The sequence below is a fragment of the Enteractinococcus helveticum genome (genome assembly GCF_001657475.1).
Taxonomy (GTDB): domain Bacteria; phylum Actinomycetota; class Actinomycetes; order Actinomycetales; family Micrococcaceae; genus Yaniella; species Yaniella helvetica.
Window position 1 is genome coordinate 1 of record NZ_LXEY01000011.1, and the last position, 57671, is coordinate 57671.

The following is a 57671-nucleotide window of genomic DNA, read 5'->3' on the forward strand; positions in this document are numbered from 1 at the left end:
GGACAACACCACACAATAAACATGTGGATAACTGGCCGGATTCTTGACGCTCTTTTGGCCGGAAACCAACCGCTGAACTGGCTGGATTTCCCTGCTCATCTGGCCTAGTTCTAGTTGATCACAAACACCTGGATGCCGCGGCCAAGTGGCTGACCGAATTTCACGACTGGTATCAGCAATATCAGGACTTCCTCAAGCATCGCAGCACCCTGGCCAATACTCGGCCAGACCAGCGCCCCAAACGGCTCCGGGCCGGGCAGAAATCCTGGTACACCCATCAACGCACCCGATCCGCCTACTTCGCCCTGAAACGACTCGTGGCCCATGATCAACTGTTCATCTGGCTCACCGAACGCAACACCCCTGACGAACCCCTGCCCCGAGCCACCAGCCGGTTAGAAGGCGGCCATAACCAGCCGATCAAAGACCTGTTTCGAAACCACCGTGGCATGTCTGAATCACATGCCACGGTGGCCATCAGCTGGCTGCTCTACATGCGCACAGAAAACGCCCAGCACCCATGGAAACTCGTTACACCAGACCACTGGGCAACCACCCAGAAACCCCGGATCGTTTCCACCACCGATGATACTGGGACCCCAGCACTATTCGATACCCACTTCAGCTGGGAAGACGGCAACGGCATCCAACACGGCTGGGCCGGCAGAAGCCACTAACCCACCAACCACAACAGCCCGGAAACCACAACCACCAGACAGATTTCCGGGCCTTTTCAACACCCAAAATCAGGAATCCATACACACATTTTGGGCCTTAACCCCTCATCGAGCGAATAATGAGAAACAAAAAAACGACATGCATTGCGATAATGCATGTCGTCCATATTGTGACCCCAACGGGATTTGAACCCGTGCTACCGCCGTGAGAGGGCGGCGTACTAGGCCGCTATACGATGGGGCCATGCCACCAGAGGCGGCAGGTAATTTCTTTTGAAAGAAATCGCTGGGGTACCAGGACTCGAACCTAGAATGACGGTACCAGAAACCGTTGTGTTGCCAATTACACCATACCCCATTGGCTTTGCTGCGTCGTGCGCAACGAGAGATAACTTTACCCTAAATTTCCCTGTTGTCAAAACAAAGGGAAGGAATGTGCAGAACGTCACTAAGCGACGCTACTTTATACACCCGCTCGGGATTTGTCCGCGTATTATCGCGGTCAATCAGCAGTGAAATGAGCCCAGCATTCCGAGCTCCTAGGCCGTCGTTAATCACGTCGTCACCGATCATCAGCGTGTTTTGCGGATCGGCACACAGCTGTCGAGCCCCTTCAAGAAACATGGATGCGTGCGGTTTGGGTTTGCCCGTCACATCGGTTCCAATGACCACCTCGAAGGCCAGCCCGGCTTGCTCGAGCTTATGCGCCTGATAGTCCGTGACGTTATTGGTGGCAGCACCATAGGCAATCCCGAGATCGGTCAGGCGCTCTAATAGCGGTGGAACGTCGGCAAAGGGCTTCCAGTGCTGCGAGACGATGTCTTCGTAGCCGACTATCCAAAGTTCTTCGTCTGGTTCACCGTCGAGCTGCAGAATCTCCATCGCATCCACGACACGAGCCATGCGTTGCTCGCCGAAGCTCAACTTCCCATTGATATAGGAGTTGTAGTAGTCCTTTGGGTCATGGACAAAGGCTTCAGCGGCAACGGCCATGGCAGGATGCGACGACACCCGGTCACCGAACTGGGTGGTTAGCTGTTGCCGGAAGGCAACGTGCTGCGCCCCGGCCAGGTTGACCAGGGTGTCATCGACATCGAATAAAACGGCTTGAACTAGGATTGTGCGGCCTTAAATTGACTGATGCGTTCTAGCGCCTTTTCACGCCCCAGAATGACCAGTGATTCGAATAGTGGTGGGGACACACGACGGCCTGAGACAGCGGTGCGGACCGGGCCAAACGCATGGCGTGGTTTCAGCTCCAGCTCATCGATCAGTGCGGTACGCAGGGCGCCTTCGATGGATTCCAGATCCCAGATTTCCAGATCGGCCAACACGTTCTCGGCAGCAGTGAGTACCTCCGCCAGGTTTTGTGGCATACCCTTCATGGCGCCCTGTTCGACCTCGACGGTCTCGGTAAATAGGAAGGCCAGCATGTCGGCGGCTTCGCCCAGCAGGTGGACGCGTTCTTGGACCAGTGGCGCGCCCTGGGTGAGAACCTCGTATTCGCGATCGGTGAGCTTCTCGCCGACCAGGCTACGGTCTTGCAGGTATGGGATGAGACGATCCCGGAAGTCTTGGGCCTCCAGTTTGCGGATGTGGGTGCCGTTGATCGCAATGGCTTTTTTCTCATCAAAACGCGCCGGATTGGCCAGCACGTTGTGAATGTCGAAGTTTGCCACGAACTGATCCGGGGTGAAGATGTCTTCATCTGCCGATAGCGACCAGCCCAGCAGGGCCAGGTAGTTCAGCAGGCCTTCACGAATGAAGCCGTTTTCGCGGTGGTGGAAGAGGCTGGACTGTGGGTCGCGCTTGGACAGTTTCTTATTGCCCTCCCCCATCACATAGGGCAGGTGACCAAATTCAGGCTGGTACTTGGCGACACCAATCGCATACAGCGCACCGTACAGGGCGATTTGGCGTGGGGTCGAGGACAATAGGTCTTCACCGCGCAGCACGTGGGTAACGCCCATCAGTGCGTCGTCCACTGGGTTGACCAGGGTGTATAGCGGGGAGCCGTCGGCACGGACGACGACGAAGTCGGCAACCGAGCCAGCACTAAAGTTGATGGGGCCACGCACCGTGTCGTTGAAGGAGATGTCGTGGTCTGGCATGCGCAGGCGCCAGACGGGTTCGCGACCTTCGGCTTCAAAGCCTGCGATTTGTTCTTCGGTCAGGTGACGGTCATAGCCGTCATAGCCGAGTTTGACGTCGCGTCCGGCTGCTTTGTGGCGTGCTTCGGTTTCTTCGGCCGTGGTGAACGACGGGTAGATGAAGCCGCCGTCTTTGAGTTTCTGGATGACATCCTGGTAGATCTCACCGCGTTGTGACTGGCGGTATGGTTCGTGTGGTCCGCCGACTTCAACGCCCTCGTCCCAGTCAATGCCCATCCAGTCCATGGCATCGAGCAGTTGCTGGTAGGACTCTTCGGAGTCGCGTTTGGCGTCGGTGTCTTCGACACGGAAGATCATTTTGCCGCCGGTGTGGCGGGCCCAGCCCCAGTTGAACAGGGCGGTACGGATCAGTCCAACGTGTGGAGTACCGGTTGGTGAGGGTGCAAAGCGCACACGCACCTCGGCATCGGCTGGAACTGCTGGAATATCGTCAGGATTACGAAGCTCGCTCATGATTGCCAAGTGTAGCGCGCCTTGTTATCCACCTGTGTCCGCGTGACCGTGTTTCTAGCGGTTAGCCGACCGTGGGACGGCGCACAGTGGTCGACAGGGTGCCGATGCCCTCGATCTCACACTCCACAGTTTGTCCGTCATAGATCGTGCCAACCCCAGCCGGTGTCCCGGTCAGGATGACATCGCCGGGGAGCAGAGTGAAGGCCTCGGAGATATACGACACCAGGGTGCGCACATCAAAGACCATGTCCTGAGTGCTGCCGTTCTGGCGCAGCTCGCCATCAACCCACGAGCGGATTTGTACATCGTCGGGGTCCAATTCGGTTTCGATCCACGGGCCCAACGGGCATGATCCGTCGAAACCTTTGGCGCGCGCCCACTGATCCTCGGCACGTTGCACATCGCGGGCCGTGAGATCATTGCCCACCGTGTAGCCAAAGATCACTTCATCTACCCGGTCTATCGGCACGTCTTTGGCGATGCGGCCAATGACGACGGCCAGTTCCGCCTCGTAGGAGACTTCCTCGGTCCAATCGGGCAGCATGACTGGTTCATCAGGGCCCACCACCGAGGTATTGGGTTTGAAGAACAGCAGCGGTGAACTGGGAACCTCGTTGCCGAGTTCTTCGGCGTGGGCCTGCCAGTTGCGGCCTACACCCACCACTTTGGAGCGCGGCAGGATTGGGGTCACCAGGCGCACGTCGTCGAGTTTCAGGGTCTCGGTTGTGGGCACAATGCCCGCATACATCGGGTCATTGGCTAACACAGTGATGGTGTCATCTTGGACCACGCCGTAGTGGAAATCATCACGGTGAACAAATCGTGCAATGCGCAAGGTATCTCTCCCCTATCTCAACGTACGGTGACTTAGGCTAGGCGGTGCATCCAGCCGTAGATGTCTTCTTCGTGACCGGTCTGAATACCGACCAGTCGATTGCGCAGGGTGTTGGCAACCGGGAAGTCGGTCGATGGGGTGGTATGAACTTCTTCAAGGTCGGCTACCTGGCCGATCGGGGTGATCACCGCGGCGGTACCGCAGGCAAAGACCTCTTGGATGTCGCCCGAGGCCACACCATCTTTCCATTCGTTGAAGGTGATGCTGCGTTCTTGGACATCCAAGCCTTCGTCTTTGCCCAGTTGCAGGATCGAGTCGCGCGTAATGCCTTCCAGAATGGTTCCGGTCAGCTTCGGGGTGATGAGTTTATTGTCTTTGGTAACAAAGAAGACGTTCATGCCACCGAGTTCTTCCAGCGAATCCTCTGGGCTGCGATCCAGGAAAATGACCTGGTCGTGGCCACGGGATGCGCCCTGGAGCTGGGCTGCCAGGGATGCGGCGTAGTTGCCACCGAATTTCGCGGCACCGGTACCACCTTCACCGGCACGGGCAAAGTCGCGTGAGACCCAGATGCTGACTGGTTTCAGCTCACCACCAAAGTAGTTGCCTGCGGGTGAGGCAATCACGTGGAAGTTGAAGTTGCGTGCCGGGCGGACACCGAGGAATTCTTCGGTGGCGATCATAAACGGACGTAAATACAGCGATTGGCCTTCACCGTTGGGAACCCATGCGCCGTCGCGGGCCATGAGTTCTTCCAGTGCTTTGACGAAGGCTTCTTCTGGTAGCTGTGGCATGGCCATGCGGTGGGCCGAGCGGTTCATACGCGCAGCATTCTTATATGGGCGGAACGTCCAGACGGAGCCGTCGTCGTGGCGGTAGGCCTTGAGGCCCTCAAAGATTTCCTGGGCGTAATGCAGCACGGCAGCTGCAGGGCTCAGCGACAGTGGGCCGAATGGTTCAACGCGTGCATCGGACCAGTCGCCGACCATGTTGAGGTATTCGCCGGCCTCGAATGCTTTGTTCTGGCCTTCGACATCGGCGGTCCATTCAATGGTCACCATGTGATCGGTGAAGTACTGCCCAAATCCTGGGTCGGCTAGCACTTTGGCGCGGTCTGCCTCTGCAAGTGGCGTCGGATTGGCTTGGTACTGAAATTCCATGATTGACCTTTCTGCCGGCCCTGCCGGGCGAAAATTCTTTGAAAAAAGCTACCGGGGTGTGCGTCGTCAGACTGCAGCTGCGATCGCATCGCCCACTTCTTGGGTGGTGCGCGTGGTGTTGTCGCGTACGGCGAGGTCTTCCCATACTGCCTTATTGACCCGCAGGGCTGCATCTGCATAGCCTTCTTGTTCCAACAAAATGGCGGCAGACAGGATAGCTGCTGTTGGGTCGGCTTTCTGTTGGCCGGCGATGTCTGGTGCTGAGCCGTGGACTGGCTCATACATTGATGGTGCGGTGCCGTTGATGTTCAGGTTGCCGGAGGCGGCCAGCCCGATGCCACCGGTGACGGCAGCGGCCAGGTCGGTGACGATGTCACCGAACATGTTGTCGGTCAGGATGACGTCAAAACGACCCGGATCGGTGGTCAAAAAGATCATGGCGGCATCCACGTGGAGGTAATCGTGGGTGACCTCTGGGAACTCTTGGCCAACTTCATTGACGATGCGGTTCCATAGGTGACCGGCATGGACCAACACGTTGTGCTTGTGCAGTAGGGTGACGTGTTTGCGTTCCCGACCCTGGGCGTATTCAAATGCGGCACGCACGACGCGTTCGACACCGTAGGCGGTGTTGACGGAGGTTTCGTTGGCCACTTCGTGTTTGGTCCCGGTGCGCATGGAACCGCCGTTGCCCACGTAGAGGCCTTCGGTGCCTTCACGGAAGACGACGAAATCAATATTGCCAGGGTTGGCTAGCGGCGAGGTGGTACCCGGGTAGAGCACCGAGGGGCGGAAGTTCACCGCGTGGTCAAACGTAAAGCGGAGTTTGAGCAGGATCTCACGTTCCAGCAGACCAGATGGGATGCGGGTGTCATTTGGTGCTGCACCAACGGCGCCGAATAAGATCGCCTGGTGTCCGCGAATGGCGTCCAGGGTCTCATCGGTCAGTGTTTCGCCGGTTTCTAACCAGTGCTCAGCGCCCAGGCCGTATTCGGTGGTTTTGACGTTGTCTTCACCAATGGCGGCTTTGAGCACTTTGAGTGCTTCAGCGGTGACTTCTGGTCCGATGCCATCGCCTGGGATGAGGGCGAGATCTAGTATGTTCTTGCTCAAAAAACTCTACCTTCTTATTCGTCTTCTTCGTGGCGTGGGAACACCGGAGTGGGCTTGGAAATTGGCGTGCCGGGAGCAAGCTTCTCCTCCCAAGCAGCATAGGAGCGTGGTCCCTGGCCCGAGGTATTTGTGCGACCGGCATCTGCCGAAGCTTCGATACCCAGGGCATCGAGCAGTTTGGTTGCCGATTCGGGCATGACCGCCTGGATCAACAGCGCGATGCGACGGACAACTTCTAGGGTCACCCACAGCACGGTCTGCATCCGGGCTTCGTCGGTTTTGCGCAGCACCCAGGGCTCTTGTTCAGCAAAGTAGCTGTTGGTGTCGTCCAAGACTTTCCATGCCGCCCCCAGTGCGCGGTAGAAGTCTTGGAGTTCAAAGTGCGTGCGCCAGGTTTCTAATAGGCCCGCGGCGTCTGCCAGAATCTTTTCGTCGTCAGCGGTCAGCTCGCCTGGCTGTGGCACCTGGCCGTCAACGTTTTTATACACCATCGACAGGCTGCGCTGTGCCAAGTTGCCCAAGTTATTCGACAAATCAGCATTCTTGCGGCGCACTACCCCATCGTGGGAATACGAACCGTCAGCACCGAATGGGAATTCACGCAGCAAAAAGAAGCGCACGGTGTCCAGGCCGTAGCGTTCGACCCAGCCCGCCGGGTGCACCACGTTGCCCAGCGATTTGGACATCTTTTCGCCCTCATTATTGAGGAAGCCGTGGATCATCACGCGTTTTGGCAGCTCGATGCCAGCCGACATCAAAAATGCTGGCCAGAAGATGCAGTGGAACCGGGAAATGTCCTTGCCGATGACGTGCAGGTCAGCCGGCCAGTAGCGGGTCAGTTCACTGTCGGCATCTGGGAAGCCAGCCCCGGTGATGTAGTTGGTCAGCGCATCCACCCACACGTACATGACGTGCTGCTTATCGGTTTTCAGGGCCGGGTCGGTGGCTTCTGGGACCGGGATGCCCCAATCAAATGAGGTCCGCGAGATGGACAGATCTTCCAGTCCACCTTCGACAAAGCGGATGACTTCATTGGCACGGGTTTGTGGTGCAATGAACTCTGGGTTGGCCTGGTAGTGGGCCAGCAGTTTTTCGGCGTAGTTGGACAGGCGGAAGAAATAGGATTCTTCTTCGGTCCAGGTCACCTCGGTGCCGGTTTCGGTGGCGATGCGCACGCCGTCGTCATTGACGTGGGTCTCGTCGTCGGCGAAGAAGCGCTCGTCACGCACGGAGTACCAACCCGAATAGGTATCCAGGTAAATATCGCCGTTGGCTTCCATGCGACGCCAGATCTCTTGGGCCGAGGCCTTGTGATCGTCGTCGGTGGTGCGGATGAACCGGTCGTAGGAGACGTCTAGGACGTCGTTGTCCATTTTCTGAAACACATCAGCATTGCGTGTGGCCAGTTCCAAAGGGGCCAGCCCTTGCTGTTGCGCGGTCTGCTGCATTTTCTGACCGTGTTCGTCGGTTCCGGTCAAGAAGCGAACGTCGTACCCGTCAAGCCGTTTGAATCGTGCCATCACATCGGTGGCGATGTATTCGTAGGCGTGGCCAATGTGCGGCTCGCCGTTTGGGTAGGCAATGGCCGTTGTCAGGTAGTAGGTGGTGTTCACCGTCCGGTTTCCTCCAAATCAACCTCTGCGGTTTTGGCTGCGTGAATCGCTTCGCCGACTTGGTCCATCAGACCGGCAGGTAATGCCGAGTCCAGAGTCAATACGGCCAGAGCCTTGGCGCCGTCGTGGCGCAGTGCGACGTCCATGGTGGCGATGTTAATGTTGCGGTCACCCAGTTGCATACCCATGGTACCGATAACGCCTGGTCGGTCCTGGTATTCCAGAACCAGCATGTGGTCGGCGATGGCGACTTCGAATTCGTAGTCGTTGATGCCTACCAGTTTCTCGACCTGTTTTGGTCCGGTCAAGGTACCGGTCACGCTGAATTGTTGGCCGTCGGCGGCAACCGACTTCACGGTGATGGTGTTGCGGTAGTGCGGTGAGTTGGTGGTGGTCGAAAGCCGGGTCTCGATGCCGCGGCCCTCGGCCAGCACTGGCGCGTTCACATAGGAGACGTGACCGGAGACGACGTCGGTGAAGACACCTTTGAGTGCGGCAAGTTTTAGGGAGTCGACGTTCTTTTCGGCCAGTTCGCCGGCGACTTCGACCTCAATGGCCGAAACCGACACGCCCTTCATGACGGCCGACAGGATGCGACCGAGTTTTTCGGTCAGTGGGATACCTGGACGAACGTAGGGGTCGATGACACCGCCGGCAACGTTGACGGCATCTGGGACGAGTTCACCGGCCAGTGCCAGGCGGACCGATTTGGCGACGGCCACACCGGCCTTTTCCTGGGCTTCTTCAGTTGAAGCACCCAGGTGTGGGGTGACGGTGGCGGAGTCGTGTTTGAAGAATGGTAGATCTTTGGCGGGCTCGTTGACGAAGACGTCGATACCGGCGCCGGCAATGAGTTCTGCGTCGAGGGCACGGCCCAGGGCTTCTTCGTCGATGAGGCCACCGCGGGCGACGTTGATCACGTAGGCCGAATCTTTCATCATCTGGAATTGTTCATCCGAGATCATGCCCATGGTCTCTGGGGTACGTGGCATGTGGATGGTGATGAAGTCTGAGCTTTCCAGCAGCTCATCCAGGCTGACCAGGTGGGCGCCCATTTTTTGTGCGCGGGCGGCAGTGACGTAAGGGTCATATGCCAGGATGTTCATATCGAAGGCCTTCATGCGCTCGGCCACCAGTGAGCCAATGCGGCCCAGGCCGATGATGCCCAGGGTCTTTTCATACAGCTCGATGCCTTTATAGGCAGAGCGCTTCCACTGTCCTGCCTTCAACGATTCGTTGGCCGGGGCGATGTTCCGGGCGGCGGCAAGAATGTGGCCACAGGTCAGCTCGGCAGCGGAGATGATGTTGGAGGTTGGTGCGTTGACCACCATGACGCCGGCTTCGGTGGCGGATTGTGTATCGACGTTGTCGAGTCCGACTCCGGCACGTGCGATAACTTTGAGATTCTTTGCTGCACCGATAGCTTCGGCATCCATGAGCGTGGCCGAACGAACGAGGACGGCATCGGCGTCTGCGAGCGCTGGGAGCAACTGGTCACGGTCAGCACCATCGGTGTGGCGAATCTCGAAGTCGGTCCCAAGAGCATCCATGGTGGCCGGAGAGAGTTCTTCTGCGATTAGCACTACGGGTTTGGACACGTACGACACACTTTCAATAAATAGGAAAACACTGTCGTGAGCTTACACATGGCTCACCGCAACCATCTTACGGCGTTTTGTTGCACATGGTTGCACTCGGACACTCGGTGAAGCTTCATATCACCCGCCGTTGAATCAGATCCCCTCTAGCTGTGACTCACCCGACAGCCTCGACGACTTTTCGGGACGCTGAAGCTGACATGTGGTTCATTATCGATGTGGGGATCTACACTCAATTATTCGTTGGCAACGAAGTCGGTTGGCGCAAAAACCGCACCGGGGTTCAGAATGTTTTGTGGATCAAGCGCCCTCTTGATCCGGTGGTTCAGCTCGAGCGCGTCTTCACCAATCGAGTTCACCAACCAGGGTTGTTTGAGTCGGCCGACGCCGTGTTCACCGGTGATCGTCCCGCCAAGTTGTACAGCCAGGTCCATCACGTCACCATAGGCACGCTGCGCTCGTTGCTGCTGTTCCGCATCGGTGGGATCAACGACCAGTAACGGGTGCGTGTTGCCATCTCCGGCATGAGCGATCACCGCGATCGGCACATCCCGCAACTGTGAGATCTCGTCAATGCCGCGGACCAACTCCCCTAACTGGGGCAGGGGAACACCGACATCTTCTAACAACAAGGTACCGTTCTGTTCAACTGCGGGGATGGCCATACGCCGTGCGACGATAATTGCTTCAGCTTCCTCGGCGTCCGAAGTGTGAAAAACATCCGTGGCATCGTATCGGTGGCACAGCGCTTGGATCTGTTCGATCTCTTGAGCTGCAAGTTCTGCCGGCTCATCGGATTGGACAATCAGCATCGCAGCGGCCTCTCGCTCCAGTCCCATCCTGGTGAGGTCTTCCACGGCGTTGATGGTGTAGTTGTCCATAAATTCCAGCATGGATGGACGCATGGTTGACGTGACCGCGAGAATCGCGTCCGTCGCATCATCGAGACTCGAGAAGGTTGCCACCAGTGTTGTAGGCGGACGTTGGGCGGGCACTAACCGAAGCGTGGCCTCGGTAATCACACCCAAGGTGCCTTCACTGCCAATAAATAGTTGCGTCAGATTCAAGCCCGCAACATCTTTGACCTGCGTACCACCCAGCTGCACTTGCCTGCCGTCGGCGAGCACGACCTTCATACCCAATACATAATCAGCGGTCACTCCGTATTTCACGCAACACAATCCACCGGCATTCGTGGCAACATTGCCGCCAATCGAGCAAAACTCAAATGATGACGGATCGGGCGGGTACCACAACCCATGCTCAGCAGCGGCAGCCTTGACCTCAGCATTCAATGCGCCCGGCTGCACCACGGCCGTACGGGTTAGCGGGTCAATGATAATGTCGCGCATGTTTTCCAGCGACAGGATGATACCGCCGTCGACGGCAGAACTTCCACCAGATAATCCCGAGCCTGCGCCGCGAGCCACCACAGGAATCGCGTGTGACGCAGCGAACCGGATGGCGGCCTGCACGTCTTCCGAACTGGTCGCTCGCACGACGGCTATCGGGGTGCCGGCGTCGGGATCATTGGCCCGATCCCGACGATAGTTATCAATCGTGGCTGGATTGGTGACGACCTTGCCCTCGCCTACTGTGGCGATAAGTTCCTGAATCTCTGTTGTACTAACGAAAGATTGTTGCACCAACCTCGGCCCTTCCCACAAGAAAACTCAATAGTGACCCGGGTCACCTGCGTGGATCGTAGCACGCGCGCTGCCGCCAACGAAAGGCATGACCCCACCATCGACCCACGCACGCACCAAGCGCTACAGCCTGACCCGCAAGCCAGAGACGCAACCATGGCACCCCTTTGCGTGACGCGCATCACGCGAGTAGCGTGTAAGCTATCACTTACGTAAGAGGTTACTTACATGACAGTAGAAGGTCGATTGAATTCCGCATTTGCCGCGTTGGCCGACCCGACACGTCGGGATATTTTGCAGCGATTGCAGAACGGCCCTATGACTGTTGGTCAATTAGCGGAACATTATCCAATGAGTCGACCGGCCATTTCTCAACATCTTGGCGTGCTTGAGAAAGCCGGCCTCATCCAACGCCGTCGTCGCGCACAGTGGATCGAATGTGTTTTGGTAGACGACGCACTTGATGAGGTGACTTCTTGGGTCGAGCAGCAACGTGCTGAATGGGCGGACCGGTTTGATCACCTCGAGGACTACCTCACAAAGGAAAAAACCGATGACTAAAACCGATATGACTCAGGGGTTCACAATGACCCGCGCATTAAATGCAACGCCGCAAGAGGTCTGGCATGCGTGGACCAACCCCGATGCAATGGCCCAATGGTGGCACCCTCGCAACACATCGACACCCCGTGAAGAGATCGAAGTTGATCTGCGTGTTGGCGGGACCTACCGCTACACCATGGTCAGCGACACTACTGGCGAGCGCTTCGTTACTGGCGGAGTCTATCTCGAACTTGACCCACCGCGGCGTCTGGTCTTGACCTGGGGTGAACCAGGAAGCGACCCACAAGATACCCCCGTGATTACGGTAAGTCTTGAACCTATGGAACGCGGCACCATGATGACGTTTGAACTGCGTGGAGTACATGGTGAAGCTGGCGACGAGTTCTTCTATGACGGGTGGGATGAAGCGCTTGACGTACTAGAGGAGCATCTCGGCTAAACCCGACATCCACTGTTTGACGAACAGTAGGAAAACCGCAGGTGTTCAGCAGTCCGGCCGAGAAGCATCCAGGGGTGCTTCTCGGCCGGGCCACGCCATACAATTGCGGAAAATTTTGTCGGCCCAGTCTGATATTTCAGACAAGCAAGGCATGAGTCAGCATCTCGAGAACTGAGTAAAGACTGCGTTAACAATTGGGCAAACGATACTGGGACGTTGATTCGGGTTTCAACTGGGAGCAATATGTAGTCACTGCACAATTCGGTTCGAGCACGAGGAGACACGATGCAAGCCACCGACATGTCCAAAGGGTTCACGATCATTCGCTATATTCAGGCGACCCCAGAAGAGGTGTGGCATGCGTGGACCGAACCAGACGCTATAGCCCACTGGTGGCATCTGCCGCTGACCTCCACCCCGAGGGAAGAACTTGAATTCGATGTGCGCCCGGGCGGCTACTACATCTACACCAGTCTCCACCATGAGACCGAGCAACGCATGACGTCGGGTGGAGTCTACAAAGAAGTTCAGCCATACGATCACCTGGTCTTCACCTGGGGCGCACCAGGTCTCAATCCAGAAGATCTACCCATCATCACAGTCCGACTCGATCGCGTTTCTGATGGCACACACATGAGTCTTGAGTTTCGGGGTTTCTCTGGAGAACCAGGCGATGACTCCTACTACGACACATGGGATGTCGCGGTGGCTAACCTGAAGGCATACCTCACCCCAGCAGCCGCGTGATCTCGCGAGACACCTCAAGCCATCAGCAGGCCAACTGATAACCTGCTGTTAGCTCAACCGCACCGAAGGCACACAACACCATCTACTTGAATTGAAATACGTTCCCGAGATGCCCTCTTCTATCGACGGTTACGAATATTGCGATTAGACTCAAACTATGACCGAACTCAAGGAATCCACACTCTTTCCTAAAGAAAGCGCCCGGTATGAGGAGTTGTCCAAACTCTTAGAAGCCCGCGGCCCTGTCTCGTTATCTTCTGAAAGTGGGACACTTGAGTTGCCTGAGGAGCTACACGATGTCCTCGTTCAAGCAGTAGAAATACTAGACCGAGGCGAAGCAGTTGCCGTCTTGCAACGCAAAATTCTTCTCACGACCCAAGAGGCTGCAGATGTATTGGGGGTTTCCCGCCCCACGCTAATTAAATATTTAGAGCAAGGAAAAATCTCGTATGAACAACGTGGACGTCATCGACGAATCGCACTAAGAGATGTCTTAGACTTTCAGTCACGAACTCGTGTTCAAAGACGAGATATTTTGGACAGACTAGAAGTCGAATCCGAAGAATTCCGGCCCGATCGAGATGAAGGCTTTTATAGGACGCGATAATGGGGTTCAAAGTCTTCTTTGATGCAAATGTTCTGATTCCCATTAATCTATGCAACCTGCTCCTGAATTTGGCCGATGCGGAATTATTCGCACCCGTGTGGAGCGATGATGTACTAGAAGAAGTTGAACGTAATCTCGTGAGCAAAATCGGGTTGACTACTCAGGCCGCTCATAAACGAGTCGACGCTATGGCGCGTGCTTTTCCGGAAGCTAGCATCTCAGGTTATTCGCACCTTATAGCTTCTCTTACCTGTGACAAAAAAGACCGTCACGTTCTTGCTGCAGCCATTCAGAGTGGAGCTGCAGTGCTAGTTACTGCCAACCTTCAGGATTTTCCGCTGAGTTCAACTCAGCACTATGAAATTGAAGTCGTGCATCCGGATCAGTTTCTTCAAGACCAATTAGACCTATATCCGGTTGAGGCACTAGAGGTACTCAGAACGATCCCCGAAAGAAATAAGCGTCCTCCGACGACGCTGCTGGAGTTACTCGTAGCTCTAAGAAAACTGGTACCCGATTTTGCCCAATTTGCATCTAATGCAGCAAGAACTCCCGAAGCTATAGGACAAAGCGCACTCTTTCATGTCCCGGAAACTAGACCATCCGATGAGGACCTATTTTTTCCTAACGGACCGAACGACCTCAAAAACCCCAAGACCGTAGCCTATCGTTGGTACAACTCGGTCTTGGGACATGAACCACCCCAAGTATTTGACAATCTTTGCCTTCGCGCTGCTGATTTTCCGTCTAGGGAACAGGTTGCCAAACTCATCGATGAACATGGGTTGGCGGAAGGCATCGATTACGCAATTGAAGATGACCGCGTGGCCTACATGAAGCTAGTGAAAACAGACAGCAATTATCTCCAAGCGTTCAGGACTGGTTTCTACCAAGGCCTTGCCTTGACACTGGTGAAACTCGACAATCAAGAGTGGCGTGTATTCGCTTTCGGAGGCCAACGACCAGACGCTAGCCGAATTTTCCTGCAGACGGACAGCTGATAGCCTGCTGATGGCTCATTTTTGTTTATAAGGAGGATGCTGTGGAACTCAGCATGGATAAAGGCAATCAGTTTGTCCAGGACACCCAGTCACCCGAGGGTGCTGCCGCTTGGAAACAACAACTCGACGAATTCGCACCCGGTGCATCTGATTGGGTGGTCGGTGCCGTCTTTGGTGGGACCTACCAGCGCGAAGGACTCGAACTCCGAGACCGTCAGATGTTGAACATGGCGGCACTGGCAGCCATGGGAGGCACTGAGCCGCAGCTGACCGGCCACATCAAAACCGCCGTCGACGTCGCAGGCATGACCAAAGAAGAAGTTGCCGAATGCTTCGTCCACCTGATGCCCTACATCGGCGTACCCAAAACCTTGGCCGCAATGCGCTGTATGAAAGCAGCTTTCGAAGCCTAACTTCATCCGACACTGACCCAAGTGGGACTATAGCATCTATAGTCCCACTTTCTTACCTTAACTGGGACTAAGGGAGTATCCTGGGATCTATGACAGAAGACTCCTCCCGGTCGAAGCCCTCTGAAAGCACAAGGGCGGCGCTCAGATTCCTGCCACCTACCAGCAGGCTTGAGATTCCGCCTCACACCCTGGTGCTTCAAAGGTGGAGAGCTGAAAGCGGTCCACGCGAAGACAGGGAATTCACCAGTTTCCACGCATATATCCCGCCACAAATTGAAGCCTTAGAACCGTTGGTGTCTGGAGCACTAATTTCTGAGTGTGAGACGGCATTAGATGAGATTTCACGGTTAGATGCTGAGTACGGTAAGCACTTGGCACCACTATCGGGGATGATGCTCAGGACCGAAGCGATTGCAAGTTCAAAAATCGAAGATGAGCATGCAACTGTAGAAGACTATCTCAGAGCTTTTTACGGCAACCGTTCGAATCGGTCGGCACTCGCAATTGTACATGCGACAGAGGCGATTGATCATTTATTAGAAAATGGCATCAACAAGGCCAATATTCTAGAATCTCACCGAATGCTGATGGCAGATGCAGGTCTGGAGGCCATGTATGCCGGCAACTACCGCAAGGTGCAGAACTGGATTGCAGGTTCGGATCATTCACCACGTGGAGCATTGCATATTCCTCCACCTCCAGGCGAAGTTTCACGGCTCATGCACGATCTGATTACTTTTAGTAACCGAAATGACATACCAGTACTTGTCCAAGCATCGATCATGCATGGGCAATTTGAAAACATCCACCCTTTCACGGACGGAAACGGCAGAATCGGACGTGCCATGATCACTGCACTGTTGCGACAACGAGGCTATACGCGCTATACGACAATTCCGATTGCTGCTGCGTTTGCTTCTCGCAGGCACGACTACTTTCGTACCCTGTGGGCCTACCGCGATGGAGATGCGCATCCCATCGTCCGTCTTATCGCCGAATCAATCAGAGTTGCATCTCAGGAATCGCGAGTAACGGCTCAACGTTTGGTAGAAATGCCCGGTACCTGGGATTTCAAAGCAGGAAATCCTCGCGGCCATAGTGCGGCAGGAGAAATCATTGAAAGACTCTCGGCAGCTCCGTTCCTCAGCAGTGAGTATCTCGAAGAAACCATGAACTTCTCTGCTTCGGCTTCACACCGAGCGATAGCACAATTGACTGATGCGGAGATTATTCGGGAAATAACAGGCAAGAAACGGAATCGCGTCTGGGTCGCAGCAGATGTCATTGATGAACTCAAGAGTCTAGAACTGCGCATTGGCGAGCGTATGGCTAATTTTGCTATCTAAAAGCGTTCCGATGAAGCACCGTTTCCATGAGTCTGCGCACTTGCTCTATGCCAGGCAGTTGTGGGCCGGCCGATAGATCAGATAGCTGATCTCTCGAGGGTGCTGCCGTGTGGAAGCGATAGCCTGATGAATTTGCTCCGGGTATCTCTGACTGGGCGTGGTCGGTGCCGTCTTCGGTGGAACTTACCAGTGCGAAGGACTCCAACTCAGAGACCGCCGGATGCTCAACATGGCAACCCTTGCAGCCATGGGCGGTAGAGAACCACAAATGACCGGCCATATGCAGACCGACGTTGCAGGCATGACCAAAGAACAGGTGGCCGAATGCTAGGTGCATCTCATGCCACACATCGGTGTACCAAAAACCTTGGCCTTGGCCTCAATGCGTTGCGTCAAAGCCGCATTCGACGAATATGCCAGTCCGTGCAGCGGGTTGCCCCGCTGCACGGACTGGCGGACAATGGGGTTGTGGCCCGTATGGGCACATCTCCCCTGCGGTCCGCCCGGTGTCCAAAATCTACACCGGCTATAACGCTATGGGAGGCAATAATGCCAGCGAAAACTTCTATCCGGTCGGCTGCGGCTCTGCTGTTTGCGGCAGGATTAGTGCTGACCAGCTGTGGCGAAGCTACGGATGAGACACCAGAAGCCAGCGCAACACCGTCAGAGCCTGTAGTCACTGCAACCCAGACCCAAACGGTCACCGAACAGCCAGAAGATACTGCGTCCATTCCGGATGATTCCGATGACGACTCAGCCCCGGGTGAAGACCCTGGTGCAGGTTTCCCTACGTCCCCAACCGATTATGCTGATGCGCTCATCGTGGCCTGGGGCCAGGGAGATAAACCTGTCATGCAGGATCTGGCTGAACCGGAAGTAGTCCAAGGGTTGGAAGAACTTGGCATGCCGGGTGGGCCGCATTGGCAACAAACCGCCAGTGATGCTGGCGCCGGCTCAACGTTCGTCACCTATACCAACACCGATGATGGCGCCGTCATCGAATTGCGCGTGCGGAATGAGGACGCCTCCAATGGGCGGCCCAACGCCATCGCGGAAGTGAAAGTTCAAGGATAACTGCTGTCAAACGCGTGAGAGCTAAACCCGCATCTGATGCGATTCCAACATGACTCCAACACATGGACCGCGCCATATGCGGTTCATGTTCCAACTGGTCACACCATAAAGATGTAACAGCGGCCTACGTGCAGGAAATGTGTCGGTTCAGACCTCACAGTATTTTCACCATCCGCTGCATCAAAGATTTTTCTTACATTCTGACTTCAAGAAACGGAATGGACAGTGGGTATTTCCACGCTTGCAGGCTGCCCGCTTTGACCGCTGCGATGATACAGAACACCAGGTCCAAAATCATGACCACTGGCCACATGACCCACCCGATGAGTACCACCATGAGCACTGATGATGCCAGCAGGTAGATCAGGTAGCTAATCCCCCAGTTGAGTGCGGCCCGGCCCTGCTGGTTGAGCGTTTCGCTGCGATCGCGGTAGATCAACCAGATGATCAGCGGGACGAGGAAGCCCAGTAGGAGGTTGCCGATGTGCATCAGCACGCCCCAGAGTTTCTCGTCATCGGGCGAGAGTGGCCGGGGTGTGGCGTATCCGTAACCATACGGGGGTGCCTGAAGGTTGCCGGATGACTGATACGGATCAGGATAGGGCTGCATGTGCGGTGGCTCAGGCGGCGCATCGTTGGGCAGCTCGTAAATGAAATTGGCAAGCTCTGCGTGACAATTTGGGTGCTGCAGAATGATTTGACGAAGATCCGGGCGTACCAGCGCGATTTGCCGCAGCGTTTCGGCGTCGATATTCGGATGTTGTAGGTCCGCAGCGGTCACGGTCGACGGGTCCAGGTTATACATGTCCTTCTCCATTACATTTGCCCTGTCCTCGTGTGCGGTGGTTGCCGCGAGGCCAGGGATGCGTCTACTTTTATGGTATCGCTGCGAGAGCACTTCGGGAGTTAACGCACTGACGGGGGTACCGGAATGAATCCGATACCCCCGTCGTCGTTAGTTATAACGAGTCAGACTTAACGAGCGGCGGTGCCTTCGGTGTAGTCGTCGTCGGTGTCCTGCAACCAGGAGAACATCTTGCGCAGTTCGCGGCCGGTGGCCTCGATTGGGTGCTTTTCCTGCTCCGCGCGGATGGCCTTGAACTCAGTACCGCCAGCGGCCTGGTCATCCATGAAGCGCTTGGCAAAGGTGCCATCCTGAACGTCTTTCAGAACTGCCTGCATGTTTTCTTTGACGCGAGCATCGATGACGCGTGGACCGGAGATGTAGTCACCGTATTCAGCGGTGTCCGAAACGGACCAGCGCTGCTTGGCGATGCCACCTTCGACCATGAGGTCAACGATGAGTTTCAGTTCGTGCAGGACCTCGAAGTAGGCAACTTCTGGCTGGTAGCCGGCTTCGGTGAGGACTTCGAATCCGGCCTGGACCAGGTGGGATGCGCCACCGCACAGGACTGCCTGTTCACCGAACAGGTCGGTTTCGGTTTCTTCGGTGAAGGTGGTTTCAATAACACCTGCACGGGTACCGCCGACACCCTTGGCGTAGGCCAGGGCGAGGTCTTTGGCTTTACCGGATGCGTCTTTTTCAACAGCGATCAGTGCTGGCACACCGCGGCCGGCTTCGAATTCGCGACGCACAACGTGGCCTGGGCCCTTTGGTGCGACCATGGCAACATCGACACCTTCTGGGGCGGTGATGTAGCCGTAGCGAATGTTGAAACCGTGGGCGAAGAACAGGGCGTCGCCTTCTTCAAGGTGTGGTTCGATGGATTCTTTGAACACCTTTGCCTGGTGCTGGTCTGGGACCAGGATCATGATGAGGTCAGCTTCTTTGGCTGCCTCGGCGACGGTGAGTACCTTCAGGCCTTCTGCTTCAGCTTTGGCCTTGGATTTGGAGCCTTCGGCCAGGCCGATGCGTACGTCGACACCGGAGTCGCGCAGGGACAGCGAGTGGGCGTGGCCCTGGGAGCCGTAACCGATTACGGCTACTTTGCGGTCCTGCAAGAGTGACAGGTCGGCGTCTTCGTCATAGTATTTTTTGGCCATGAGAGTTTAATTCTCCTTGGGATGGGTGTGTTGTTGGGTTATTTGGTCAATGCACGGTCGGTCATGGATTTGCCGCCGCGGGCAACTGCGATGGTGCCGGAACGCACAAGTTCGCGAATGCCAAAGGGTTCGAGCACTTCCAGTAGGGCTTCCAGTTTCTGTGCGGAACCGGTGGCTTCTACTGTGACGGCGTCGGTGGATACATCGACGACGTTGGCGCGGAAGAGTTCTACAGCTTGGACTACCGATGCGCGGGTGGATGCATCGGAGCGAACCTTGACCAGGATGTGGTCGCGCTGGGAAGACTGTTCCGGAATGAGTTCAACGATTTTGATGACGTTGACAAGTTTGTTCAGTTGTTTGGTGACCTGTTCCAGGGCGTCGCCTTGGGCTTCGACCACCACGGTCATGCGTGACAGTCCTTCAACTTCCGAGGGCCCTACGGTCAGGGATTCGATGTTGAAGGCGCGGCGGGCAAAGAGCCCGGCGACCCGGGTGAGTACACCTGGGACGTCTTGGACCAGTACCGAAAGAGTGTGGCGTTGCATGTCTTAGTCCTCCTCGTCCCATTCCGGGGTCATGTCCCGGGCTACTTGAATTTGGTCATTCGATACTCCGGATGGCACCATCGGCCAGACCATGGAGTCGGCCGAAACCACGAAGTCGATCACGACTGGACGGTCGTTGATTTCCATGGCTTTGTGGATAGCCGGGGCGATCTCGTCTTCGGTTTCCACGCGGATACCTACGGCACCGTAGGCGTCGGCGAGTTTGACGAAGTCTGGCACGCGAATCGTATCGGCACCGGTATTCAGATCGGTGTTGGAGTACCGGGAGTCATAGAACAGGGTCTGCCATTGGCGGACCATGCCCAGTGAGGAGTTGTTGATCAACGCGACCTTGATGGGGATCTTATTGATCACACAGGTGGCCAATTCTTGGTTGGTCATCTGGAAACAACCGTCGCCGTCGATGGCCCAGACGGCACGGTCTGGTGCACCAACTTGAGCACCCATGGCTGCGGGAATAGCAAAGCCCATGGTGCCCAGCCCGGCGGAGTTCATCCACTGGTTTGGACGGTTATATTCAACGAATTGTGCGCCCCACATCTGGTGCTGGCCAACACCGGCCACGTAGATGGCTTCCGGTCCTGCAATTTCTGACAAGGCTTCCAGCACCTTTTGTGGTGCCAGCAGGCCGTCGTCGGTGGCGGTGTATCCCAGCGGGTAGGTTTCGCGGGTCTTATTGACAATGTCCCACCACTCGGTCAGATCCGGGGTGCCATGGTCGGCAAAGCTTGCGCGAAGCTGATCAGAGAGTTCCGGCAGGATCGTTTTGACGTCGCCCACGATGGGCACATCGGCGATGCGGTTCTTGGAGATTTCCGCCGGATCGATATCCGCGTGAATGACCTTGGCCAGCGGGGCAAAGGATGCCAGCTGCCCGGTGACACGGTCGTCAAAGCGCGCGCCCAAGGTAATGAGCAAGTCCGACATTTGCAGTGCAGAAACCGCAGCGACGGTACCGTGCATTCCCGGCATGCCGAGGTTTTGTGGGTCGTCGTCGGGGAAAATACCGCGGGCGTTCAGGGTGGTGACCACTGGAGCGCCGGTCAGTTTGGCTAATTCGGCCAGTTCTTCGGCGGCCTGGGCACGCATCGTGCCACCACCGACGTACAGGACCGGACGCTTGGCATCCTGGATGAGTTTGGCTGCTTCACGGACCTGGCGGGAGTGTCCGCGGGTCACCGGACGGTAGCCCGGCAGATCCATCACCGGTGGCCAGGAGAATTCCATGTCAGATTCCTGGGCATCCTTGGTGATGTCCACCAGGACTGGCCCCGGACGGCCGGTGTTGGCAATGTAGAACGCTTCGGCCAGGGCCTGTGGGATGTCTTCTGCACGACGCACCAAGAACGAGTGTTTGGTGATCGGCATGGTGATACCCACGATGTCGGCTTCCTGGAAGGCATCCGAACCAATGAGTTTGGAACCAACCTGGCCGGTAATAAACACCACGGCCTCGGAGTCCATATCGGCATCGGCAATCGCGGTCACCAGGTTAGTTGCCCCGGGACCAGAGGTTGCAATGGCCACACCGGTTTTGCCGGTGGCCAGGTAGTAGCCCTGGGCTGCGTGGCCGGCACCTTGCTCGTGACGCACCAGGATGTGGCGGATACGGGAGGTATCCATCAGTGGGTCATAGGTGGGCAGAATCGCGCCACCCGGCAATCCGAAGACATCGGTGACGTCTAGCTCTTCGAGTGAACGGACAATGGCCTGGGCCCCGGTCATCTTGGTGGGTTCTACTACCCGATTTGGGCCAGGAACAGCCTGTGCGTCAGAGTCATGTACGGTTTTTTCCCGCTGCGGCGGGTGAGCTGGCATCACCGAAGGGGTGATATTTGATCCGGAACTCATTTCAGTGCGCCTCGATCAGTCGTAAGTTGTGCAGTTATTGCTGTCGACGTCGTTCACGTCGTAGGGCGCTTCGCGGTTTTGCGATGCCCATAAAAAAACCCCGGCTTCGGCGGGTCTGCCTGCTCGGGGTTCAGCGCATGGAAGGCGTTTGGAGCCAAACTGAATTCGTCAGTCCATGCGCTGCTAAATAACGACTACTAGGGTCTTCGACATGCCCTAATAATGGTCGTTACGCCCGAAATTGTCAAATCGGGCACACCCCGAGCAGGAGCGCCGTTTAGTTGTCGAGTTCTACGTTACAGTGTGCGCCCACGGCTGCGGACTGCACCAATTGTGAGAACTTGCCCAGCACACCACCGGTGAACTTCGGTGGGATTGGCTGCCAGTTCGCTTTACGCTGCGCCAGCTCGTCCTCTGACACCTGCAGATCAATGCTGCGGTTGGCAATATCCACGCGGATCATGTCACCGTCTTCGACCAGTGCAATCGGGCCACCAACGGCGGCTTCCGGTGCAATGTGACCGATGCACAGTCCGGTGGTACCGCCCGAGAAGCGTCCGTCAGTGATTAACAAAACATCAGAACCCAGGCCGGCACCTTTAATAGCACCGGTAATGGCCAGCATTTCACGCATGCCCGGTCCACCCTTTGGTCCTTCATAGCGGATGACGACGACGTCGCCGGCTTTGAGCTCATTGGCTTCCAGCGCGTCCATGGCCTGCTGTTCACGCTCAAACACGCGTGCGGTACCTTCGAAGACTTCGGCGTCGAAGCCAGCCGATTTCACAACGGCACCTTCTGGAGCCATCGAGCCGTGCAGAATCGTCAGACCACCGGTGGCGTGAATTGGTTCCTCCAGGCTGCGCAACACCGAACCGTCGAGTTTCTTTGGCTTCAGCTCTGCCAGGTTCTCAGCAACGGTCTTACCAGTGACAGTCAGTGCGTCACCGTGGATCAAACCTTCATCCAGCAGCGCCTGCATAACCACGGGAACCCCACCGATGCGGTCCAGGTCGGTCATCACGTATTGGCCGAATGGCTTCATGTCCGCGATGTGTGGGATCTTGTCGCCAATGCGGTTGAAATCATGCAGGCTCAAGTCCACGCCAGCTTCATAAGCGATGGCCAGCAGGTGCAGCACGGTGTTCGAGGAACCACCAAATGCCATCATGACGGCGATCGCGTTTTCGAAGGCTTCCTTGGTCAGGATGTCGCGAGCGGTAATGCCCTTGGCCAGCATGTTGACTACGGCTTCGCCTGCCTTGCGTGCATCGTAGTCACGACGGCGATCAGCCGATGGAGGGGCAGCAGCACCTGGGATCGACATACCCAGGGCTTCGGCAACTGAGGCCATCGAGTTCGCGGTGTACATTCCGCCACAGGCACCTTCGCCTGGGCAGATGGCACGTTCGATGGCGTCGAGATCTTCTAACGACATCGTGCCGCGAGCGCAGGCGCCCACTGCTTCAAACGCGTCGATCAGGGTGACCTGACGTTCCACGCCGTCAGACAGTGTGGCATAGCCTGGCATGATCGAACCGGCATAGACAAAGACCGAGGCCAGATCAAGACGGGCAGCAGCCATGAGCATGCCCGGTAGTGATTTGTCACAGCCGGCCAGCAGGACGGAGCCATCGAGGCGTTCAGCCATCATGACGGTTTCTACCGAGTCGGCGATCACCTCGCGAGAGACTAGCGAGAAGTGCATGCCATCGTGGCCCATGGAAATACCGTCGGAGACCGAGATGGTTCCGAACTGCAGCGGGTATCCCCCAGCTGCGTGAACACCGGTCTTTGCGGCTTCGGCCAGGCGGTCGAGCGACAGGTTACACGGCGTGATTTCGTTCCAGGACGAGGCGATACCAATCTGCGGTTTATCCCAGTCATCGTCGCCCATGCCCACTGCCCGGAGCATTCCGCGGGCTGGTGCACGTTCATATCCATCAGTTACATCGCGCGAGCGCGGCTTCATGTCAATTTCGGGGTTCTTAGACGTCATGGAACAAATCCTACTGATCTCGTGTCCTACAAAACTTCACGTGACCGATCGTGTCTGGCACAACATGATTATGCGAGGTTTGCCTAGAGAATTTTGGCATCCGGTATGCTGGTCACTATGAGGCTGACTTTGAATTTTGCGTAACGGAAATTCTTTGATAAAGTTTTTCTTCGTTGCTCAAAAGCAACATGCCCCTCTAGCTCAATGGTAGAGCACCTGACTCTTAATCAGTAGGTTGCCGGTTCGAGTCCGGCGGGGGGCACTCATTATCGCATTCGTTTCCCACAGTGGGACGAAGGCGATTTTTTCTTTTCATCACCCCAAAGTTATGACTCGGCGGGTCAGTAGACGCTTCCTCTTACTTGATGCACAGCACTGCATTCGAACCATCGATACTTGGCGTCACCACGAGCGCTGACTTCCAAGCATGTCTAGTCAATATTAATGTCCCTGTTCAACACGCTCATGCAGATATTGACGTTTTTCTGCATCTGCTTAGCAGTTCGAATTTCTAAAGTTCCATTCCTTACGTCACGCAATACCTTCCAAACGCAAGCGGAATTCAAGAGCATGCGCCGCTTGTATCACGGTCGAAAGTGTTGGACTGTCATCAGACGAGAGTGCTTCATATAGCCCCTCACCACTCATACCGGCTCGTTGTGCAATCGCACTAAAGTTCTGTGATCGCGCAACGACACCTAGCGCGTGTGCGATCATGCGAGGATCATCGTCGGCCTCATCAATGAAAGCTTCTAGAAATGAGACGACGTCGTCAAACATATTTACATAGTCTGCCGAGTCATAACGGTCAAACGTTTCACCGTTGTGATGCATGGGGTCCTTCCTTGTCCTGGCAATCCGTTTGACTCACCAGTTGGGGTGGTGGTTCCAGTAGCGACTCACGCACCTCACGCACCGCTTAGGCACGTTCCTTCTGGGCGACGTCGACGAGGCTTAGGAACCGAGCACGGTACCTGTTGACACCGCGACATGTCCGGCCTGCTGCCGAAATTCTTTCATCATCTGCGATTCAGCTCATACTGTGGCACGCTGCAAGGCGTTACGATCGGTAGAATTGTCCATTTTAACCGTATGAACCCGCTTTGGTCCTGTCGCGACCGGCAGCTTTGGAGACATGCTTCATGATTTCGTTTGAGTCGGTGACTAAAACCTACCCGGGGTCACGGCGAACGGCGCCCGAGGTGGTGGCAGTGGAAGACGTCAGTTTCGAGGTCGACACCGGTACCATCACCGTGCTGGCCGGCTCCTCGGGCTGTGGCAAAACCACCCTGCTGCGTATGGTCAATCGCATGGTGACTCCCACTGCCGGCACCATCCGGGTTGATGGTGAAGATATTGCCGCATTGAATCCGGTGCAACTGCGACGCAGCATCGGGTATGTCATGCAGCATGCAGGGTTACTCCCCCATAAAACGGTGGCCGAAAATATTTCGGTCGTGCCGCGTCTGAACGGTGCAACCAAAGCCCAAGCCAAAACAGCCGTGGGCAAGATGCTAGAGCTAGTAGCACTGCCCCAAGACATGGCAGACCGCTACCCCGCTGAACTCTCAGGCGGTCAGGCACAACGCGTGGGCGTTGCCCGAGCACTGGCCGATGAGCCGAAGATCTTGTTAATGGACGAGCCTTTTGGTGCAGTCGACCCGCTGGTCCGAGCCGATCTGCAGCACCAACTACTGGATATCCAGTGCCAGTTGGGCACCACCATCTTATTTGTCACCCATGACATGCCCGAAGCGTTGCGCTTGGGCCATCACATCATTTTGCTGGCCGAACGCGGCCGCATCATGCAACACGGTTCCCCGATCGATCTGGTCGCGCAACCGGCCAACGCGTTCGTCGAGGACTTTCTCGGTTTGCGAGCCACTCAGAACGCCTTGCATCTACAACATACTGACGACGGCGCAACACTGGTGCTGGATGCCCACGGTCGACCCACCGGTTTCTTGGAGTCCTCGTGAACTGGGTGGCCCAAAATGTCGAGTTGATTCTGCGAGCGCTGGGCTGGCATCTAGCCTTGAGTCTGCCCGCGATCCTTGCAGCACTAGTGTGTGCCATCCCCTTAGGTTGGTTAGCGCATCGGCTACCCCGGTGGTCTGGAACGATCATTACCGGATCAGGCCTGCTGTTTGCCATCCCGTCGCTGCCGTTGCTCATCGTGTTGCCCGTTATCACCGGCGCCGGTTTGCGGGATGGCATCAACGTTGTGGTGGCACTGACGCTGTATGGCATCGCCTTGTTGGTGCGGTCCGTGGCGGAAGGGTTCAATGCTGTGCCCCTCGACACGCGGTTGACGGCAACCGCCCTGGGCTACACTGCCTGGCGCAAATTTTTCACCGTCGAACTGCCATTGGCAACACCCACAATTCTCACCGGTCTGCGGGTCGTCTCGGCATCAACGATTGCACTGTGCACGGTCGGGGCCGTACTGGGAATCCCCTCATTGGGAACGTTATTTACCGATGGCTTCCAACGCCAAATCTTTGCCGAAATCCTTACCGGTATCATCCTGACACTCGGGCTGGCTGGGGCCTTTGATGCACTGTTGGTCATTGCTGGCCGAATGTTGCTGCCCTGGCAACGAAAGCGGGGCGCATGAACGTCATCGAAGAAACCTTCAGCTGGCTCTTTGCCGCTAACACCTGGTCACCCACCGGCGAGGACCTGGTGTCTCGCAGCCTGGAACACCTCTGGTACAGCAGCCTGGCCGTCGCCATCGCGGCCCTTATTGCCATCCCCTCCGGATGGTGTATCGGCCACACCAAAAAATTCTCCGGCCTGATCATCGGCATCACCGGTGCCGCGCGTGCACTCCCCACGTTGGGCTTGATCACCCTGTTCGGACTATTGGTCGGCATCGGCCTGGTCGCACCCATGATCGCCCTGGTCATCCTCGCCATCCCCTCCATCCTGGCCGGAACCTACTCGGGAATCTCCGCCATCAACCCCGCGGTCCTCGATGCCGCACGCGCCCAGGGTCTGACCACCGGTCAACTCATCTGGCGCGTCCACTTGCCCCTGGGGCTGTCCATGCTCGTCGGCGGGCTGCGCTCGGCATCTATTCAGGTCATGTCGACGGCGATCCTGGCAGCCTATGTGGGCGCAGGCGGCCTGGGACGATTCATTTTCCTCGGCATCAATACCCAAAACACCGGGATGCTGCTTGGCACCTCAGTGTGGATCATGGTGCTCGTCGTCGTCATTGATGCGCTATTTGCCACCGCCCAGCGCCTCGCCACCCCTGTCGGCGTCCGCATGTTAGGTGCCTCACGAGCCGCAACCCAGCGCGTATAGTCTGTTGCTGTCGGCACCGAGATGTTCCTAACATGAGGCCATGGCTTCTCCCCGTACAACCCGAAAACCTGCCCGAGGACGTTCCTGGATTGCCGTCACTTCGCTACTGGCCCTGACGCTGACCGCCTGCGGAGCAAACTCCGATCCGCTGGAGCAAGCGGGTGCCCAAGTCGACGACGATACGATCGTCATCGGCTCGCAGGCGTATTACTCGAATGAGATCATCGCCGAAATTTACGCCCAAGTCCTGGAAGATACCGGGTTCAGTGTCCAGCGTGACTTCCAGATCGGACAGCGCGAAGTGTATATGCCGGAGCTGGAGGCAGGGACCATCGATCTGATCCCGGATTACACCGGCAACCTGGTGCAGTACTATGCCGATGAAGCCGAAACCGGTACTCCAGAGCAGGTCCACCAGCAGGTCATCGACGCGCTGCCGGAAGGGCTGCAGGCACTAGATTTCGCAGCAGCAACCGACCAAGATTCCTATACGGTCACCGCCGACACCGCAGCACAATACGACCTAACCTCCATCGGTGATCTCACCAACCTTGGGGATGCTGTCACGATGGCCGCAAATTCAGAATTCGAAACGCGCCCATATGGTCCCGACGGCGCGCTGGAGCGCTACGGTGTGACCGTTGAAGTGATCGGCGTCGAGGATTCCGGTGGGCCGCTCACCGTGGGCGCATTGACCGATGGTGATGTTGACGTGGCAGATATTTACACGTCGTCACCGGCCATTGAAGACAATAATCTGGTGGTGTTAGAGGACCCAGAATTTCTGATCCTGCCCCAAAACGTTGTGCCAATCGCCACTGATGAGCTGCCTGATAAGGCCGTCAGTGCGATCAATGCCGTCCAAGCTGAGCTGGGCCCAGATGATCTTATAGAACTCAACGCCCAGTCGGTCAATGAGCAAGCCGCTGCTGCTGATATCGCCTCAGCCTGGCTCGCCGACCACGACCTGTCCAACTGAGTCGCCTCCCGACCACTTCAGGCGGTGTTAACCTCCCTCTAGGCTTGGCACAGCACCTTTGCTAGCATGGGTGCACACAGTTTTCAAACAAGGACTCTTTATCGTGCTGATTTACGACCGTCACTTCGCATTTGATTATGCGCTGACGTCGTAGCAGCCTTTTCTCGTGGCTGTGTTGTCAGCGTGTTCGCAGACAACACAGGAGTCCCCATGTCTATTCTTCACAATTCCTCTGTCGTGATGACCGAGGTAACATTTGCTTGGCCCGACGGCACACCCGTCCTGGACCGCATCACAGCCGCTTTTGGTAGCGGCCGGACAGGGCTGCTCGGTGACAACGGCACGGGCAAGACCACGCTGCTGCGGCTCATCGCCGGTGAGTTGCAGGCGGTCAGCGGAACCATCGCAGTATCTGGTCGTGTCGGCTACCTGCCACAGCATTTGATCTTAGATACCACCGCAACCGTCGCGGATCTGCTAGATATCCGAACACAAGTCGATGCACTTCGAGCAATCGAGTCTGGTGATTCCGATCCGCATCTCTTCGATGCACTCAACGACGCCTGGGACGTTGAAGCACAAGCACGCGCATCGCTTGATGCCAACGGCCTAACCGGTATCGACCTGGCCCGAGAAGCGGGCACGCTTTCGGGCGGCGAGACCGTTTTGACCGCACTGGCGGGGCTACACTTGAGCGGCGATGAAATTGTCCTGCTGGATGAGCCGACGAATAATCTCGACCGTTCCGCACGGCATGAACTGTATGATGCCATTATGGCATGGCAGGGGACGCTGATTGTAGTCAGCCATGACGTCGCGCTCCTTGACCTCATGGACGAAACCGCCGAGTTGCGAACCGGTTCTGTCACTGTATTTGGCGGAAACTATAGTGCGTATCGTCAGCATGTAGCACAGGAACAGGCCGCAGCAGAGCAAGCGCTGCGCACAGCCCAGCAGCAGGTTCGGGTCGAGGAGCGGCAACGTGCTGAAGCCCAGATTAAGCTTGCGCGCCGTCAGCGCTACGCTCGAACGGATTTCGAAAATAAGCGCAAACCCAAGATGATCATGAATCAGCGCAAAACTGAAGCGCAAGTCTCTGCTGGAAAGCTGCGCGGGGAGCTCGATGAGAAAGTCGATATTGCACGTCGCGCCGCCCAGCAACAAGAAGAGCGCGTACGACGCGAACAACAGATCAGCATCAATCTGCCCGACCCGGGCGTGCCGAGCAGTCGCCGTCTGGCCGAACTGTCCGACCATCACAACACGAGGATTGTCGTTCAAGGCCGCGAGCGTATTGCGTTAACGGGACGCAACGGCGTCGGTAAAACTCGGCTGCTGGAATGCTTGGTCCACGCCAGGGACCCTGGAGTACACGTGTCAGCGATCCGGTATACCGATCGCATTGGCTATCTGCCGCAGCGGCTTGATCATCTCGATGACACGACCAGCATTCTCGACACCGTCCGCGAAACGGCACCTCACAGCCCACCTGGTGAGATCCGGGCGAAGCTGGCCCAATTTTTATTCCGCACAGACACTGTGTACCAACGGGTTGGGGATCTGTCCGGTGGCGAACGATTCCGTGTCGCGCTGACTCGTCTCCTAGTTGCCGAGCCACCACATCAGTTACTTGTGCTCGACGAACCGACGAATAACCTCGATTTGCGAAGCGTTGACGAACTGGTTTCGGCACTGGCTGCCTATGCGGGAGGTCTGATTGTTGTCAGCCACGATGATGCATTCTTGGACCGCCTCGGCATTGACACCTGGGTCGAGTTAGACACCCATGGTTTGCACCAAGGATGACCCCAAATCGACAACGTTGAGGAGCACTGATGAATAACTCGCCGGATCCAGACCAGCCCACGCCGGAAGTTTCAAAACCCCACCACGTCTTGTCAAACCACCACGATCAAACGACCGTGCCAGGGCATTGTCTAGCTGTTAATTTTCCGACAGACTAGGCTGACAGGTAGTAGCCCACACTCATATGCTGCCGGAGAGGAATGATGGCATGACAACGGAATCGCCCATTACAGAACTGACGGTTGAGGAAACGATCGCATTTCTGGCAGACAAAGACTTCGGCAGACTGGCAGTGTCATTGGATGGTCGTCCAGACATTTTCCCGATCAACTTTGCAGTCCACGCCAACAGTAATGACGACGTCGTGGCCTATATTCGGACCTCTCCGGGCAATAAACTCTTTGCCACCGCAACCGGCAGCTACCTCGCACTGGAAACCGACCATATCGACGGCAATATTGCCACCAGTGCCGTGGTGTACGGAACCGGACGTCGGGTTGAACACCACAAGGAACTCAGCCTGGTCGATACCTTAGATCTCGAGGCGTGGATTGCCGTTCAAAAACCCGAAGTCATCGCCATCGACATCGAGCATATTTCCGGACGTCGTTTTGTCCTAGGCCCCAGCCCTGACACCACCATCACCGAGGCGCCCGACTAAACCTCACCCCACTCACTTCGATAGGCTCACGCTCGTTCAATAACCCGAGCTTGAGCCTATTTCTTATGCCCGAGATCCGATAACGTGAGACCCATCACCAGGGGTGGAGATCATGACGGATACCAACCAATCCGCCGACGTAGGATTCACCGAAGCTGAACTCAACGAACCCAAGGTCAAACCCAGTTGGAAAAAGATCGGCCCGGGTATTGTCGCGGCCGCAACCGGTGTCGGTGCAGCGGATCTTGTCGCCACCCTCACCGCTGGTTCCCGCTACGGCTACATGCTGGTCTGGGCCATCGTCGTCGGTGTTTTGATGAAAATTCTGCTGGTCGAAGGCGTCGGACGATACTACCTATCCACCGGCAAAACCATCTTTCAGGGCTGGCGCACCCTTGGTCCGTGGACCAGTTGGTATTTCGGTCCCTATATTCTCATTTGGGGCATCGTGTATGGTGCCACCGCCATGAGTTCTACCGCACTGCCCCTGGCCGCACTGTTTCCTGCGGTCGACCTCAAAGTTTTCGCCATTGCGGCCGGGCTGATCGGGCTGGCACTGGTCTGGCTTGACCACTACCAACTCATTGAGACACTCATGATGATCCTGATCGGCATCATGTTCTTCACGGTGCTGCTCTCCGCCGTGCTGACCCTGCCCAACCTCGGGGACATCCTGGCTGGGCTGATCCCCCGGCTACCGAGTGAAGAAGGCGGCATGTTCTACGTGTTGGCCATGGCCGGTGGCGTCGGTGGGACCATCACGCTTGCCGCCTATGGATACTGGCTGCGTGAAAAAGGCTGGAACAAACCCAAATGGCTACGCGTCATGCGCTTCGACAATGCCACCGCCTACGTGCTGACCGGGATCTTCGTGTTTTCCACCATGATCATGGGCGTTGAACTGCTGTATTCAGCAGGCCTGGCCATCTCAGCCGGTGACCAAGGACTCGTTGATACCTCCACCGTGCTAGCCGACCGCTACGGAGAGGCCTGGTCTGTCGTCTTCCTGATCGGATTCTTTGCAGCATCGTTTTCATCCCTGCTGGGCGTGTGGCACGGGGTGTCCCTGATGTTCGCAGATTTCTGGACCAACTTCCGCCGGCCCGCCGATGAACTGGATCAAGACGACGCTCCCACCTTGAAATCCACACCGGCCCGGTTCTACATGCTGATGCTCACCTTCCCCACCATGATCCTGCTGTTCTTTGACCAGCCGATCTTTCTCATCCTGCTCTACGGAACACTGGGTGCGCTGTTCATGCCGTTCTTGGCGGTCACCCTGCTGTTTTTGAATAACCAGAAACGCTTCGTGCCCAAACCATTCCGCAATAAATGGTTCCACAACGTGTTCTTGGGCATGACTGCAGGCGTCTTTGTGGCCATGGGTGTCAACGAACTCTACGAAGCCTTAACACCCCTGTGGGGCGGTGGCTAACCCACCCGTGTATTGGGCCCCTGGCAGGTGTTGAGCAATGTCGCATCCCAGGTGCGTTGTTCCTCGGCGGCAACGCCGCAGATTTCCCACCCCAAGTGTGCGATACCTGCACGGGCGTATTTCGCATGGCGAACGGGGTCCGTAAAATGCAGGCTACCGACCCAAAACACTGAGGAGCACACCGATGGCGCGCACACTTGCTACATATATTTCACTTCCCGGAACCGCGGCTGAAGCCATGCAACACTGGCAGGAAGTTTTTGGCGGTGAACTCAGCATCATGACCTATGACGATGTCACGTTAGGGGCCATGCCATTCGACCCTCCTGAAGGTGCAGTCGCCCACGCATGGCTGGAGTTTCCGGGTGGCCTGATCGCAGCATCTGATGTCGTCGACGACAAAACCTACCCCGTGCGCGGTACGGCCTATTCCATGTTGCTCTCGACCGACACCGCACAGGAGTCCCGAGGCTATATCGCAAAGCTCATCGAGGGCGGCGGATCAGAGGGCATGCCATTAGAAAAAGCACCCTGGGGCGGCTGGTACGGACAGGTCTTTGACCGCTTCGGCGTCATGTGGTCATTTTCCAGCGACGAAGATTAACCACCCCCGCGAAGGTGTCTTAGGCGTCGGCGTCCACGTTTTCCGCGTTGGACGACGACGCTGCTTTTGCTGCAGCCTTTTCTTCACGCTGCTGGCGTTTCAGTTCTTTGAGGTGTTCGCGGCGTTCCTTACCCACCGCTTCGATCTGCAGTTGCGCCTTATCGACCGGGCCCAGTCCGTCAACTTCTTCCCGACCGGTCCAGACCTTGACCACGCTCCAGGCCACGGCAACCAGTGGCACGGCCAGTACCGCACCGATAATCCCGGCCAGCACCGTCCCCGCGGTCAAGGCCATCAAAATCACCAGGGCATGCAGGTTCAGTGTCTGAGCCATAACCACCGGCTGCAAGAAGTTCCCTTCCAGCTGGTTGACCAGAATGACGGCGGCCAGCACGATCAGCGCTACCACCGGCCCGTTCGCCACCAGTGCCACCAGCGTGGCCAAGATCCCGGCAACGGTGGCACCCACCAGCGGGATGAACGCACCCAGGAAGACGACAACGCCCAGTGGAATGGCTAGCGGTACCTGGAGGATGAGCAGCGCGATCGTAATACCGATGGCATCGACCGCTGCAACGATTGCGGTACCGCGAATATACCCACCAAAGGTGTGCATAGCGCGGTCACCTGAGGCAATGGTTTGAGCCTTGAAGTGTTCCGGGGCCCAGGAAACGAAGAATGCCCAGATGCGGTCGCCGTCTTTGAGCAAGAAAAACAAGATCACCAGCAACAGCACCAGGCTGGTGACAAAGGTTCCGGCCGCGCTGATGGTGGTCACCGCACCGGTGCCGAATTCAGCAGAGGTCAAGAAACCAGTGACCGTATTGACCATCGAATCAATCTGAGATTGGTCGATAGTCAACGCCAGCCCACCGAGGAATTGTTCTCCCCACTCGCGTAACTGGTTGAAGCCTTCTACCGCTTGTTCCACCAGGGTTGACCACTCATTGATGACCGAAAACACCAGGGCGGTACCAACGCCGCCTAGGACCAGCAGGGCACCAAGGAACACAGTCCAGGCGGCTAAGACATTTGACATCACACGACGACAGAGCCGCACCAGCGGCCACAGGGCACACGCCAAAATAATAGCGATTAAGGTAGGGATGACCACGACCGTCAGGTTGAGTAGGGCCAGGACCACCAGCCCCACGAGCGTGCCGACGATCAGCAGCTGCAGTGACCGCATGCCTAATCTGCCGAGAGTGTCCGTCCACAACTGTGAGACGGTAAAATTCGGCCGCCTTTCACGCGACTGGTTGAGTTCATCAAGAGTACTGGCCAATGGTTGCCTCCCACGTTGAACCGGTCATCGTCATCTGAAGATGCCGATGACATAAAACCTACCGGAAGACCGCCATCCCAACCAAAGACACGCCACAACACGAAAAGACACTACGCTGTTTCCAACGGCGAACGAAGTCATATTCGATGAACCATATTTGAAAGTACGTCGAGGCGAACATATGATCGTAAGTACCACCTGCTTGCAAGAACGCACGTCATCTTGCGGCACAGAGGTAGGAAATAAAACAGCGCTCCTTACAATCGGGGTTTAGACCTCCCCGTAGTTGCCAACGACGAAAGGCCCGTCCGTGCCCGCTGACGTATTGACGATTGACAACCTGCATGTGTCATATCGAGGTGTCAAAGCCGTGGAGGGACTTACAATTTCGATCCCAGCGGCCACCATGACCTGCATCGTTGGGCCGAATGGTTCGGGCAAATCGACCACTCTGAAAGCAGCCTTAGGGCTGGTGGAACGCACCGCTGGAGCGATCCGGTTCTTTAGTCAGCGCGTGGACAAGGTCCGGGAACGCATCGCTTATGTACCCCAGCGCTCCACGACTGACTGGGATTTTCCCATCAACGTTTTTGATACCGTGCTGTTGGGCACCTATCCAAAGCTGCGGGTTTTTCAACGGCCAGGCACTGTAGAACGCGAGATCGCTCGGCGTGCATTAATGCGCGTGCACATGGAGGATTTTGCACACCGTCAGATTGCTGATCTTTCTGGCGGCCAACAACAGCGCGTATTTATCGCTCGTGCGCTCGCCCAACAAGCCGACATCCTGTTATTGGATGAGCCGCTGATGGGTATTGATGCCGCCAGCGAGCAGAACATTATCGAGATTCTTCGCGAGCTCGTGGCCGCAGGCAAGACCGTGGTGATGGTGCATCACGATTTATCGAATGTTGAAAACTATTTCGACCACATCATCATGATCAATCAACGCCTCATCACCCAAGGTCCAGTATCCGAAGCCCTGACCGGACAGAACCTCACGGCAACCTTCGGAGCCAACCTGCTGGGGATCGGTGAATAAGGCATGGAATTCTTGTACGATCTGCTCAACTACCCCCACCTTGCTCGAGCGGCCATCACCGCCGTCGTCATCGGTCTGGTCTCTGGGATTGTGGGCTCACTGATCATTTTGCGTGGCCTGTCGCTCATGGGAGACGCGATCTCGCACGCCGTGATGCCCGGTATTGCCGTCTCATTTTTCTTCGGGGCCAATATCTTTATCGGAGCATTAATCTCAGGTTTACTCGCCGCCGCCGGCATCGGGTTTGTGAACTCGAACTCCCGGCTGAAACGCGACACTTCGATTGGCATTATCTTCACCGCGTTCCTGGCAGCCGGCGTCATCCTGCTGGCCCGCACTGAGTCTTCGGTGTCCCTTCAGGCGATTCTATTTGGTGATGTGCTGGCAACCACTCCCTCACAGATGTGGCAGTCAATGATCATTACCGTGGTCATCTCGACCCTGGTCGTGTTGTTTTATAAACAGCTGCAGATCACCACGATGGACGGACAATTGGCCAAGGCATACGGCTTTCCAACCAGAGTGATCAACTACGCTGTTCTGCTCGCCCTGGCGGTTGTGACCGTTTCGGCAGTGCAGACCGTGGGGGTCATTCTCGTGGTCGCGATGCTCGTAACCCCGGCGGCAACCGCATATTTATTATCGAAGAAATTTTCAACCATGATGGTGCTGGCTGCAGTCTTTGGGATGCTGTCGTCAATCATCGGCATGTATTTCAGTTACACTTTTGAACTGCAATCCGGCCCGGCGATCGTGCTGATCGCGTTTGCGATGTTCGTGCTGGCATTTCTGCTCAGCCCGCACCAAGGATTCATCTGGACTCAACTGCACAAACTGCGCGACCGTCGTCACGCGCAACACTCCCCCGTCACTCAGGAAGGCTCCTCGCTATGAAGAACACCTGGAAAGTAGCAATCGCAGCCCTTGGCGCTCTGACGCTGGCCGGATGCGGTGGTGAAGCCTCCCAAGAATCCGAGGATTCCGGCGTGGTGCAAGCGGTGTCGACGTTTTCTATCCTGACCGACATTGTCGAAGAAATCGGTGGCGATCATGTCGAAGTCTATAACCTGGTTCCAGTTGGCCAGGATCCGCACGAATACGAGTCCACCCCCGCAGATACCAAAGCACTATCGGATGCGGACGTGTTCTTTATCAATGGTCTCAACCTCGAAGGAGGCGACCAAGGCTGGGCGGCACGCATGGCCAGTTCCGTAGGGATCGAAGACGATCGGTTGGTCGAAACCACCGACGGCGTTGAGCCCCTGTATCTGACCGAAGGCGTGGAAGATTCCGTCAACCCACACGCCTTTCTGGATCCGAATGTTGGCGTGATCATAGCCGAAAATGTCGCCGAGTCGCTGGCCGAAATTGACCCGGACAATGCCCAGGCATATCAGGACAATGCTGATGCCTATGTTGGGGAACTGACGGCCATGCACGAGCAGTATCAACAAGAAATCGGGGATCTTGAAGAAGACCGTCGTGTGCTGGTGACCTCTGAGCGGGCATTCCAATATATGGCCCAGCGCTATGACCTGCTCGAAGGCTACATTTGGTCTGTCGATACCGACGACATCGGGACGCCAGATCAGATCATTTCAACCATCGACTTCGTCAAAGAACACCAACCCCCAGCGTTGTTCTTAGAGTCCAATGTGGCCAGCGCACCCATGGAGACCGTATCGTCAGATACCGGAGTTGAAATTTATGCCACGGTATTTTCTGACGAGCTCGCCCCCGAAGGCGAACCCGGCGATACCTACCTGGGATTATTGGAAGAAAACCTCACCAGAATATCTGAGGGACTTCAGCAGTAGACTACACAGTGTTTGACATCTGAAAGGAACACGCTTCATGACTGACAACCGTCTGTCCACGGGCGACGCAGCCCCACCATTCTCCCTGCCCGATGCCGATGGCAATACCGTCTCGTTGTCTGACTATGCCGGCCAAAAAGTCATTATTTACTTTTACCCCAAGGCAATGACGCCGGGCTGCACAACGCAGGCATGCGATTTCCGTGATCGCATGGAACGTTTCACCGCCGATGGTTATCAGGTCGTTGGCATTTCGCCCGACCCGGTGAAAAGCCTAGACAAGTTCACCGAAAAAGAAGACCTGAACTTCCCGGTGCTCTCGGATGAGAATCACGCCGTGGCTGAAGCGTACGGCGCCTGGGGTGAGAAAAAGAACTACGGTCGGGTCTACGAGGGGCTGATCCGCTCGACCATTGTGGTGGATGAAGATGGCAACGTCGACGTCGCACAATACAACGTCAGAGCCAAGGGCCACGTCGACAAATTGCGTCGCGATTTGGGCCTGGCAACCGCCTAATTCATCAATTAGGCAATTCGTTGTGAATGGGCTAAGCTTATTCCTCGGTCCACCACAACGGATGAGCGGGCGTGGCGGAATTGGTAGACGCGCTGGATTTAGGTTCCAGTGTCTTAATCGACGTAAGGGTTCAAGTCCCTTCGCCCGCACACATGTCCTTGTTTGAAAGGACACGAAAGCTCCGGAAATCATTCTGGAGCTTTTGTCATTCCTAGGAGTACCTGACGTTGACGCGGCTGCTTTCTTCTGGCGGCTGGCCTCAGGTCACAAACATTTACATGGCATGATTCAGGCGCTGGAGCCAGTGTCGGATATGTGCGGTGATGAGATCCGGGTACTCATGCAACAGAGCATGGCCCGCACCATCAATCACTGCGATGCTGGCCTTCGAGTAACGCTGCCCAAGATGCAGAGCATCGATGTAGCCCACAGTCGAGTCCTGGCGCCCAGCCACGATCACCGAGGGTTTATTAAAACTCCCCTCACCCATGTCGATCGGCCAGTCGGCAAAAATACGGCCCAGCGCTGCTTCGTCGACACGTGACATCCCCGGGACAACGTGATCGCGGTATCGGCGAGCAGTAGCTCGTGTGCGCACCACAAAGTACTCCTGGAAACCGCGTCGGTCTTCTGGGTCCAGCTCGTCATCGGCGTCGTCGTCTTGCCATACCACCGTGGGCTCCGGAACCTCGGTTGCATGCTGCCCAAGAGGGCAGATCAGTGCCAGCCCATCTATGATGTCTGGCCGTCGCGCGGCCACGCCTCGAGCCAGGTACGCGCCGTAGGAGTGTCCCAACAGCAGTACGGAACCGTCAGCCACGCGCTCAATAAAGTCACACAGTACATGTACGACGTCATTATTGCTGTTGAGATGCACAGCTTCAGACTGGCCCATGGCCGGCAGATCAGGATAAATCCGTCGATAACCGTCATGTGGGAAGAAGGCCTCAACCGCCGCTTCGATCTCACGGTGATCGACACCCGCACCATGGAGGGCGATCACCGGTATGCCTGTTCCGTATTCGACGTAGTGGATCACTGATTGCCCGATGTGGCACTTCATGACTGCTCCTCTCGCCGTGAATTCTTCGAACACCCCGGTTGTTTACGGTCAGACCGTGGCGCACGGTGTGAGAAGAGTCTATGAGCATCACATGGCTAGCTCAATGGGGACTGTGGTTCAGGCCAGACAACGTATTTGAAAAAATGGGGAGCAGTTTTGCTCCACTGGCCTGAAATTTTGCCTACGCTTAGAAAACACGGTGCAGGGCAACAGCTTCAGGTGGACAGGTCATGGGCAGAAGAACACGCAATGAAACCCGCTGGTCTGTCCCTTTCCACCACTATGCGTCGCTGGATGCATTTCTTGCTGCTGATCTGCAGACCGGTGGTCATAGCTTTCTGCACAATGGTCGGGATATTGATGTACTGATTGAAAATCGGGGCGCTGCGACCACGCTGGTGGTGTTCAATGGAGCCATCCCGTTGAACGTGCAATATCTGCCGTATTTCACCGGCCGTGGGATTGCCGAGGATCTCGGGCTAAACCTGATTGCGGTGTCTGATCCTGTGCTCATCCATCGCGATATGACCGTCGCGTGGTATCTAGGTGACCAGACCACCGGTCCCCTGCGTCCGGTCCTGGTCCCTGCGATTCGGCATGCACTGAAACATCTTGGTGGCAGCAACGCGATTCTGTTTGGTGCCTCCGGGGGCGGATTTGCCGCAGCCCACTATGCCCAGCACTTCCCCAACTGCACCGCGCTGGTGATCAATCCGCGCCTGACGTTAGAGCGCCGGGCCCAGGACAAAATGGCCACTTATCTGCGACTTGGACACCAGATGGAATCTCAGGGCACGATGACCGATAGGGTCCGAACACTGTTGGCCGACTATGGGCCCACCGATCTCGCAGCTGCGGCACAACGGGGCCTGAATCATGACCTGCTGATTTATCAGAACTTTTTCGACTCCACCTTCCTCCAGCATCACCTGTTGCCGTTTCTCAGCGTGGCTGGGACCGATCCGCGCTGCTATGTTCGATTAGCCAACGATGGTCACGGCCATGTGCCGATTCCTCCCGAGACGGTTCGTCAGATCATCAGCGTCGTGTCCTCCGGCCGGTTGTCTGCTATTCGAACCGCAGGGTTTGCTCCGGCATCCCAGACACCGAACCTCACCGGACAGTTCCTCCCCGAAATTGCCCACCGGCTGGATGCTTTAGGAAAACACAGTCGGCGTCTGGGGCGGGAACGCGACGCCCTTGAGGTCCAACAGCTTCGGATGAATGAGCGGATCGCAGAACTCAAGGCACGTTCCGATGCCCTGGATGACAAAATCCAATCCTTGAATCAACGCGTTGAACAACTGCGCACCGAACCGGCGTTGTGGCGTCGGGTCTGGCACGTTATTCCGCGAGGCTTCCGCCAGCGCATCCGGCAACTGTTTCGACGCACATCACTGTGAGACGTAATCGGTGATGCGTGTGATTTTGTGCGGCGTCGTCGTGGGAATTTCACACTGGCGGCAAGCCTGGCTACGATATAAGCACCGAGCATCGCATCGGTGTGTCCAGATCAATCAGAACGCGGAAGGATTTCAATGCATCTTTCCCGTCGCACCATGCTGGCTGGACTGGCATCGCTGGGCTTGGCCCCGCTGATTCGTGCAACAACAGCAGACCCAACGCCCACGCCCGAGCCGACGCTTCCAGCGCCCGGGGCCAAAGTATTTCGCATCGGGGTGCCAGCCAAGGCATTGACCACCGATCCGGCGGTCACTAACGACGTAGAAACCCACCGGTTGGCGCGTCAGGTGTATCAGACGCTGATCGGGGTGGATGAAGAAACCGGTGAGACCATCCCCCAGTTGGCCGCCGAATGGACCGTGTCCGACACCGGGCGCGAAGTGGTCTTTGTCTTAGAGCCGGGCATCAGTTTCCACGATGACACCGAGCTGACCGCCGACGTCGTCGTGGAAAATTTCCAACGCTGGGGTACGGCCGATCAGCTGTTGGGTTCGCAATTGGATGATGTGGGGCGGTTACCGTTTTCGATTGTATTTGGCGGGTTCAGCTCCGAGGATGCCTGCCTGTTGGATGCGGTGGAAGCCACCGGCGAGCTCGAGGTCACGGTAACGTTGCGTCGCCCGGTCACGAACCTGATTGCCGCGCTAACGCACCCGGCATTTAGTATTACCTCCCCGAATTCCTGGGCGGAATTCGATGCGGCCCTGAACGATGGGCTGGCGCTGATCCCGCTAGCGGGCAGCGGCCCGTATCGCTGGGGTGGATTGGAAGGCGCGACGATTCAGCTGGAGGCGGTGAATGCCCAGCACAACGTCGAAGTGCTCTCGGTGCCCAATTTGCACGAGCGGCTCTACGGGTTGTCGACCCAACAGCTTGATGTCTTCGATGCGGTCTCGCCCGCGGTGTTGCGCGAGCTGGTGCAATCCGGATACCAGGTGCTGCTGCGCGATCCGCTGGCCGTGTTGTATTTAGGCATTAACCAGGCCCACCCGGTATTGGCCAATCTGCACGTGCGCCAGGCGGTGGCTCATGCGCTGTATCGCACCGATATGGTGGATTCGCTGCACCTGGAGGGGTCGTATGTGGCCCACCAGTTCAACCCGCCGTCATTATTAGAACGCACCGACGACGTCGTCACCTATAACGCCGATGTGTCCCGTGCCGCTGACCTACTGGCCGTGGCCGGATATGACGGCGAGCCGATAGAATTCTGGTATCCCACCGGTGCCGAGCGCGTATATATGACCCAACCCCAAAAACTGTTTGCCCACCTATCTGGGCGGTTGACGGCGGCCGGATTCAATATTGTGGCCCGCCCAGTGCCCTGGGATGACGGCACCTATATGCGCTCGGTATTAGGAGGAACCTCGGGGCGCGGGCTGCATTTATTTGGGCGCAACTTCTTTGTGCGCGATGCCCTGTATGTCCTGGCGGATCTGTTCGAATACCCCAACGCCGAATTCGGCTGGACCAACCCGGCGGTGACCAACGATCTGACTGCCGCACGAACCGAAGATGACCCTGCAGTGCGCACCGCCCTGTTGCAACGCGTTGAGGCCGCGGTGAGTTTGGACATTCCCGCGGTGCCGCTCACGTTCCCCATTACGGCGCTGGCGTCGGGGCACGGCGTCGAATTTTATCCCATCTCGCCGGTGCTCGATGAGCAGTATGCTCGCGTGCGGCTGACAGACTAAAGATTTACGATTTCGCTATGCCGCGGTAGTAGAGTGGCATGGTCACTAGTGTTCAGTTGAACAGATCAATGAGGATCAGGAGTTACAACGTGCCGCAGTCAGGATCATCCCCCGAAGTTGATGTTGTGTTGATCGGGGGTGGGATCATGTCGGCCACCTTGGGCACCATGCTCAAGGAACTGGAACCGAATTGGTCCATCGCACTGTATGAGAACCTTCACCAGGCCGGCCAAGAATCATCCGACCCGTGGAATAACGCCGGGACCGGGCACGCCGCACTGTGCGAGCTGAACTATGCGCCCGCCCAGCCCGATGGCTCCGTGAACATCACCAAAGCCACGAACATCAACGAACAGTACCAAGTTTCCCTGCAGTACTGGTCGCACCTGGTGAACAACGGCACCCTGAAAGATCCCAACAGCTTTATCAACTCGCTACCCCACATGTCCTTTGTGTGGGGCGATGACCACGCAAAATACTTACAAACCCGGTATGAGGCAATGGCGCCGAATCCGTTATTTGCCGAAATGCAGCACACCGAAGATCACGACGAGATCGCCTCCTGGGCTCCACTGCTCATTGACGGGCGGACCGACGGCCAGCGCGTGGCCGCCTCCCGGTTCGAACACGGAACCGACGTGGACTTTGGTGCCCTCACCCGTCAGCTGATTGACCAACTTGCCGACGACGGCGCCGAAATCCACTACGGCCACAAGGTCACCAGCATGTCCCGTGACACCGATGGCCGCTGGTCGCTTGATGTCAAAGACCGCATTGACGGTCGCAAATTCACCACCAGAGCCCGCTTCGTATTCATCGGTGCCGGTGGTGGCGCGCTTGAGCTACTGCAATCCTCGGGCATCCCAGAGGCCAAGGGCTTTGGCGGATTCCCCATCTCCGGGCAATTCCTGCGCTCCACCAATCCCGATGTCATTGAACAACACCACGCCAAGGTCTATGGTCAGGCCGCCGTCGGCGCCCCACCCATGTCCGTGCCGCACCTGGACACCCGCTTTGTTGACGGACGCCGCTCGCTGATGTTTGGTCCCTACGCCGGGTTCTCCACGAACTTTTTGAAAACCGGGTCCTTCCTGGACCTGCCAAAATCGATTCGCCCACACAACCTGGGCACCATGCTCAACGTGGCCAAAGACAACTTCGACCTGGTTGGCTACTTGGTCTCGGAGATCACCAAAACCCACGGCAAGAAAGTCGACACCTTGCGTGAGTTCTACCCCAACGCCGTCGATGGCGAATGGGAACTGATCACCGCCGGCCAGCGCGTCCAGGTCATGAAGAAAGACCCGGTCAAAGGTGGGGTCCTGCAGTTTGGTACCGAGCTCGTCTCGGGTGCCGAAGGTTCCATCGCAGCCCTGCTGGGTGCCTCCCCCGGCGCCTCCACGGCCGCCCCAATTATGGTCGAACTGTTGCGCCGCAGCTTCCCCGACCGCTTCACCGGCTGGGAAACCAAACTCAACGAGATGATCCCATCACTGGGCCAGCGTCTCAACGACAACCCAACCCTGTTAGCCGAGGTCCGCAAGGAAACCAATAAGGCCCTGCAGCTGAGCTAACGCTGCACGAATCCCAGGCTCGATCACCTCGGGCCTGGGATTTTTGGTACCCCGCGCCGTCTCTTGTGCCCTCTGCCCGCGTAGAATTCCCCCGCGCCATCTGCCCGCGCGGAATTCCCCCGCGCGCAATATATCGCACCTGTGGATTACCGACGACGTCGTCCACGTTTTCCACAGTTTGCCAATCCGAGCACACGCGCCGGACTCGACTGGTGCATGATGGGACACCAAGGAGGTGCAACCATGACCGCAACACAACCGACCACCAGCAAAACCGTCGCCAATCCAGTGGACTGGGCTGCCCTCACAACCGACGAAATCCATGCCGCCCTGCGTGACGCCTACATCGAACTCGAAGCCCGCGAAGAAGACGCCCCTACCGAGGGCGTCTTGCACCGCTCAGTACAGCTCGAAGAGACACTGCGCACGGCGGCTCCCCTGCAGTATCGCTACGCAGGTCTGCTCCAAGACGCCTTCAACAACGAGCAACTCAGAGACTGTGTCAACTTACCCAAAGGCAAAACCCCGTTTCGCGATGCCACCGACTTCCTGGCGAAGACCCACGGACTGCGGGCTAATGAAGCTTCTGCGCGCTTGCGGTTGGCCGCATCATTAACGCCTGCTCGAGCCACTGATGAAGAACGCACCGACGACGTCGGCCAGACCCACCTGCCGATCCTGAGTCAGTTCAAGGGCCAGGTCCACCCGAGCAAACTTTCTTCCGCGCTGTCCATGTTGGCAGAGGTGGATAAGCATGCTGAGGCAGTAGGCAAGGACGAGACCTTCCGGGCCAAACTTCGTCGGGTCGCCGAAAAGGATCTGGCCGAAAAGATTGAGCGCACCACGCCCGAAGAATTCAGCCGGTATGTTGCTCAACGCAAGAAAGACCTCTTGGCTTCGCTGGATCCGCCCGATGGCGATTTCACCCAGACACAGACGGATGCGATGTATGACATTCGTCGAACCGGACCGGTACGCGGCAATAAGAACGCGATCGGTTATGAAATGGTCGTGGATGCCGAGTGCGACGAAATCCTACAAACGTACCTCATGGGCCGCACAAACCCGCGCGGTAAGGACGACGAAGACACCCACTTCGACGCGCGCAGCCGAGGCCACCGGAAAATGGTCGCACTGCGTGACGGTTTGAAGTTTGTCACCGCAAACCTCGATAAAACAGGTTTCCGTGGGGCGAGCGGGGCACACACCCAAATGCTGGTCATCATCGACTACCCCACCCTGCTTGACGGGCTCCGCAAAGACCTCGGCGACCAACTGCCCGAGATTTCTGCCGCACAACGCGAGAAACTCCTGGCCATGCTGGCCAAAGCACACGACGAGACGAACACCGACAATGCCGTTGCGCAGCTGCCCCTAGAAACCGGGGCCGCAGAGGCAGATGATGCACCATTACCGGAAACGCATTCGCTCCATGAATCCATCCAGGCTCAACTTGGTGATAACGTGCATTCTTTGCCACCGCCGAAAACAACGAATCTCGATGAGATCGTGGACGACGACAATCTCGACCGATTGCAGCCGAGAATATCGCAAGGTGTGTATACCCCGTATATTCCACCGGATGTGCTGCTGCGCATGCATTGTGATGTTGGCATCACTCCGATCACACTGACGGGCAACCGACAGATTTTATCCGTGGGAACCTTAACACGGCAATTTCCTGAGCATATTCGCCGAGCTATTAAGGCCCGCGACCGCGGATGCGCGGTACCAGGCTGCCATGTCCCAGCCGCACTGTGCGAAATTCACCACGTCATACCGTGGGCCGCAGGCGGTGACACCAGCACCGATAACGGCGTCATGCTGTGCAGCCACCACCACGCCGCGGTGCACGCTCAAGCCTTAAAGATCGTGCGGGTTGACGGTGAATTCCGATTCGTCTTGCACCCGTTGATCGACGCCGACCAGCAACCTCGGGTCAACTATTTCTTCCAGGCCTAATGCGCGCATTAACGCACAAGACCCGCTCATTGGGCGGGTCTTGTGCGTTACGTATTGTTCCTGGGTTGTTGAGCTTCAACGAGGCTGTCGCGGAAAAACTCTCGGACTTTCTGCCAATCCACTGTGGTCTGGTTGAGGTGTTCGACCATGCGGGAAATTTCTGCATGCTGTGCGGCTCGCCGTTCGGCTTGTGCACGGCTCTGCATGCGGCGTCGAACTTCGTGTTGCAACCGTGCCATGCGAAGATCGGTGTCGGTCAGCAGCTTGAGAAGTTGCTGATCTGTCAGTTGTTCAAGCTCGTCATCCGAGCGGTCAGAAGTTGTCATCTCCCCCTCCGAAGTCACCGTGCAGTTAGATCAGGGCGCTGAGGCCGATGATAATGCCCGGTAGAACAACGAACAGTCCTGCAAGCCAGGCCACGACGTACAGCTTGTTCTTGGCGCCCAGATTGCCCAACCATGTCGCGCCGATTACGGGGATCGGACGTAGGAATGGCAGGGAGAAGATCACAACCGCTGAGAAGATATTGTAGAACAAGTGCACTGCAGCGGCAGTCATAGCGGCTGTTGCTGCCGAACCGGAGAACCCAAAGGCCGCAATCATCGCCGTCATAGTAGTACCAACGTTTGCGCCGACAGTAAAGGGATAGATCTGCCAGATGGAGAATTTACCGGAAGCTGCCAGCGGGACCGCTAGAGAGGTGGTCGTGGATGAGGACTGGACCATGACTGTGATGATCAGGCCGGATATGATCCCGGAGATTGGGCCGCGGCCGATCGCGTTGTGGAACATCTTTTCAACGTTGCCCACCAGTAAGACTTTGAGCATGCTGGAGATGAATTTGATGACGAGCAGAATGCCAGCCACACCCAGAACGATCATGGCAATGCCGGCCCACACTGGCGGCATGATGGCGAGGAGACCAGCTTCTACAAGATCTGCTCCCGGATCGGTGACGGCCGTGACGGCGCTGCCCATTGCCGTGAAGATGGTGGCGATGATCCCGCCGTCAGAGCCAGTGGTTGCCCCAGCGAACCAGGTACTCACCCGGTCCAGAATGCCAAAGGCCCATTCCAGCGGGAAGAAGATCGCCACAGACAGCAGGTTATACATGTCATGGACGGATGCTGCGGTAAATGCACGACGGAATTGATTGCGGTCGCCTGCTGCACCCAAAGAAACCAGGGTGGAGGTCATGGTGGTGCCCACGTTGGCACCCATCAGGATCGGAATGGCGGTCTCAAGTGGCAGACCACCTGCGACCATACCCACAACGATCGAGGTCGTCGTCGAGGACGATTGTGTCAAAACGGTCGCGAAAATCCCGATGACGAGCCCAATGACGGGGTTTTGAGCGAATGCGAAGACCTCTTCTGCACTTCCGCCGGTCGCCGTACCAAATCCTGAACCGATAATACTGACCGCGGTGATCAGAATGTAGACGGCGAAGACCACGGAGAACCATTCAACGACTTTCCGAGTTCTGCCAGTGAATGGGAGCTGGTCCATGAGACCCGGACGCTTAATTGAGGTGGTGTCTTCCTCAACAAGAGGTGCGTCGTGAAGCGGAGCGTGGAGGATCTTGCGCTCCGTCGAGTTATCTAGGCTCATACCCGAGATTGTTCCCTTCGTAACGGGTGATGTCGCGCCCAGTGAAACACCGGAAGGTAAACCAAAGGTTAACTATGGGTCAATGTTCGGTTTTATGTGTGGGCAAAAGTGTATTTTTGTTACAGGTATTCCCCACACAACGCCGCAAAACCCCATGTCAGACGAGACGTTGAGTGATTAATCACAAGTTATGCTTTCTCGCCGCCCAGCACTCAAAATGAACAACAAGATGCGCCTGAGCCTGTGCGATCACCCTAAGAATACGGCTTTCAGGTGCCGCTCTCGTGGCGCGCACCTCGATCTTGCCCAGAAATACATGCGTAAGCCATCTCGGCGTGGCGAAAATATCTGCCACTGTTTACCACTAGTTCAGTTCATTGGGCGCATTGAGACAGGGTATATGTGGGTTCCGGCGGTCTAGGCCAGATCTGGCCCGATGATGTTCACGGTGGAGCCGGCTTGGGATTTCTGAACCTGAATGCGGTGCGGAATCTGCTGTTTCATGGATTCAACGTGCGAGACAAGACCAATGAGGCGTCCGTCGTCCTGCAGCGCAGCCAGCACGCCCATGACTTCTTCCAGGGTGTCAGCATCCAGCGAGCCGAAGCCCTCGTCGATGAACAGCGTGTCCATGGCAACTCCCCCGGCTTGGGCCTGAACGGCGTCGGCGAGTCCAAGGGCAAGGGCTAAGGACGCCATGAATGTTTCACCGCCAGACAGGGTCGAGGGCGTGCGCACGGTGTCATTGAGGTGGTCGATGACCTCCAGGTTCAAGCCGGAGTGGCCGCGGCCGCCCTGGCCGACGGCGTGTTTGAGTTCATAGCGCCCGCCGGTCATTCCGGTGAGGCGTTCTGAAGCATTGGCTGCGACGTGTTCCAGCCAACCTGCCAGCACAAAGGAGCGCAGCGGCATGCTCACGGCGTTTTCTCCGCGTCCGGCCACCACGTCGCTGAGTCCAAGCAGTTCCTCGTAGATGGCCAGCTGTTCGGCCGAGCGTTCGCTGACCTCGGCCAACAGGTCTTGCTGGGTTCGACATTGCTTCTGGGTGGCTTCGATGCTGCCGTGCTCGCGGTTGGCCTCGGAGAGGGACTGTTCGGCGGCACGCTGGGCTTGTTGGGCGGCATCGAGGGTTTCTTGTGACGGGGGCGCGACGTCGTCGTCGAGCAATTTCAGACCGGCGATGACGGCGGTCTGGCCGGCTTTTTCTGCCAGGCGGTCGCTCTCGGTGGTCCACTGGCGCACCAGGGTTTCATGGTCGGCCTGCGTTGCGGGATCCAGGAGGTTTTCGCAGGCTTCGGCGGCGTTGCGATAGGCCGGGTGATCCTCGGTCGCGGAGTTAGCCAGAGCCTCGTGGACGCGTTGTTGGGCGGTGGTGTGATTGGCCACGGCGGTGGTGACAGACTCTCCGGCGCGCACGATCTGACCCACGAGCCGGTGGGCGGGTTCCACTGCGGCCCGGAATGCTGCAACGTCGGCGAATTCGCCTAGGGCTTGGGCGAGGTCGCCCCGGAGTTGGTCAAGTTCGGTGGTCTGAGACGCGATCTGTGTGGTGACCTCGGTGAGCTGCTGCTCGGCTGTGGTTTTGGCCTCGCGGAGTTGTTCGGTCTGGGCGTCGCGTTCCTTAATGCGCGCACGAAGCTGCGTCAGCTCGGTGGCTTCACGTTGGGCCTCAGTCACCGTTTGTTGCGCATCAGTCACGGCTGCATCGGCATCGGTGAGGCTGAGTCCCCCGGCTTGGGTCTGCAGTTCTTGGAGGTCGGCGAGCTTGGTTTGATACGTTTCAGCGGCGGTATTGGCTGCCCGGCGGGCCTGGGTTGCGCGTTGTTCGGCCTGTTGAACGGCGTCATTGGAGATTTCTGCCAGGTCGTGCGTTTCGGCCGGTTGTGGGTGGGTGGTCGAACCGCAGACTTCACACGGTTGCCCGGGTTCCAGCTTGTCGGCCAGGAATCCTGCGGCGGCATCAATGCGACGGCGCAACAGGTCTTGGGCGTGTTCCAGTGCCGCATCGGCCTCCGTTTGGGCCTCATCGCGAGTGCGTTTGGCGGCGTCGGCGGCAGATTGGGCGCTTTGTGCATGTTGTGCGGCGGTATGTTTGGTCTTTGCCTCTTGGAGCTGCCGTGTAGCGGTTTCAAGGGTTTTCTCCACGCCGGTGAGGTGTTCGGCGCGCTGGCGGTCGGCGGCCAGTTGCTCACACACCGTGTCGAATTGCTCTTGCAATTGCCCTATGCGATCGCTCAGGGTCTGCTGACTGGCGGACCAGGTGTCGAGTTGACGTTGCCCGGCCTGGATCGCGGCATGGGTTTTTTCGTGTTGGGTAACGTGTTCCAGGGCTCGAATCGCGGCGGCTTCGACCGTCTTCCAGCCAGCAAGCAACGGCTGCACCTCACTGGTGTTGACCGTGAAAATCTGCTGTTGCTCAGCCCAGTCAACAATGATGGGGTCTTGTTGTGCCGCATCGCATCGCTGTTGCAGAGTTTCCACGGCGTCTTCAAGCGCGGTCTGGGCGGTTTGGCAGTGGCGTTGCGCTTCGACCACGGCCCGGGCGCGCTCGTGGTGTTCCAACTGCAGCGTGGCTGTACGCACCGCGGGTGCCTGTTGTTGGTGAGCGGTATGACGACGGCGATATTCTTCGGCCTCGCGCAGGTGTTCGTGTTGCTGCTGCAACTGTTGGAATGCATCGCGGGCGGCTTTCAGGGCGCTCTGGGATTGTTCGACTCGACGCTGTGCTCCGGTTTCCAGTTCGGACATGAGGTCATCGATGTGGGCGATGAGTTCGACGTCGTCCAGGGCCTCGAGATCAACCGGCTCGGTTGCTGGCTGGGTATCTGCCGCGGCGTTTTGAGGTTGCGCATAGGTTTGAGCGGTTTCGATAATGCTCGCGCGCAGGGTTTGACGGCGTTGGGTATCGGCTTGCACGGTGCCGCGCAGTTTTTTGGCCTCAGCGGCCAGGTAGTCGCCGATCTCGTCGAAGCGGTGAGTGTTGAACAGCTGGCGTAAGATGGCCTCGCGGTCGTTGCTGGAGGCCTTGAGGAAACGCGCGAACTCGCCCTGGGGCAACAGGACAACCGAGGTGAATTGTTCCCGGCTCAGCCCGATGACGCCGCGCAGGATCTGCTGGGCCTCATCCACGCGGGTGGTCAGCTGGCGGTGCTCACCGGCCACGATTTCCACCAGCGACATGGCTGCCTGGCGGGTCACGACGTCGAAGGGATCTTTGGCGCCACGCCGCGGGGCGAAGTGCTGCAGGGTCCGGTCAATGACAAACCGGCGGGTGCCAAAGGTGACATCAAGCTGGATGGTTGGTGGCAGCCCGGGCTCGGCCAGGGTGGAGTGCAGTTCGGTATTTTTCCGTTCGTCGTCGGCCTTGCCGTACAGGGCGAAGGTGACGATATCTAAGATGGTGGATTTGCCGGCGCCGGTGGGTCCGTCGAGCAGGAACAGGCCGACGTCGTCGAGCTGGGTGAAATCCAGGTGCTGAGACGTGGCATACGGGCCGATGGCCTGGAAGGTTAGTGCGTGGATGCGCATTATTTCACGTCCTGTTCTGTGACGCGGTTGACGTGCTGCAGCGCGTCGGTGAGCCAGCGGTGTTCGTTCTCGGAGGCCGGGCGGTTGCGAACGTGGTCAACAAAATCCAGGACCAAATCCATATCGGTAGTGGCTTTGGCGATGCGATCGGAGTAGGTGGTTTGGGCTTCAACGCCGCCGGTAGGCGCCAGGATGAAATTCAGCATGCCCGGGAAGCGGTGTTTCAGCCGCCGGAAAGCATGCGGTGGGCGTTTGGGGTCGGTCACGGTGATTTGGCACCAGGCCTCCTCGGCCCAAGCGTACTGCTCGGATTCCAGCAGCGGGGTGATCTCATCTTTGAGTACCGCCAGCTGCTTGAGCTGCGGGACCTCAACGGGCTCGATAATCAACTCGTCATGTGTGTCGAGTAACCACATACCCTTGGTGTGGTTGACTTCGGAGAACGAATAGGCCACCGGTGAACCCGAATAGCGCACCGTTGGTGACATGACCTGACGGCCGTGCAGGTGCCCCAGCGCAACATAATCCATACCGTCAAAAATATCGGCGGGCACCTGCCCCAGGGTGCCAACTTCGCCCTCACCAATATTGCGTTCAGACTCGGAACCCGAGGCACCGGCAGCAAACAGGTGAGCCATCATAATGTGCGTGGCGTGTTCCAGGCCCCGAGTGGAAATTTCTGCGCGCACCTGCTCCATAACGTAGTGCGTCACGGCGGTGTGGTTGGCCGCCACGCCAAACTCGGCGGCGTGGTAGCGCGGCTCCAAATACGGCACCGTCCAAATGCACACGGGTGCGGCGTCGTCGGTGTGAAACACAATGGGATCGGTGATGGATTCGGGCATGGTGCGAATATAGACGTCGCGCATCATCCGGGACATAAAACCTAACCGGATGGCCGAGTCATGGTTGCCCGAGGTGACGACCACAGTGGCCCCGGCCGCGTGCATGTCCACCAGCGCCTGGTCAAACATGGCCACCGCATCCACGGGTGGCAGGGCGCGGTCATAGACGTCGCCTGCGATCAACACCAGGTCAATGGCACGTTCGGTGATGGTCTCGACTATGAAATTGATCGCGTGCTGCTGGGCGTCTGCCATGCCCACGTTGTGAAATGAGCGGCCCAGGTGCCAGTCCGAGGTGTGAAGAATTCGCATGCCACTCAGTCTAAGCAACCGGGTGGGACACGCTAAGGTGGTTACCATGGATAACTACTCTTCGCGTGTCGCTGGGTTATTTGCCGGAGGGGCTGCCGCTGAGGCCGCCGGGATCGATCCGCAAAACACCGAAATTTCCACCGGCACCCAGTTGAGCTTATACGTGGCCGACGGGCTCGTCGAGGTACTGGAGTGGGCCGCCGAAGGCCAGGCCGCTGACCCTCCTGCGGCCATCTGGTTGGCCCTGTTGCGCTGGTATAAAAACCGCTACGGTGCCTTCCCGGATGGACTACCGGCCGCCCCGGATCGCTGGATTGACCACTATGAGCTTTACGCCGGTGCCGTTGACGACGCGACCAAGTCTGGACTCGAAGAACCCGAAATGGGTCTGGTGCGCAAACCCCACGGCGTGGATGCCACCGGTGCCGATGCCTTAATGCGCGCAGCACCCCTGGGCATGCTGCCCCAAATGGACGCCGAGTGGGTTACGAACATGTCGCACCAGATCGCGGTGTTGACGCACGCCGAGTGGGTCACCCCCACTGCCTATAGTCTGTTAGTTCATCACGTACTGACCGGCAAGACGCTGCTCGAGTCGGTCACCGAGGTCCTGGAGTGGTTGAAAACCACCGACGACGACGTCGAGCTGGCCCAGCTGATCCGCACCGGCCTGGGCGAGGGTATTACCGCGCCATCCTCCGCGGCACAGGTGCTGGCCGCGGCAATTGCCGCGGTGGCCGATACACTGGAAGAAGCCGTGGCACCCGAACAGCTCTACGCCACCGCCGTGACCAAGGCCGTCAATGCCGAGGGTCACACACAAGCCACCCCGCTGGTGGCCGGGCAACTGGCCGGAGCGCTGTTGGGCAATACGGCCATCGGCACGCCGTCGAGATTGACACATTATCCCATGGTCGAAGATGCCATCGACCGGTGGATCAACCTGACCACCTAGGAATGATCATGCGCCGCAATTATTGGGAGTCCATCGTCGCCGCCAGAGCGCCCGGGCCGACAGATGATGCGGTGCTGGCCGCGATGCGGCGTCGTCGGCGCAGAGATTTTCTGCCCAAGGACCAGCGCAAATTTGCCGGCTACAACCGCCCGATTCACATTGGCTATGACCAAACGAATTCACAACCCAGCACGGTGGCCGATATGTTGTGGCTGCTGGATGTGCACCCGGGTCATAAGGTCTTAGATGTCGGGGCCGGGTCAGGGTGGACGACGGCGATCCTGGGTGATCTGGTCACCGAGACGGGCAGTGTGCTGGGATTGGAAATCATCCCCGAACTCGCCGATCCCGCCGCAGCCGCGCTGGAGCAACAAAACCTGCCGTGGTGCCGGATCGAAACCGCCACACATGGGGCGCTAGGTGCACCGAATGAGGCGCCCTTTGACCGCATTTTAGTCTCGGCCGAGGCTAGACACCTACCCCACGACCTGGTCGAACAATTGACCGACAACGGGATGATGGTCATCACGGTGGCAGGTTACATGTTGCGCGTGGTGCGCCACGGCCCCGATTCCAACGACGCCGAAATCACCCGACACGGGGCCTATCGGTTCGTGGACCTCATTACCTAGCGGCCACCGGCAGCGCCCCCGCCGCCTCCGCCTCCCACGGCTCCACCACCGGTTGATCCGGCGGTCGGGCTTGAGGTTGATGCCGCAGAACTGACCGAGGACAGCATCGAACTCAACGCCGTTTCGGCGCCGCGGTGACCACCGCTAAACAACCGCGGATACCACATCGGTGCCGGCCAATTATTATGCGTATAGGTATTGGCCATGGCTTTGGTCCACTGTTTTTGCAGTCCAAACTGCACCGCATAGGGCAACAGGCGATCATAGACGTGCACGTATGGCCCGTCGTCGTCGCGGTGCGGTGCGTTGGTAAATGATTGCATCATGTTCAACCGCGCGGCATCATCAGCGCGCATCACCTGTTCCAGGCCTTCCAGCTGCCGCCGCAGCGCAGCCCCACGCGGGGTGAGCACCCGGTGTTTGATCACACATACGGTACTCAACATCAGACACAGCACGCCCAACATAATACTGGTGACGGTCATCGCAGTGTTGTCTCGGCTGGCGCCCAACATCAGCAACACAACGGCCGGAATCAGCAGGCCCATGGCCGTCCAGCCGGCTACCGTCGCACCCGCATGGCGCTGCTTGTGTTGATATCCGCGGTCGATCGCCGTCGTCGTACTGTCTTTTACCACGGCCTGGGTGGCCTGCATAAAGGGTTTGGAATTTTTCGGGAAATCGAAGGTCTCACCTGGTTGAAGGTTCGGGAACATACCGCGTAGCAACAGGTCTTCTTGTGGGTCATCAACCAGTTGCGGATCAATCAGGCGCAGCATCGGCTTGGTCTCGGGCTGTTTTGACCACCGCGAGGTCTGTTGGGTTTCTTCAATGCGTAGGACGCCGCGCACCGCCAAATCCAGGATGGTCGCCACAATCGGATCGTGGTTCTTGCCCACCAGCTGCCCGGCAAGCAGTGGATTGACCTGGCGCGGAATGCCGTATTCGATACTGGCCTGGCTGGTGTCATGGCGATGCCGCCGCACCATCGCCATGACTGCGAGCGCGCCCCCACCGGCTATCAGCGTTGCCGCAATGACAATGAGCAGTGGCACGACGTCGAGGAGGAAATTTTCCTGGCGTTGCGGGGTTTGGACCACGGTGCCCGGTTCTACCCCGATCGCCACGGTGACGCCGTGCCCGCCCGGCAGCGGTGCCTCCTCAATGCCAAAGACCGCCTCCTCGCCAGCGCTTCGTTGTATGTCGCAGGCTTGCGATTGCTCCGGGGTGCCAACATAGCAGGCCGCCGAGCCGGTCAACGCAGCAGTTAACTGCGCATCAAGCGTGATCTGGGCGGTGACTTCATCGATGTGTTGTGGTCGATCCGACGGGATGATGTCCCAGTAGAATTCATCGGCCTGCTGGGTCGTGTGCATGACGTCGTGAAGCGTGTAGGAAATGACATAGGTTTGGGATCCGTGAACAAAATCGTCGTCGCCGATGAGAATACTTCGAAATCCGTCGCCGTTGTCCACCTCGAATGGTACTGCTGCTCCGGAGCCGTCCGTGACTGAAATATTCTCTGGTGCTGCCGGCGCCGACTGATAGCGCAGCGGCAGCGAGCGAATGATCCCGCGGTTCTGGTCAACCTCTGGGAACTCAGCGTGTAATTCTTCAGTGACTTCAGCGACCGCACGCCCGTCGGCATCCAGTCCGACGTCGTAGGTGAGGTTCCAGGCAGCATACTCAAAGTCCTCAACATTTTGCTCCTGGGCGGTCGCTGTACTTGCCAAGCTCAGGGTGAGGATGAGCAACCCGATACACGCAGCCCAACATTTCTTGCCCGCAGAAATAGCACTCATGGCGCAAGTCTAAAACACACACTGACATACGACTACCGGGGTCATGCTGGTCAGATCGCACCGAACCTGTCAACGCGTTACCCGACCTGTGGCATTCGGTACCATGGATGCTGTACTCTTCAATCAATTGACGCGGAGGGACTGTGGAAGCGGAGGGACTGTGGAAACAACATGCCTGTCTCAAAGTGTCCCGAGGCGTCGTCGTGTGATGCCTCTGGCTCGCTGGGCTTTTGGTTGCGTCGTCGTGGTCCTCACCGTGTTGAGTTTCCTCCTGTCCACCACTGCTCCCCCGAATGTCACTGCTGCTCAGTGGCATTCCTCAAGGGCTCCTGCAGGTGGGTTCCAGGCCGGTAGTCTCCCGGCACCCACATTAACTGCGCCATGCCAATTTCGTCCGGGGCTGCTTGGACTTGGAGCACATGTGAGAATCTTTTGGAGCCTGCCGGAAGGCTACACACTGGATGATGTTGAAGTCCACGCCTCAACCTCAGGTCTGGGTTCTGTCCTTGCCCCATTGACAGGCTTCAATCTGAGCGGTAATACAGTCACGACTGGCCAGGGCTACCAAACCGACGTTCCGACAAACCTGCTGGGCGGGTTACTGGGGCTCGGCTCGGAATTGGAGATTGCTATTGTGGTGAGGGATGGCCCGTGGACGTCCCTGGATGCTGCCTCAGTGGCCAGCAATGCAGGTCTTCTTGGCGGCATCGGCGGAAACTGTCGCAACCTCACCTAACCACCTGTGGGCCTCGAGCCATGAGCAATCGACATGGTGCCAAGGACGACGAGATCATCGCGCCACAGCACATAACTATGTCCCCAAAACTCTTGACCCTCGCCACGGGCGGGCGTACCGTACGAATCACCAGGTTGTCCGTCTTCCGGCACTCGCGCTATCCGTGGTCAGGCGAGGCCGATGTTCAACCCGATTGTGTTCCCCCGGTCCACCAACACCCGGTATGCAACGCGAACGACTGGTCCAGGACAACCGTGTCTGATGTGCCATTGTGTCGGCACGTTAATGAAAGGATCAGTCATGGCGATTACTTCTATTGATACCGACCGCGACGCGCTCACCATCACCCTGGTGGCAGACTTCACCGTCTCCCAGCAGCGCCTGTGGGATGCCTATATGGACGCCCGGCAGTTGGAGCGCTTTTGGGGACCACCAACCTGGCCTGCCACCTTCACCCAACACGATGTCCGAGTCGGCGGTCGCACCAGCTACCACATGACCGGCCCCGAAGGGGAACAATCCGGTGGCTACTGGGAGTTCGTCACCATCAACCCGCCGCATTCCTTCGAGGTCCTCGACGGTTTCGCCAATCCCGACGGCACCCCAAATGCCGACATGCCCAGCATGCGGATGCTCCTGGAATTCAGCGAACAGACCACCGGCTCCCGCCTGACTGTCACCACAACCTTTGACAGTGTCGAGACCCTCGATCAACTCTTAGGTATGGGCATGGTCGAAGGTACCCGGGAAGCCATGGGACAAATTGACGACGTCGTTGCTGACGACTCGGTCCCCGAAGCGGCCCGCACCACCCACCTGCAATTACTCGGCGACACACAAGCCCGCGTGACCAGGTTCTTTGAGATGAATATTGACGACGTCTGGCGGGCTCATCACGATCCGGGTCTGATGCGCCAGTGGATGCTTGGGCCCGAGGGCTGGGTGCTCAGCGTGGCCAAGATCGGTGAACGCCCCGGCGATACGTACCGCTATGAGTGGGAATCCGAGACTGGCGAACCCGGATTTGGGTTTACCGGGGAGGTCTTGGAATCTCATGCACCGCATCGGGAGGTCAACACCGAACGTCTCATCGGGGCGCAGGGCCCGGGCACACTCAACGCCATGAACCTGGTCGAAGTCGCTGGTGGCACGTTGCTGACCCTGGTGATCACCTACCCCGACGCCGAAATGCGCAATGAGATTTTGGAGACCGGGATGGCCGATGGCATGGAGGCCAGTTACGCGCGGCTGGAAGATCTTTTCCGCCAGGCCGCAGCCTAGACCTCAATACGCATTAAATCGCCGTGGCGTGTGGCCAGTTTTCGTTGAGCATCGCTAAGAATTCGGGCTCGGTGACCAACACAATGTCTTGGCCTTGGGCACGTCGGGCGACGACGTCGCGCATCTTGCGCTGCTGCAAGCGCGGGTGGTGGGTGACGTCGGTGAGTTCTTCGGGGCGGATGCCATCACCAATCACGACCATCGTCGTGGTGGCATTAATGCGCGACTGGGTACTCGCGCCATAAGCCGCCGCCTGATTCTTAGCTTCCTGGCGGGAGATGCCCAGCATGCCGGTAAATACCACGTGATGTCCGTAGAGCGGGTGGCGCGGATCGGCGTCGGGATTGACCCGCGGATTGGTGCCCTCGTTGGGCCAGCGGATCAGATCCGGGAGGTGCTCGGCGGGGACGGCACCGTTGTTTGCATCGAACATGCCGGGCATGGTCAGGGCGTGTCGAGTGGGTTTGGAGAGGTTTTCGCCCACGGCACGGGGCTGCAGCACGCGGCGTTGCATACCGGTGGCATCCAGGAGTGCATCCAGCGAGTCTGCCTCAACGCGTCGGGCAGCGTCCACCACAATCGCGGCGGCGGCCTTGGCGTCTTCGAGCGCGTTGTGGTGGTTGTGCAATACGTAGCCGGCTTCGGCGGCGGCCGAGGGCAGCGCGTGGCTGGCCAGCTGGTAGGTCTTACGTGACAGGCTCAGGGTGCAGGCAAATTCCAGGCGCGGAATGGGCTGTTTCGACACTTCCAGCCCGGCTTCGATGACGCCGATATCAAAGCCTGCGTTGTGGGCAACGACGACGTCGTCGTCAATAAATGCATAGAATTCTTTGAAGTGCTCGGCAAACGCGGGTGCGGTGGCGACGTCGCCGGG

General features: G+C 57.5%; 52 protein-coding genes and 4 tRNA genes (1 of these 56 running past the window's edge). 31 read left to right on the forward strand and 25 right to left on the reverse strand.

Translation table 11 applies throughout. The annotated features are described in order from the left end of the window. Positions 1–110: 110 nt before the first annotated feature. Positions 111–326 (reverse strand): hypothetical protein, encoded by a 216-nt coding sequence (locus A6F49_RS17635; RefSeq protein ID WP_150119370.1) that lies wholly within the window; start codon positions 324–326, stop codon positions 111–113. On the opposite strand from A6F49_RS17635, the gene A6F49_RS03070 reads away from it, so the two are divergent. Beyond that, positions 318–677, forward strand: a complete 360-nt coding sequence (locus A6F49_RS03070; protein WP_052504689.1) for a hypothetical protein — start codon at positions 318–320, stop codon at positions 675–677. The genes A6F49_RS17635 and A6F49_RS03070 overlap by 9 nt on opposite strands. 171 nt (positions 678–848) lie before the next feature. Here the strand turns inward: A6F49_RS03070 and A6F49_RS03075 are convergent. The 10 genes from A6F49_RS03075 to A6F49_RS03120 all read right to left on the reverse strand — a co-directional run bounded on the left by A6F49_RS03075 (position 849) and on the right by A6F49_RS03120 (position 11266). After that, positions 849–921, reverse strand: a tRNA-Glu gene (locus tag A6F49_RS03075). 42 nt (positions 922–963) lie between these two features. Further along, positions 964–1035: transfer RNA gene (locus tag A6F49_RS03080), tRNA-Gln, on the reverse strand. A 41-nt stretch (positions 1036–1076) separates the two neighbouring features. Beyond that, positions 1077–1796, reverse strand: a complete 720-nt coding sequence (locus A6F49_RS03085; RefSeq protein WP_082911559.1) for an HAD family hydrolase — start codon at positions 1794–1796, stop codon at positions 1077–1079. Continuing rightward, positions 1790–3301 (reverse strand): glutamate--tRNA ligase, encoded by a 1512-nt coding sequence (gltX, locus tag A6F49_RS03090; protein ID WP_043056951.1) that lies wholly within the window; start codon positions 3299–3301, stop codon positions 1790–1792. The genes A6F49_RS03085 and gltX overlap by 7 nt, the downstream gene beginning before the upstream one ends. A gap of 61 nt (positions 3302–3362) precedes the next feature. Next, the gene (locus A6F49_RS03095) at positions 3363–4136 is read right to left on the reverse strand and encodes a fumarylacetoacetate hydrolase family protein (protein WP_043056952.1); all 774 of its coding nucleotides are present in this window, start codon (positions 4134–4136) and stop codon (positions 3363–3365) included. Positions 4137–4168: 32 nt separating this feature from the next. Next, complete coding sequence (locus tag A6F49_RS03100; RefSeq protein WP_043056953.1) at positions 4169–5296, reverse strand: branched-chain amino acid aminotransferase; 1128 nt, start codon at positions 5294–5296, stop codon at positions 4169–4171. Between the two features lie 66 nt (positions 5297–5362). Continuing rightward, a complete protein-coding gene (locus A6F49_RS03105; RefSeq protein WP_043056954.1) occupies positions 5363–6409 on the reverse strand; it encodes a 3-isopropylmalate dehydrogenase in 1047 nt (348 codons plus the stop codon). 14 nt (positions 6410–6423) lie between these two features. Next, positions 6424–8022, reverse strand: coding sequence for a methionine--tRNA ligase (gene metG / locus A6F49_RS03110; protein WP_043056955.1), 1599 nt, complete (start codon positions 8020–8022; stop codon positions 6424–6426). Continuing rightward, positions 8019–9620: a phosphoglycerate dehydrogenase gene (gene serA / locus A6F49_RS03115; RefSeq protein WP_268751163.1), complete on the reverse strand. Its 1602-nt coding sequence runs from the start codon at positions 9618–9620 to the stop codon at positions 8019–8021. Before serA ends, metG begins: the two co-directional genes overlap by 4 nt. 236 nt (positions 9621–9856) lie before the next feature. Beyond that, positions 9857–11266: an FAD-binding oxidoreductase gene (locus A6F49_RS03120; RefSeq protein WP_235604844.1), complete on the reverse strand. Its 1410-nt coding sequence runs from the start codon at positions 11264–11266 to the stop codon at positions 9857–9859. A 228-nt stretch (positions 11267–11494) separates the two neighbouring features. Between A6F49_RS03120 and A6F49_RS03125 the strand changes: the two genes are divergently transcribed. The 8 genes from A6F49_RS03125 (at position 11495) to A6F49_RS03165 (ending at position 17457) form a co-directional block, all read left to right on the forward strand. Further along, a complete protein-coding gene (locus A6F49_RS03125; RefSeq protein ID WP_043056956.1) occupies positions 11495–11827 on the forward strand; it encodes an ArsR/SmtB family transcription factor in 333 nt (110 codons plus the stop codon). After that, positions 11820–12269 carry an SRPBCC family protein gene (locus tag A6F49_RS03130; RefSeq protein ID WP_043056957.1) on the forward strand — a complete coding sequence of 150 codons (450 nt, stop codon included), beginning with the start codon at positions 11820–11822 and terminating at the stop codon, positions 12267–12269. Before A6F49_RS03125 ends, A6F49_RS03130 begins: the two co-directional genes overlap by 8 nt. Before the next feature lie 285 nt (positions 12270–12554). After that, positions 12555–13016 carry an SRPBCC family protein gene (locus A6F49_RS03135; protein ID WP_043056958.1) on the forward strand — a complete coding sequence of 154 codons (462 nt, stop codon included), beginning with the start codon at positions 12555–12557 and terminating at the stop codon, positions 13014–13016. A 157-nt stretch (positions 13017–13173) separates the two neighbouring features. Further along, complete coding sequence (locus tag A6F49_RS03140) at positions 13174–13623, forward strand: helix-turn-helix domain-containing protein (protein ID WP_043056959.1); 450 nt, start codon at positions 13174–13176, stop codon at positions 13621–13623. Continuing rightward, positions 13623–14624 (forward strand): PIN domain-containing protein, encoded by a 1002-nt coding sequence (locus tag A6F49_RS03145; RefSeq protein ID WP_067605532.1) that lies wholly within the window; start codon positions 13623–13625, stop codon positions 14622–14624. The genes A6F49_RS03140 and A6F49_RS03145 overlap by 1 nt, the downstream gene beginning before the upstream one ends. A 41-nt stretch (positions 14625–14665) precedes the next feature. Next, the gene (locus tag A6F49_RS03150; RefSeq protein ID WP_043056960.1) at positions 14666–15037 is read left to right on the forward strand and encodes a carboxymuconolactone decarboxylase family protein; all 372 of its coding nucleotides are present in this window, start codon (positions 14666–14668) and stop codon (positions 15035–15037) included. Between the two features lie 89 nt (positions 15038–15126). Continuing rightward, a complete protein-coding gene (locus A6F49_RS03155) occupies positions 15127–16383 on the forward strand; it encodes a Fic family protein (protein ID WP_082911560.1) in 1257 nt (418 codons plus the stop codon). Positions 16384–16932: 549 nt separating this feature from the next. Next, on the forward strand, positions 16933–17457 hold the full coding sequence (locus A6F49_RS03165; RefSeq protein ID WP_043056961.1) for a hypothetical protein: 525 nt from the start codon (positions 16933–16935) through the stop codon (positions 17455–17457). A 193-nt stretch (positions 17458–17650) separates the two neighbouring features. Here A6F49_RS03165 and A6F49_RS17230 read toward each other — a convergent pair whose 3' ends face one another. The 5 genes from A6F49_RS17230 to ilvD all read right to left on the reverse strand — a co-directional run bounded on the left by A6F49_RS17230 (position 17651) and on the right by ilvD (position 23880). Then, a complete protein-coding gene (locus tag A6F49_RS17230; RefSeq protein ID WP_052504692.1) occupies positions 17651–18262 on the reverse strand; it encodes a DUF4870 domain-containing protein in 612 nt (203 codons plus the stop codon). Between the two features lie 170 nt (positions 18263–18432). After that, complete coding sequence (gene ilvC, locus A6F49_RS03175) at positions 18433–19461, reverse strand: ketol-acid reductoisomerase (RefSeq protein ID WP_043056962.1); 1029 nt, start codon at positions 19459–19461, stop codon at positions 18433–18435. A 38-nt stretch (positions 19462–19499) separates the two neighbouring features. After that, positions 19500–20009, reverse strand: a complete 510-nt coding sequence (gene ilvN, locus A6F49_RS03180) for an acetolactate synthase small subunit (protein ID WP_043056963.1) — start codon at positions 20007–20009, stop codon at positions 19500–19502. A 3-nt stretch (positions 20010–20012) separates the two neighbouring features. After that, on the reverse strand, positions 20013–21881 hold the full coding sequence (locus A6F49_RS03185) for an acetolactate synthase large subunit (RefSeq protein WP_043056964.1): 1869 nt from the start codon (positions 21879–21881) through the stop codon (positions 20013–20015). Between the two features lie 277 nt (positions 21882–22158). Beyond that, positions 22159–23880 carry a dihydroxy-acid dehydratase gene (ilvD, locus tag A6F49_RS03190; protein ID WP_043056965.1) on the reverse strand — a complete coding sequence of 574 codons (1722 nt, stop codon included), beginning with the start codon at positions 23878–23880 and terminating at the stop codon, positions 22159–22161. A 190-nt stretch (positions 23881–24070) separates the two neighbouring features. Between ilvD and A6F49_RS03195 the strand changes: the two genes are divergently transcribed. Next, positions 24071–24142 (forward strand) — tRNA-Lys (locus A6F49_RS03195). A gap of 269 nt (positions 24143–24411) precedes the next feature. Here the strand turns inward: A6F49_RS03195 and A6F49_RS03200 are convergent. Continuing rightward, a complete protein-coding gene (locus tag A6F49_RS03200) occupies positions 24412–24714 on the reverse strand; it encodes an addiction module antidote protein (protein ID WP_043056966.1) in 303 nt (100 codons plus the stop codon). 308 nt (positions 24715–25022) lie between these two features. On the opposite strand from A6F49_RS03200, the gene A6F49_RS03205 reads away from it, so the two are divergent. The 8 genes from A6F49_RS03205 (at position 25023) to A6F49_RS03240 (ending at position 32677) form a co-directional block, all read left to right on the forward strand. Next, the gene (locus A6F49_RS03205; protein ID WP_043056967.1) at positions 25023–25859 is read left to right on the forward strand and encodes an ABC transporter ATP-binding protein; all 837 of its coding nucleotides are present in this window, start codon (positions 25023–25025) and stop codon (positions 25857–25859) included. Continuing rightward, positions 25856–26497 carry an ABC transporter permease gene (locus A6F49_RS03210; RefSeq protein WP_043056968.1) on the forward strand — a complete coding sequence of 214 codons (642 nt, stop codon included), beginning with the start codon at positions 25856–25858 and terminating at the stop codon, positions 26495–26497. The genes A6F49_RS03205 and A6F49_RS03210 overlap by 4 nt, the downstream gene beginning before the upstream one ends. Then, the gene (locus A6F49_RS03215) at positions 26494–27192 is read left to right on the forward strand and encodes an ABC transporter permease (RefSeq protein WP_043056969.1); all 699 of its coding nucleotides are present in this window, start codon (positions 26494–26496) and stop codon (positions 27190–27192) included. The genes A6F49_RS03210 and A6F49_RS03215 overlap by 4 nt, the downstream gene beginning before the upstream one ends. A gap of 40 nt (positions 27193–27232) precedes the next feature. Beyond that, positions 27233–28171 carry an ABC transporter substrate-binding protein gene (locus tag A6F49_RS03220; RefSeq protein ID WP_043056970.1) on the forward strand — a complete coding sequence of 313 codons (939 nt, stop codon included), beginning with the start codon at positions 27233–27235 and terminating at the stop codon, positions 28169–28171. Between the two features lie 210 nt (positions 28172–28381). Further along, on the forward strand, positions 28382–29977 hold the full coding sequence (locus tag A6F49_RS03225; RefSeq protein WP_043056971.1) for an ABC-F family ATP-binding cassette domain-containing protein: 1596 nt from the start codon (positions 28382–28384) through the stop codon (positions 29975–29977). Positions 29978–30185: 208 nt separating this feature from the next. Then, positions 30186–30638, forward strand: coding sequence for a pyridoxamine 5'-phosphate oxidase family protein (locus tag A6F49_RS03230; protein WP_043056972.1), 453 nt, complete (start codon positions 30186–30188; stop codon positions 30636–30638). Between the two features lie 112 nt (positions 30639–30750). Continuing rightward, the gene (locus A6F49_RS03235) at positions 30751–32073 is read left to right on the forward strand and encodes an Nramp family divalent metal transporter (protein ID WP_043056973.1); all 1323 of its coding nucleotides are present in this window, start codon (positions 30751–30753) and stop codon (positions 32071–32073) included. Positions 32074–32257: 184 nt separating this feature from the next. Next, on the forward strand, positions 32258–32677 hold the full coding sequence (locus A6F49_RS03240) for a VOC family protein (RefSeq protein ID WP_043056974.1): 420 nt from the start codon (positions 32258–32260) through the stop codon (positions 32675–32677). Positions 32678–32696: 19 nt separating this feature from the next. On the opposite strand, the gene A6F49_RS03245 is transcribed toward A6F49_RS03240, so the two are convergent. Next, positions 32697–33866 (reverse strand): AI-2E family transporter, encoded by a 1170-nt coding sequence (locus A6F49_RS03245; RefSeq protein ID WP_150119373.1) that lies wholly within the window; start codon positions 33864–33866, stop codon positions 32697–32699. Between the two features lie 466 nt (positions 33867–34332). Here A6F49_RS03245 and A6F49_RS03250 point away from each other — a divergent pair, with 466 nt between their 5' ends. From A6F49_RS03250 to A6F49_RS03270, 5 genes are all read left to right on the forward strand, one after another. Continuing rightward, positions 34333–35004, forward strand: coding sequence for a metal ABC transporter ATP-binding protein (locus A6F49_RS03250; RefSeq protein WP_235604845.1), 672 nt, complete (start codon positions 34333–34335; stop codon positions 35002–35004). Between the two features lie 3 nt (positions 35005–35007). Beyond that, positions 35008–35898 carry a metal ABC transporter permease gene (locus tag A6F49_RS03255; protein ID WP_043056977.1) on the forward strand — a complete coding sequence of 297 codons (891 nt, stop codon included), beginning with the start codon at positions 35008–35010 and terminating at the stop codon, positions 35896–35898. After that, positions 35895–36821: a metal ABC transporter solute-binding protein, Zn/Mn family gene (locus A6F49_RS03260; RefSeq protein WP_043056978.1), complete on the forward strand. Its 927-nt coding sequence runs from the start codon at positions 35895–35897 to the stop codon at positions 36819–36821. The genes A6F49_RS03255 and A6F49_RS03260 overlap by 4 nt, the downstream gene beginning before the upstream one ends. 37 nt (positions 36822–36858) lie before the next feature. After that, positions 36859–37338 (forward strand): thioredoxin-dependent thiol peroxidase, encoded by a 480-nt coding sequence (bcp, locus tag A6F49_RS03265; RefSeq protein WP_043056979.1) that lies wholly within the window; start codon positions 36859–36861, stop codon positions 37336–37338. A 65-nt stretch (positions 37339–37403) separates the two neighbouring features. Continuing rightward, positions 37404–37487, forward strand: a tRNA-Leu gene (locus A6F49_RS03270). A 125-nt stretch (positions 37488–37612) separates the two neighbouring features. Here the strand turns inward: A6F49_RS03270 and A6F49_RS03275 are convergent. After that, complete coding sequence (locus A6F49_RS03275) at positions 37613–38401, reverse strand: alpha/beta fold hydrolase (protein WP_043056980.1); 789 nt, start codon at positions 38399–38401, stop codon at positions 37613–37615. A 230-nt stretch (positions 38402–38631) separates the two neighbouring features. On the opposite strand from A6F49_RS03275, the gene A6F49_RS03280 reads away from it, so the two are divergent. From A6F49_RS03280 to A6F49_RS03295, 4 genes are all read left to right on the forward strand, one after another. After that, positions 38632–39804, forward strand: a complete 1173-nt coding sequence (locus A6F49_RS03280) for a cell division protein ZapB (RefSeq protein ID WP_043056981.1) — start codon at positions 38632–38634, stop codon at positions 39802–39804. 135 nt (positions 39805–39939) lie between these two features. Further along, complete coding sequence (locus tag A6F49_RS03285; protein ID WP_043056982.1) at positions 39940–41559, forward strand: ABC transporter substrate-binding protein; 1620 nt, start codon at positions 39940–39942, stop codon at positions 41557–41559. Between the two features lie 68 nt (positions 41560–41627). Continuing rightward, the gene (locus A6F49_RS03290; RefSeq protein WP_150119371.1) at positions 41628–43133 is read left to right on the forward strand and encodes a malate:quinone oxidoreductase; all 1506 of its coding nucleotides are present in this window, start codon (positions 41628–41630) and stop codon (positions 43131–43133) included. A gap of 243 nt (positions 43134–43376) precedes the next feature. Continuing rightward, the gene (locus A6F49_RS03295; protein WP_052504693.1) at positions 43377–45095 is read left to right on the forward strand and encodes an HNH endonuclease signature motif containing protein; all 1719 of its coding nucleotides are present in this window, start codon (positions 43377–43379) and stop codon (positions 45093–45095) included. A 47-nt stretch (positions 45096–45142) separates the two neighbouring features. Here A6F49_RS03295 and A6F49_RS03300 read toward each other — a convergent pair whose 3' ends face one another. From A6F49_RS03300 to A6F49_RS03315, 4 genes are all read right to left on the reverse strand, one after another. Further along, a complete protein-coding gene (locus A6F49_RS03300) occupies positions 45143–45421 on the reverse strand; it encodes a hypothetical protein (RefSeq protein WP_043056984.1) in 279 nt (92 codons plus the stop codon). A 25-nt stretch (positions 45422–45446) separates the two neighbouring features. After that, positions 45447–46706 (reverse strand): sodium:phosphate symporter, encoded by a 1260-nt coding sequence (locus A6F49_RS03305; RefSeq protein WP_043056985.1) that lies wholly within the window; start codon positions 46704–46706, stop codon positions 45447–45449. A gap of 417 nt (positions 46707–47123) precedes the next feature. After that, complete coding sequence (locus A6F49_RS03310) at positions 47124–50234, reverse strand: AAA family ATPase (protein WP_043056986.1); 3111 nt, start codon at positions 50232–50234, stop codon at positions 47124–47126. Beyond that, positions 50234–51391: a metallophosphoesterase family protein gene (locus A6F49_RS03315; protein ID WP_043056987.1), complete on the reverse strand. Its 1158-nt coding sequence runs from the start codon at positions 51389–51391 to the stop codon at positions 50234–50236. Before A6F49_RS03315 ends, A6F49_RS03310 begins: the two co-directional genes overlap by 1 nt. Before the next feature lie 46 nt (positions 51392–51437). Between A6F49_RS03315 and A6F49_RS03320 the strand changes: the two genes are divergently transcribed. Both A6F49_RS03320 and A6F49_RS03325 read left to right on the forward strand, forming a co-directional pair. Continuing rightward, positions 51438–52346 (forward strand): ADP-ribosylglycohydrolase family protein, encoded by a 909-nt coding sequence (locus A6F49_RS03320; RefSeq protein ID WP_043056988.1) that lies wholly within the window; start codon positions 51438–51440, stop codon positions 52344–52346. 8 nt (positions 52347–52354) lie between these two features. Continuing rightward, positions 52355–52978, forward strand: coding sequence for a protein-L-isoaspartate O-methyltransferase family protein (locus tag A6F49_RS03325; RefSeq protein ID WP_082911569.1), 624 nt, complete (start codon positions 52355–52357; stop codon positions 52976–52978). Here A6F49_RS03325 and A6F49_RS03330 read toward each other — a convergent pair. Continuing rightward, positions 52975–54780 (reverse strand): DUF2207 domain-containing protein, encoded by a 1806-nt coding sequence (locus A6F49_RS03330; RefSeq protein WP_082911565.1) that lies wholly within the window; start codon positions 54778–54780, stop codon positions 52975–52977. The genes A6F49_RS03325 and A6F49_RS03330 overlap by 4 nt on opposite strands. 421 nt (positions 54781–55201) lie before the next feature. Here A6F49_RS03330 and A6F49_RS03335 point away from each other — a divergent pair, with 421 nt between their 5' ends. Then, a complete protein-coding gene (locus A6F49_RS03335; RefSeq protein ID WP_043056989.1) occupies positions 55202–55516 on the forward strand; it encodes a hypothetical protein in 315 nt (104 codons plus the stop codon). A 300-nt stretch (positions 55517–55816) separates the two neighbouring features. After that, positions 55817–56797: an SRPBCC family protein gene (locus A6F49_RS03340; protein ID WP_043056990.1), complete on the forward strand. Its 981-nt coding sequence runs from the start codon at positions 55817–55819 to the stop codon at positions 56795–56797. Positions 56798–56810: 13 nt separating this feature from the next. Here A6F49_RS03340 and A6F49_RS03345 read toward each other — a convergent pair whose 3' ends face one another. Further along, positions 56811–57671, reverse strand: the 3' portion of a protein-coding gene (locus A6F49_RS03345) for an exonuclease domain-containing protein (protein ID WP_043056991.1). 177 nt of this gene lie beyond the right edge of the window; only the last 861 of its 1038 coding nucleotides appear in the window; the start codon falls outside the window, past its right edge — the gene reads right to left on this strand; the stop codon is at positions 56811–56813.

Coding starts and splice junctions, on each gene's coding strand:
- A6F49_RS03200 (WP_043056966.1), bottom strand. CDS start 24,714: ATGCATCACAACGGTGAAACGTTTGACCGTTATGACTCGGCAGACTAT.
- A6F49_RS03220 (WP_043056970.1), top strand. CDS start 27,233: ATGGCTTCTCCCCGTACAACCCGAAAACCTGCCCGAGGACGTTCCTGG.
- A6F49_RS17230 (WP_052504692.1), bottom strand. CDS start 18,262: ATGTATAACCTGGACCCGTCGACCGTGACCGCTGCGGACCTACAACAT.
- A6F49_RS03320 (WP_043056988.1), top strand. CDS start 51,438: ATGGATAACTACTCTTCGCGTGTCGCTGGGTTATTTGCCGGAGGGGCT.
- A6F49_RS03165 (WP_043056961.1), top strand. CDS start 16,933: ATGCCAGCGAAAACTTCTATCCGGTCGGCTGCGGCTCTGCTGTTTGCG.
- A6F49_RS03310 (WP_043056986.1), bottom strand. CDS start 50,234: ATGCGCATCCACGCACTAACCTTCCAGGCCATCGGCCCGTATGCCACG.
- ilvN (WP_043056963.1), bottom strand. CDS start 20,009: ATGCAACGCCACACTCTTTCGGTACTGGTCCAAGACGTCCCAGGTGTA.
- A6F49_RS03285 (WP_043056982.1), top strand. CDS start 39,940: ATGCATCTTTCCCGTCGCACCATGCTGGCTGGACTGGCATCGCTGGGC.
- A6F49_RS03305 (WP_043056985.1), bottom strand. CDS start 46,706: ATGAGCCTAGATAACTCGACGGAGCGCAAGATCCTCCACGCTCCGCTT.
- A6F49_RS03340 (WP_043056990.1), top strand. CDS start 55,817: ATGGCGATTACTTCTATTGATACCGACCGCGACGCGCTCACCATCACC.
- A6F49_RS03280 (WP_043056981.1), top strand. CDS start 38,632: ATGGGCAGAAGAACACGCAATGAAACCCGCTGGTCTGTCCCTTTCCAC.
- A6F49_RS03235 (WP_043056973.1), top strand. CDS start 30,751: ATGACGGATACCAACCAATCCGCCGACGTAGGATTCACCGAAGCTGAA.
- A6F49_RS03260 (WP_043056978.1), top strand. CDS start 35,895: ATGAAGAACACCTGGAAAGTAGCAATCGCAGCCCTTGGCGCTCTGACG.
- A6F49_RS03155 (WP_082911560.1), top strand. CDS start 15,127: ATGACAGAAGACTCCTCCCGGTCGAAGCCCTCTGAAAGCACAAGGGCG.
- A6F49_RS03300 (WP_043056984.1), bottom strand. CDS start 45,421: ATGACAACTTCTGACCGCTCGGATGACGAGCTTGAACAACTGACAGAT.
- A6F49_RS03145 (WP_067605532.1), top strand. CDS start 13,623: ATGGGGTTCAAAGTCTTCTTTGATGCAAATGTTCTGATTCCCATTAAT.
- A6F49_RS03225 (WP_043056971.1), top strand. CDS start 28,382: ATGTCTATTCTTCACAATTCCTCTGTCGTGATGACCGAGGTAACATTT.
- A6F49_RS03275 (WP_043056980.1), bottom strand. CDS start 38,401: ATGAAGTGCCACATCGGGCAATCAGTGATCCACTACGTCGAATACGGA.
- A6F49_RS03295 (WP_052504693.1), top strand. CDS start 43,377: ATGACCGCAACACAACCGACCACCAGCAAAACCGTCGCCAATCCAGTG.
- A6F49_RS03230 (WP_043056972.1), top strand. CDS start 30,186: ATGACAACGGAATCGCCCATTACAGAACTGACGGTTGAGGAAACGATC.
- A6F49_RS03330 (WP_082911565.1), bottom strand. CDS start 54,780: ATGAGTGCTATTTCTGCGGGCAAGAAATGTTGGGCTGCGTGTATCGGG.
- A6F49_RS03240 (WP_043056974.1), top strand. CDS start 32,258: ATGGCGCGCACACTTGCTACATATATTTCACTTCCCGGAACCGCGGCT.
- ilvC (WP_043056962.1), bottom strand. CDS start 19,461: ATGGCCAAAAAATACTATGACGAAGACGCCGACCTGTCACTCTTGCAG.
- A6F49_RS03315 (WP_043056987.1), bottom strand. CDS start 51,391: ATGCGAATTCTTCACACCTCGGACTGGCACCTGGGCCGCTCATTTCAC.
- bcp (WP_043056979.1), top strand. CDS start 36,859: ATGACTGACAACCGTCTGTCCACGGGCGACGCAGCCCCACCATTCTCC.
- A6F49_RS03205 (WP_043056967.1), top strand. CDS start 25,023: ATGATTTCGTTTGAGTCGGTGACTAAAACCTACCCGGGGTCACGGCGA.
- A6F49_RS03140 (WP_043056959.1), top strand. CDS start 13,174: ATGACCGAACTCAAGGAATCCACACTCTTTCCTAAAGAAAGCGCCCGG.
- A6F49_RS03245 (WP_150119373.1), bottom strand. CDS start 33,866: ATGCGGTCACTGCAGCTGCTGATCGTCGGCACGCTCGTGGGGCTGGTG.
- A6F49_RS03325 (WP_082911569.1), top strand. CDS start 52,355: ATGCGCCGCAATTATTGGGAGTCCATCGTCGCCGCCAGAGCGCCCGGG.
- A6F49_RS03100 (WP_043056953.1), bottom strand. CDS start 5,296: ATGGAATTTCAGTACCAAGCCAATCCGACGCCACTTGCAGAGGCAGAC.
- ilvD (WP_043056965.1), bottom strand. CDS start 23,880: ATGACGTCTAAGAACCCCGAAATTGACATGAAGCCGCGCTCGCGCGAT.
- A6F49_RS03130 (WP_043056957.1), top strand. CDS start 11,820: ATGACTAAAACCGATATGACTCAGGGGTTCACAATGACCCGCGCATTA.
- A6F49_RS03185 (WP_043056964.1), bottom strand. CDS start 21,881: ATGAGTTCCGGATCAAATATCACCCCTTCGGTGATGCCAGCTCACCCG.
- A6F49_RS17635 (WP_150119370.1), bottom strand. CDS start 326: ATGGGCCACGAGTCGTTTCAGGGCGAAGTAGGCGGATCGGGTGCGTTG.
- A6F49_RS03135 (WP_043056958.1), top strand. CDS start 12,555: ATGCAAGCCACCGACATGTCCAAAGGGTTCACGATCATTCGCTATATT.
- A6F49_RS03215 (WP_043056969.1), top strand. CDS start 26,494: ATGAACGTCATCGAAGAAACCTTCAGCTGGCTCTTTGCCGCTAACACC.
- A6F49_RS03125 (WP_043056956.1), top strand. CDS start 11,495: ATGACAGTAGAAGGTCGATTGAATTCCGCATTTGCCGCGTTGGCCGAC.
- A6F49_RS03290 (WP_150119371.1), top strand. CDS start 41,628: ATGAGGATCAGGAGTTACAACGTGCCGCAGTCAGGATCATCCCCCGAA.
- gltX (WP_043056951.1), bottom strand. CDS start 3,301: ATGAGCGAGCTTCGTAATCCTGACGATATTCCAGCAGTTCCAGCCGAT.
- A6F49_RS03255 (WP_043056977.1), top strand. CDS start 35,008: ATGGAATTCTTGTACGATCTGCTCAACTACCCCCACCTTGCTCGAGCG.